This is a genomic window from Micromonospora sp. NPDC127501, assembly GCF_040302185.1.
In the GTDB taxonomy this organism is placed as follows: Bacteria; Actinomycetota; Actinomycetes; order Mycobacteriales; family Micromonosporaceae; genus Micromonospora.
This window is the reverse complement of the sequence record NZ_JBEORJ010000010.1, coordinates 224,858-280,863: the sequence shown is the minus strand read 5'-3', so window position 1 is coordinate 280,863 and position 56,006 is coordinate 224,858. Positions and strand designations below refer to the sequence as shown.

Below are 56,006 nucleotides of genomic sequence, written 5' to 3'. Positions count from 1 at the left end.
GATGTTTTCGGTGACGGTGAAGACCGGCACCAGCATGAAGTGCTGGTGCACCATGCCGATCCCGGCCCCGATCGCGTCGGACGGGCCCTTCAGCTTCAGCGGCTTGCCGTCGACCAGGATCTCGCCCTCGTCGGGCTGGTAGAGCCCGTAGAGCACGTTCATCAGGGTCGACTTGCCCGCGCCGTTCTCGCCGAGAAGGGCGTGAATCTCTCCAGGCTCCACCGTCAGGTCGATGTGATCGTTGGCGACCAGATCACCGAACCGCTTGGTGATGCCGCGCAGTTCGAGTCTCAGCGCAACCTCCTGGAGTGCGAGCGATGGTGCAGCCTAGCTGCCGTCGTACCGGCCGGACCGGACCGGCCGCCGTGGTGCGCGATCGGCCGCTCCGACCCCGCGGGGTATCCGCAGGGCCGGAGCGGCCGATCGGGTCGTACCTGTCCCCCGCCGGCCTCCCGATGATCTCACCGGAGCGGCCGGCCGGGTGTCACTTGGTCGGCTGGGCCTTCGAGGTGACGGTGATGGTGCCGGCGGCGATGTCCGCCTTGATCTTGTCGACCTCGGCCTTCAGCTCGGCCGGAACCTTGCTGTCGAAGTCGTGGTACGGGGCGATCGAGACACCGGTGTTGGCCAGGGTGCCGACGAAGCCCGGCTTGGCCTCCAGCTTCTCGCCACCGGCGGCCTTGACCACGGCCTCCTTGACGGCCTCCGGGATGTTCTTGACCACGGTGGTCACGATCGCGGAGCAGTCCGGGGTGCTCTCGCAGCCGTCGACGTCCACCCAGATGGTGCTGTACTTGCCACCCGACGCCTTGGCCGCGGCGGTGGTGCCGAGGCCGGAGCCGCCGGCGACCGGCATGATGATGTCCGCGCCCTGGGCGACCAGCGCGTCGGAGACCTTCTTGCCCTCGTCCTGCTTGTCGAAGGCGTTGGAGAAGGAGCCCTTCTGGGTCTCCTTGTTCCAGCCCAGGGCCTGGACGTTCTTGCCCTTGGTGGTGTTGAAGTACTTCACACCGTCGACGAAACCGTCCATGAAGATGGTCACCGGCGGGATCGGCACGGCACCGTAGGTGCCGACCTTGCCGCTCTTGCTCATCCCGGCGGCCAGGTAGCCCGCCTGGAACGCGGCCTGGGCGGTGTCGAACTGCATCGGGTAGACGTTGGCGTCACCCGGGTTCGCGTCGACGATGCCGAACTGCTGGTTCGGGTTCGCCTTCGCGATCTTCGAGGTGGCGTCGCCCATCAGGCCACCGACCGCCAGGATGAAGTCGCACTTCTGGTTGACGAACTGCGTCAGGTTCGGCTCGTAGTCGGCCTCGGCCTTCGACGCGACGTACTTGATGTCGATGTTGTCGTTGGCGGCCTTGGCCTCCTGCAGGCCCTTCCAGGCCGAAGCGTTGAACGACTTGTCGTCGATGCCGCCGACGTCGGTCACCATGCAGGCGCTGAACTTCTTGGCGCCACTGCCGGCGTTGTTGTCATCCTTGGGCGCCTCGCCACAAGCGGCGGCGGTGAGCGCGAGCCCACCAACCGCGAAGATCGAGGCGATCCGCATCCCACGCACCGAGCGCAAGACGTCTCCTTCCCATTGCACACCGCGCCTTGTGCGGTGGCAGCCCATCAGCCGACCTGCGGGTGTGCCGCCGGCTGTCCCACGTTACGGACGGGAGCGTACGCCCGCGTCCACCCACCGGCCGACAATCGTGCACGACTGTTGAGCGCCTGTTACCCGGGTGTAACCCTTGCGTGGGGCAAGTCACTCTTCGTGCTGGTAACCGAGCGCCATGGCGTCCGCAACGTCCGTTTTCTGGAGGCGTTTTCCTCCTCGGACGTTACCGCCAGAAGACCGCGACCGCCGCGTTGACCAGGGTCAAACCGACGATCGCGAGGAAATGACCGCGGTTGACCACGTCCCGCTTCCGGGAGAAGAAGACCATGACGAAGATCAGCAGCGCGATCACCAACTTCGTCACAAGTTTTGCCGGTGCCGGCTCGTCGCCGTCGCGCAGCGGCGCGGAGAGGCCGAGCCCGGTCAGCAACTGGATCACCGCGCCCCACAGCATGGCCGGATTGATCCGCAGCCGACCGCTGGCGTACTGGGCGATCGATCCGCCGAGCAGCAGGGCGAACCCGATCAGATGGACGTAGAGAAGGATGAGTCGGAGTGCTTCCACGCCGCCCATCCTCCCCCATCAACGACACTTTGTAGTAGTGGGGTGGGCCGGTCGGCGCGTCCAGCCGCCCGGCCACCGTCGACGACCTATCCCTTCACGGCGCCGGAGGTGAGTCCGGAGACGATGTACCGCTGGAGGAACTGGAAGACCAGCACCGTCGGGATCGCGGTCAGCAGGGTGCCGGCCGCGAAGATCCCGAAGTTGGTGTTCCGCTCGCCGCCCTGCAACATGCCCCGCATGCCGACGGCGAGGGTCTTGGCGTCCGTGTCGGTGAGGAAGACGCTCGCCATCAGGAACTCGTTGATGGTGTTGATGAAGGCGAGCAGCCCGGTCACCGCGAGGATCGGGGCCACCAACGGCAGCATGATCCGGAAGAAGACCTGGGCGTGTGAGGCGCCGTCCACGGTGGCCGACTCGTCCAGCTCCCGGGGCAGGGTGTCGAAGAAGCCCTTCATCAGCCAGGTGTTCACGCCCAGCGCGCCACCCAGGTAGAGCAGCAACAGACCCCACGGGGTGTTGAAGCCGATCTCCGGCCACAGGTCGGTGATCGTGCCGAAGATCAGGAAGATCGCAACGATCGCCAGGAACTGCGGGAACATCTGGATCAACAGCAGTGACAGCAACCCCACCCGTCGCCCCTGGAACCGCATCCGGGAGAAGGCGTACGCCGCGAGCGCGGAGAGGAAGACCGAGGCGAACGCGGCCCCACCGGCGATGAGCAGCGAGTTCAGGAACCAGTTGGCGAATTCGGTGCGCGCGAACAGATTCCCGAAGTTCTCCAACGACACCCCGCTGGTCGGCACCAACTCGGTGGACGACAGGGTGCCGAGCGGATTGAGCGCCGCCGAGACGACGAAGACGAGCGGAAAGAGACTGAACAGCACGCCGAGCAGGCCGACCAGGTGCCGCCAGCCGACCTCGGCGAACCATCGCTTCTTACGCCTGCCCGCGTTGCGGTTGACCGCCGCCGGGCCGTTCGCGCCGCCCGTGACGGCGGCGCCGGTGAGCATGGTCATGCATACACCTCCTCCTGTTGGCGGGTCCGCCGGAAGCTGACCGCCGACACCACCGCGACGATGGCGAAGATGAACAGCGAGATCGCCGCGGCGAAGCCGAACTGTGCGGCCTGCCCACCGAACGCCAGCCGGTAGGTGTAGGTGATCAGCAGGTCGGTGGCGCCGTTGCTGGGGTTGTCCGCCGGGAACGGCGCGCCCTCGGTGGTCAGGTAGATCGCGTTGAAGTTGTTGAAGTTGAACGCGAACGACGAGATCAGCAGCGGCGAGAGCGCGACCAGCAGCAGCGGCAGGGTGACCGCCCGGAACGACTGCCAGCGTGACGCCCCGTCGACCGAGGTGGCCTCTGTCAGCTCCCGTGGGATGGCCTGTAGCGCGCCGGTGGCCACCAGGAACATGTACGGGTAGCCGAGCCAGAGCTGCACCAGGATCACCGCAGCGCGGGCCGACCAGTCCTGCCCGAACCAGTCGACGCTGAGCCCGAACAGGTTGTTGATCAGCCCGAAGTCGGTGTTGAACATGTCCCGCCAGACCAGCAGCATCGCGAAGGACGGCATGGCGTACGGCAGGATCAGCAGCATCCGGTAGAGGTTGGTGCCCCGCATTCGGGGCGAGTGCAGCGCCAGGGCGATCAACATGCCGAGGATGAACGTGCCACCGGTGGAGCCGATGGCGAAGGCGAAGTTCCAGATCAGCGTGCCGAGGAACGGCCCGGAGATCCGCTCGTCGGTGAGCACCCGGGTGAAGTTCGACAGCCCGACGTTCACCCTCCAACCCTGGGCCAGCCGCTCGCCGTCGGCGGCGACGAACGCGCCGACCTCGCCGTCCGCGGTCCAGGTCTTGCCGCTGTCGCTGTCCTTGACGCAGTCGCAGCCGGCGTCGTACGCCCGGACGGCCTTGCCCTCGTACGCCCGGGACAGGCCGGACGAGCGCAGCGCGCCTCCGGCAGTCGGCACCACCAGGTCCGTGATGTCCTTGCTGCGGGCGCTGGCCTGGCCGAAGTTCAGCACGGTGTAGCCGTCGGCCGCGGTGACCTTCCCACCGGGGCCGACGGTGGCCGCGCCGGGATCGAGCGGGCGAAGGCCACCAGCGTCGCCGACGGAGACCGTGTCGGTTCCCGGCTTGGTGATCAGGAAGACCAGGGCGCCGGTGGCCGGGTCGCCCTTGGTGGCGACCGACAACGGGTACTGGGTGGACCCCGGGACCTGCTTGACCGAGGAGCTCTGGATCGCGACGATCGCGTCGTCCTTGCTGCCGCGGTGGCCGTCGCCGAAGTTGGTGAAGGCAGTGCTCGCGGTGTAGAGCACCGGCACGACCTGGAAGGCGATCAGGAAGAGCGTGCCGGGGATGAGGTACTTCGCCGGGACGTGCCGGCGGCCCAGGTACAGATAGAACAGTGCGGCGGTGGTCAGCACCAGCACCGCCAGCCCGACCCACTTTTCGGCCGCCACGAGCGGGAAGGCCGCCCAGATCGCGATCCCGGCCACCAGGCCGAGCAGGATCACCTTCGCGGCGAGGCCGGCCGCGGTGATCGGCGCGTGGTTCCGCGCGGTACGGGAGGTGCGCGGGGACCCGGTGCGGACGGGCCCCCGGCCCGGGGCCTGCTGGGCAGACCCCGGGCCGGACAGCGGCGTGCTCATTACTTGATCGAACCGGCGATCGTCTTGCCGGCCGCGGTAACCGTGCTGGTCGGGTCGGCGCCGCCGATGACGGCGGCCTCGGCCTTGCCGAACGGGTCCCAGATCGCGGCCATGGCCGGGATGGCCGGGAGCACCTGACCGTTCTTGCCGGCCTCGATGAACTTGGCCAGGTCCGGGTCGCTGCTCTTGACCTGGTCCAGTGCGGCGGTCAGCGCCGGCGGGCGCGGGTCGGCCTGGTAGAGCGCCACGGCCAGCTCCGGTGTGGTGACGTAGTTGGCGACGAACTCCTGGGCGAGAGCCTTGTTCTTGCCCTTGGCCGCCACGTAGAAGGACTGGACGCCCACGAACGGCGCGGCCGCCTTCCCGCCGGCGAAGCCGGGAACGGCGGAGACGTCGTACGTGATGCCGGCCTTCTTCACGTCGGCGGTGGCCCACGGCCCGGAGACCAGGAAGGCGCACTTCTTGCCGGTGAAGGTGGCTGTCGAGTTGGTGTCGGCGATCGAGCGCTTCAGCACGCCCTCGCCCTTCTCCCCGAGCGCGGCGATCTTCTTGAACGCGGCGATCGACTCCGGCTTGCCCACGCCCAGGTCCTTCGGGTCGTAGTCGCCGTTCGCGGTGGTGCCGAAGAGGTAACCGCCGGCCGAGGTGTACAGCGGGTAGATGTGGTACGCGTCGCCCTTCTGGCCGACCTGGAGGCAGAGCGTCTCGGTGACCTTCTTCTGCGCCTTGAGCTGCTTGCCGGTGGCGACCAGGTCCTCGATCGTCTTCGGTGCCTCGGGGGCCAGTTCGGTGTTGCGGATCAGCGCCAGGTTCTCCTGGGCATAGGGCACGCCGTAGAGCTGGCCGTTGAACGTGACGGCCTTGACGGCGGTCTCGTTGAAGGCGGCCTTCTGCGCGTCGGACAGCTGCACCGGGTCGATGGCACCGTTCTGGACCAGGTTGCCGATCCAGTCGTGCGCGCCGACCACCACGTCCGGGCCGCCGCCCTGGCTCGACACGGTCACGAAGTTGTTCTGAAGGTCCTCGTTCGGGACGGCCTGGACCTCGACGGTGACGCCGTTCTCCTGGCCGAACTTCTCGACGAACGGCTTGAGGGCGGCGGTCCGCTTGTCGTCCGCCCAGATCACCAGTTTGCCGCCGGCGGCCTTGGGGGTGTCCTTCGCGGCCGGCTCGTCGCTGTCGCCACCGCAGCCTGAGGCGGCGAGCGCCAGGGCGAAGAGGGCGACCACACCCGCGGTACGGATGCGCATCGGTGCTCCTGTCGTCATGGCGGGTCCGCCGGGGGAAGGGCGGCCCGCCAGTGGAAACCTCTGGAAGTTCTTGCCAACCGGCGCATGGATGCTGCGCCGCTGCTCTCGCATGTTGCGGGGACGTTAGCAAGACGTTGCAAGCAATGGAAGGGCTTGCAGAGCACCCCGCAAGAACTTGCCGGTGGGCTAAAGTGCCGCCATGCGCGCTCGACTGTCCGACATCGCCCAGCAGGCCGAAGTCAGCGAGGCCACGGTGTCGCGGGTGCTCAACGACCGCCCCGGCGTGGCCCCCGAGACCCGGCAGGCCGTCCTCACCGCCCTCGACGTGCTCGGGTACGAGCGGCCGGCCCGGCTGCGTAAGCGCAGCGCCGGGCTGGTCGGCCTGGTGGTGCCGGAGTTGGACAACCCGATCTTCCCCGCCTTCGCCCAGGTCATCGAGTCCACTCTGGCGCAGAGCGGGTTCACCCCGGTGCTCTGCACCCAGACCGCCGGCGGCGTGACCGAGGACGAGTACGTGGAGATGCTGCTGGACCGGCAGGTTTCCGGGATCGTCTTCGTCTCCGGTCTGCACGCCGACACGGCCGCCAACCACGACCGCTACCGGGCGCTGCTCGCCCGGCCGTTGCCGGTCGTGATGATCAACGGGTACGTCCCCGGCATCGGCGCGCCCTTCGTCTCGTGCGACGACCGGGAGGCGGCCGAACTGGCCGTCGCCCACCTGGTCGCGCTCGGGCACCGACGGATCGGCCTGATCACCGGCCCGGACCGGTTCGTCCCGGTGCAGCGCAAGGTGGCCGGCTGGCGCTCCGCGATGACCCGGCTGGCCGGCGTCGCCGAAGCCGACCTGGGCCCGCTGGCCGAGCTGTCACTGTTCGGAGTGGAGGGTGGCGAGGCGGCGGCGGGTCGCCTGCTGGACCGCGGCGTCACCGGTGTGGTCTGCGGCTCCGACCTGATGGCGCTCGGCGCGATCCGGGCCGCCCGCCAACGCGGCCTCGACGTCCCCGAGGGGCTCTCCGTGGTCGGCTACGACGACTCCCCGCTGATGGCCTTCACCGACCCGCCGCTGACCACCATGCGGCAACCGGTCACCGCGATGGCGGTGGCCGCCGTCCGCGCGCTGGTGGACGAGATCAACGGGCACGGCGCCCCGCACTCGGAGTACCTGTTCCGCCCGGAGCTGGTGGTGCGCGGCTCCACAGCTGTCGCGCCGAGTTCCGCACGCCTGTCTTACGCAAGATCTGCTTGACTCTTGCAGCGGCGGGCCGGCATATTGCTCGAATGATCAGCACCGCCACCCCGCCGCACACCACCGACGACGACTGGTGGCGCTCCGCGGTCGTCTATCAGGTGTACGTCCGCAGCTTCGCCGACAGCGACGGCGACGGCACCGGCGACCTCCAGGGGATCCGGCAACGCCTGCCGTACCTGCGCGACCTCGGGGTGGACGCGCTCTGGCTGACCCCCTTCTACACCTCGCCGATGATCGACGGCGGGTACGACGTGGCCGACTACCGGGACGTCGACCCGATGTTCGGCACCCTCGCCGACTTCGACGCGATGATCACCGACGCGCACGCGCACGGCCTGCGGATCATCGTCGACCTGGTGCCCAACCACACCTCCAGCGCGCACCACTGGTTCACCGCGGCGCTCGCCGCCGGCCCCGGCTCACCGGAGCGGGCCCGCTACCTCTTCGCGGACGGTCAGGGCGCGCACGGCGAGTTGCCGCCGAACGACTGGGAGAGCATCTTCGGCGGCCCCGCCTGGACCCGGGTCGTTGACGGTCAGTGGTATCTGCACCTGTTCGACCCGTCGCAGCCGGACCTGAACTGGCGTCACCCGGAGGTCCGCACTGAGTTCGAGGACGTGCTGCGGTTCTGGCTGGACCGGGGCGTCGACGGATTCCGTGTCGACGTGGCGCACGGCATGATCAAGGCGGAAGGGCTGCCGGACGTCGGCTTCAGCTCGGCGACCACCGGCCAGCGCCAGGTCGAACTGCTCGGCAAGGGCCGGCTGCCGTACTTCGACCAGGACGAGGTGCACGAGATCTACCGGGCCTGGCGGCCCATCCTGGACAGCTACCCGGGCGGTCGGATGGCGGTCGCCGAGGCGTGGGCCGAGACGCCACAACGCCTGGCCCGCTACATCGGCCCGGACGAGTTGCACCAGGCGTTCAGCTTCGACTTCCTCGACGCCACCTGGTCGGCCGACTCGTTCCACAAGGTGATCGACACCGCGTTGGCCGAGGCGACAGTCGTCGGGGCGCCGACCACCTGGGTGCTGTCCAACCACGACAAGCAGCGGCACGTCACCCGGTACGGCGACGGCGTCGAAGGGCTGCGCCGGGCCCGGGCCGCCAGCCTGCTGATGCTCGCCCTGCCCGGCTGCGCCTACCTCTACCAGGGCGAGGAACTGGGCCTGCCGGAGGTTCTCGACCTCCCCGACGAGCTGCGCCAGGACCCGGCGTTCCTGCGCACCGGCGAGAGCCGCGACGGCTGCCGGGTGCCCATCCCGTGGAGCGGCGAGCTGGCCCCGTACGGCTTCGGGCCGGCCGGCAGTGAGCTGAGCTGGCTACCCGCCCCGGCGCTCTGGCAGGCGCTGTCCGTCACGGCGCAGACCGGCGTGCCCGGCTCGACCCTGGAGCTGTACCGGACCGCGCTGCGGATCCGCCAGGTTCATCCCGCGCTCGCCCTCGACGCCGACGGGGTCACCTGGCAGGAGAGCGAGCCGGGCGTGCTGGCCTTCTCCCGCTCCGCAGGCGCGACCGTGCTGACCTGCGTGGTCAACTTCAGCGGCGCGCCGGTCCTGATCGACGGGTACGGTCAGCCGCTCGTCGCCAGCGACGAGCTCACCGAACAGGGCTCCGGCCAACTGCTGCCAATTGACGCGGCAGTCTGGTTGGAACGGCGCTGAACGGGTAACTCGTTCTCGACCTGGTCGTTCGTCGTGCCCCGCGCCGACGGGCGACTGGGCTACCGGCCCCTTGTGGTGGGGGGTGAGGTGCCACCGGCGCCGCGCGGAGTCCGCTCCGCGTGGCGCCGGTGTCCGTGTGCCGCCGGTGGTTAGATCCGCAGATGGCGGGGGTACCGGATCGGGAACCATCACTACGGAGGTGACCCCCATGGTGGTACGGATCGCCCAGTGCACGCTCGACGTCGAGGACCTGGACCTGATGGTCTCGTTCTGGTCCGCGGCGCTCGGCTACGAGGTCGAGAAGGGCGACGACGGCAGCGCCAAGCTCTGGCCGCCGGGGCAGCCGTCCGCCGCCGCGCCCACCGTGTGGTTGCAGGGCTCGGGCACCGCCAAGCGGGGCAAGAACCGGCTGCACCTCGACCTGGTCGCGGACACGGACCCCCAGTCCGAGGTACGGCGGCTGCTGAGCCTCGGCGCGCGGCAGGTCGACGTCGGGCAGACCGGGGCCGAACAGTTCACGGTGCTCGCCGATCCCGAGGGCAACGAGTTCTGCGTGCTGGACCGCGCGCCGACCCGCTGACGTCTCACTTCGCGGTGAGCAACGCCGCGATCCGGGTGAAGCCGGCGCGTACCTCGGCCTCGTCCGGTGGTTCGGCGGGCTCACCGTGGCCGGCCTCGTCGGCTGCCGCGTCCAACTCCTCGTCGATCACGTCCTCGAAGTCCCCGTACAGGTCGGCCCCCTCCACCTGGCGGGCCTCGTCCTCGGCGGCGACCTGCGCGGCGGCGATCTCGCTGCGGATCTCGTCAGCGGACAGCGCCGGCAGCAACGGCTCCACCACGGCCATCAACTGCTCCTCGGCCACCACCGCCTCGGCCAGGGCCAACGCGTGCGGTCGCTCGTACGGCCCGCAGACCACCGGCTCCCACTCGTCGAGATCACCGAGCGGACCGAAAGTGATGATCCATGGCAGGCCGAGGAGCGGTGAATCCGCCGGCAGGTCCAGTGTCATGAGTGCGCCCACCGGCTCATCATGGTCCGCGAACGCGAGCGCCGACGCGGTTCTGCTCAGTTATCGCCCGTCCGACGGTCGATCGGCGGCCGGTCAGCCGGGGCGGACCGCGTCCAGGGCGGCGCGGACCAGGGCGAGCGCGGTGGCCGGCGGCACGCCGAGCCGGGCCGCCTCCGCCGCGTAGCCGGCCGCCGCCCGCTGCAACCGGTCGACGGCGTCGTCCCGCCCGGGGGCGACGAAGGTGCCGTTGCGCCCCCGGGTTTCCAACAGCCCGGCCGCCTCCAGCTCCCGGTAGGCGCGGGCCACCGTGTTCGCGGCCAACCGCAGGTCGGCGGCGAGCTGCCGCACGGTGGGCAGTCGGCTGCCCACCGGCAACCGGCCGTCGCCGATCAGCTCGGCGAGCTGCACGCGCACCTGCTCGTACGGGGGCACCGACGAGTCCGGGTCGACCGAGATCAGCACCTGTGCGCCTTCCGTCATCAGCCCGCACCGCCCGGCGCACCGGGGTCGATGCCCTCGTCGACGTCCTTCGGTGGGGCGGGGGTCTCCGCCAGGTCCACCACTCGGCCGTTGGTGCTGGTCGCCAGGAGCGCCGCGCCGAACAGCACCAACTGGTTGAGCAGGTAGAGGTAGAGCAGCAGACCGACGGCGCCGGCCACCACGGTGTACGCCGGGTTCCGCTCGGTCCGCACCACGTAGTACCGCCCGACGGTGTTCAGCAGCGTGATGCCGACCGCCACCAGCACCACCACCGGGCGCAGCCGGGAGCGGCTCATCCGCAGCCGGGGCACGGCCAGCAGCAACGCGGTGGCGAGCACGGTGTTGACCAGCACGCTGAGCACCGCGCTGATGGTGGTCAGACCCACCGACCCGGTGCTGCGCAGCAGGAAACGCAGCAGCGACTCCAACGCGTCCACCGCCGCGACCGAGACGCCGAGCAGCACGAAGACGCCGATCATCACGCCCAGGTCGACGAGCCGCCGCACCACCAGATTGCCCGGCTGCTGGTTGAGCTGGTACATCAACCGCTGCGAGGACCGGATGGCCTCGACCCAACCGATCCCGGTGAAGACCAGGATGATCAGGCCGACCACACCGACCGTGCCGCTGGAGTTGGCGATCTGCTCGGCGTCCAGGAACGGCAGATTCTCCTTGAGGAAGTCGGCCGCCGCCGCGCTGACCTCGTCGTTGTCCTCCAGGATCGCCCCGAAGATGGAGAACGCGACCAGGGCGAGGGCGAACACGGCGAAGAAGCCGTAGTAGGCGATGGCGGCGGCCAGTCGGCCGGCCAGCACCTCGCCGTACAGCACGCCCGCCCGCCACACATGATCGAAGAGCCCCGACCGGTGGCGCGCGGCGCTCACCCAGCGGTCGATGCCCGCCTCGATCCGGCCGATCACGTTCACGCGATCATCCTCGCCGATCTCCCACCGCTGTAGTGGCAACCAGCTCCCGATGCTCGCCGGCCGGAGCGTCGCCGGTGCTTCAGGTGCTGGCGGTTCGGTTGCCGGTGCTTCAGTTGCCGAGGCAGAAGTCCCGACGCGGCTGCCACCTGGCCTGCCCGCTGTGCGAGAAGAGGGTGAACCCGTCGACCTCGAACATCGCGGAGAAGTCGGCCAGATCCTCGTACACCCTGTCCAGGGCCTCCGGTGCCACGTCCTGAGCCACTGTGACGTGCGGATGGTACGGGAACCGGAGCTCGCGGTGCAGGCCCGGCGCCGCGGCGATGGCCGCGGCCAGCAGCTCGCACTCACTGATCCCGGCGGCCACCGCGACGAACACCACCTGGGTGACCGGACGGAACGTACCGGTGCCCCGCAGGTGCAGCGTGAACGGCAGGTGCGCGGCGGCGACGGCGGCCAGGTGCCGCTCGACCGCCGGCAGGTTGGCCGTCCGGATCTCGGTGGGCCCGAGCAACGTCACGTGCGCGGGCACCGCCAGCGGATCGCCGGCCTCGACCCGCCGTCGGGTGAGCAGGGCACCCCACGGCTCGGGGATGTCCACCGCGATGCCGATCTGGATGGTGTCGCCGGTCGGCGGCGTCCCGCCACTGCGATCCACGCTGCGCGCCGCCCCTCCGACCACCGAGCCGTCCACCTGTACCGCGGAGCTACTCGCCGCGCACGGGCGGGAAGAACCCGACCCGCTCGTACGCGGACCGCAGGGTCGTCGCGGCCACCGCACGGGCCTTCTCCGCGCCGGCCGCGAGCAGCTTGTCCAACTGCGCCGGATCGTCGAGATAGCCGCGGGTGCGCTCCTGGATCGGCCGGACGAAGTCCGTCACCACCTCGGCCAGCTCCTTCTTCAGATCGCCGTAGCCACGGCCCGCGTACGCGGCCACCAGCTCGTCGATGCCGCGGCCGCTGAGCGCCGAGTAGATGGTCAACAGGTTGGACACACCCGGCTTGGTCTCGGCATCGAACACGATCTCCCGACCGGTGTCGGTCACCGCCGAACGGATCTTCTTCGCGGACCGGGCCGGATCGTCGAGCAGGTCGATGATGCCGGCCGGCGAGGACGACGACTTCGACATCTTCGCGGTCGGGTCCTGCAGGTCGGTGATCTTGGCAGTGTCCTTGACGATGTGCGGCGCGGGCACCGTGAAAGTAGCGCCGAACAGCGAGTTGAAGCGCTGGGCCAGATCCCGGGAGAGCTCCAGGTGCTGGCGCTGGTCCTCGCCGACCGGGACCGCGTTGGCCTGGTAGAGCAGGATGTCGGCGGCCTGGAGGACCGGATAGGTGAACAGCCCGACGCTGGCCCGCTCGTTGCCCTGCTTCTGCGACTTGTCCTTGAACTGGGTCATCCGACTGGCCTCGCCGAAGCCGGTGATGCAGCCGAGCACCCAGGCCAGCTGCGGGTGCTCGGGCACCTGCGACTGGACGAACAGGGTGCTGCGTTCCGGGTCGAGCCCGACCGCGAAGAGCTGGGCCGCGGCCACCCGGGTCCGCTGGCGCAGCAGCGCCGGATCGTGCCCCGCGGTGATGGCGTGCAGGTCCACCACGCAGTAGAACGCGTCGTGGGTGTCCTGTAGCGCCACCCAGTGCCGCACCGCGCCGAGATAGTTGCCGAGGTGGAACGAGTCGGCTGTCGGCTGGATGCCGGAGAAGACGCGGGGCCGGGCGGGAACGTCGGACATGGCGATAATTCTGTCAGCAAGCAACCTGGTCCGTCATGACGGGCCGGCGGGTCGGCTCCGGCCCGCCGGTGCCGGGGTGCTGACCTCGCGTGGTTCGCCCGCGCCGACCCGGCGCGTCGGCCCGACCGCGACCCGGCGGTGCTGCCCCGCCATCGCCTCCCGGGCAGGCTCGGGGCCGCCGGCCGAGGCCGACGCGGAGTCGTACCGGCGGCGCCGCCCGGTGCCCGGCTCGGTGCTCTGCTCGCGGCCCGACCCGGCGTGCTGTTCGGTGCTCTGCTCGCGGTGCTGCTCGGTGCGGGCGGCGGAGACCGCGATTTGGGCCACCCGGCGGCCGTCCAACGTGAGTACCCGCAGCAGCCAGCCGGTCGGCAGCTCGGCCGGATCGGGCGCGCCGACCTCGGCGGGCTCACCTGGCACCGGCACCTCGTCGCCGGGCACCGGCAGCCGGCCCAGCGCGGCCATGACGAACCCGCCCACCGTCTCGTACGGTCCGGCGGGCAGTGCCACACCGGTCCGCTCGGCGAAGTCAGCGAGGTTGAGGCGGCCGTCCACCACGGCGGGCAGGCCGGCGTGCACCGGGTCCGGGGTGGCGTCGTACTCGTCGTGGATCTCGCCGATCAACTCCTCGATGAGGTCCTCCAGGGTGACGATCCCGGCCGTGCCGCCGTACTCGTCGACCACCACCGCGAGGTGCTGACCCTCCCGGCGCATCTCGGTCAGCGCGGCGAGCACCCGTTTGCTGCCCGGGAGCCGCTTCACCTCCCGGGCCAACTCGCCGACGGTGACGCACGGGTCGGCGTCCGGGCGCAGCAGTACGTCACGGAGGTGCACGAAGCCGACCACGTCGTCGTGCGTGCCGTCGGTGACCGGGTAACGGGTGTGCGTTTCGGCGCGGACCAGTCGGGCGGCTTCGACGATGGTCAGCCGCGCCGGGAGGAAGACCACCTCGGTGCGCGGCATCATCACCTCGCGGATCAGACTGGCACCGGCCACCAGGACCTCGTCGATGATCCGCCGCTCGTCCGGGTCGAGCACCGTGTTCGCCGCGACCAGGTCCCGCAGGTCGGCCTCGGAGATGTGCTCCCGGCCGGCCGTCGGACCGGTCCCGAGCAGATCGGTGACGAGTCGGGTGGCGCCGTCCGCGGCGCGAACCAGCACCCGGGCGACGGCCCGGGCGAGCGGGCCAGGGTCGCGGCGGGGGTGTGCCCGCGCGTGTCGCCGGAGCCCGGTACGGGCCGCTTCCCGCATGACAGAGATGGTAGACACCGTGGGCCCACCGCACCGGGGATCAGGCGGAGCGGCGGACGGATGTTCGGCTCTGTTTAATCATGAGAGATTATGATGGAATGGGGTTGACGGTGGCGACGGCGAGAGCGCCGGCCACCGCCCTAGTGTGATCACCGGAGGGCCACGTCCCGGGCGGGCCAGGCAGGAGGCAACGACGTGAAACTGCTCGTCACCGGGGGCGCCGGCTTCATCGGGAGCGTGGTGACCCGGATGCTGCTGGACGCGGGTCACCAGGTGGTCATCCTGGACGACCTGCGCACCGGCCACCGCGAGGCCCTCGCCCCGGACGCCACCCACGTGGAGGCGTCCATCCACGACGCCGCCCAGGTCGTCACCGCGGACGCCGGGTTCGACGGAGTGCTGCACTTCGCAGCCCTGATCGCCGCCGGCGAGTCGATGGTCAAGCCGGAGCTGTACTGGCACAACAACACCATCGGCACGCTCGCCCTGATCGACGCGGTCCGGGCCGCCGGGGTGCCCCGGATGGTCTTCTCCTCCACCGCCGCCGTCTACGGCAACCCCACCGAGCTGCCCATCACCGAAAACGCGGTCAAGGCACCCACCAACACGTACGGCGCCACCAAACTCGCCGTCGACATGGCACTCACCTCCGAGGCGATCGCGCACGGGCTGGCCGCCGTGTCGCTGCGCTACTTCAACGTGGCCGGCGCCCACCTCGACGGCGACATCACGCTCGGCGAGCGGCACGACCCGGAGACGCACCTGATCCCGATCGCGCTGGACGTCGCCGCCGGCCGGCGGGAGAAGCTCCAGCTCTTCGGGGACGACTACCCCACCGTGGACGGCACCTGCGTCCGCGACTACATCCACGTCGCCGACCTGGCCCGCGCGCATCTGCTGGCGCTGGACGCGGCCACCGGCGGTCAGCACCGCATCTACAACCTGGGCAACGGCAACGGCTTCACCAACCGCCAGGTCGTCGACGTGGTCCGCGAGGTCACCGGGCACCAACTGCCCGTCGAGGTCGCGCCGCGCCGCGAGGGCGACCCGGCCGAGTTGGTGGCATCGTCCGCACTGGCCCGCGACGAGCTGGGCTGGGTGCCGCAGAAGCCGACCCTGCACGACATGGTCGGGGATGCCTGGGCGTTCTACCGCACGCACATCCTGGGGCAGTCATGACCCATCCGAGCGGTGATGTCGCCGAGCGGGCTGCGGCCGGCTTCTCGGAGCAGTTCGGTGCCGAGGCTGCCGGCCGCTGGGCGGCCCCTGGGCGGGTCAACCTGATCGGTGAGCACACCGACTACAACGAAGGCTTCGTGCTGCCGTTCGCGCTGCCGATGCGTACCGTCGTCGCGGCCGACCGGCAGGACGGGGAGCACTGGACGGTTTGGTCCGAGCTCTCCGGCGAGGCCATCACCTTCGGCGCGGACGACGTCGCCGAGCCGGGTCGGGTCACCGGCTGGGGCGCGTACGTCGCGGGTGTGGTCTGGGCGCTGCGCGAGGCCGGTCACCAGGTGCCGGGCGCCCGGCTGGCGATCGCCTCCGACGTGCCGCTGGGCGCCGGGCTCTCCTCCTCGGCCGCGCTGGAGTCGGCTGTGCTGGCGGCCCTGCTCGACCTCGGCGAGCTGGAGCTCGCCCCGGAACTGCAACCCCGGCTGGCGCAGCGGGCGGAGAACGTCTACGTGGGCGCGCCGACCGGCATCATGGACCAGTCCGCGGCGATCCGTTGCCGCGCTGGGCACGCACTCTTCCTGGACTGTCGCGACGAGTCGGTCGAGCACATCCCGTTCGACCTGGACGCCGACGGGCTGGCGGTGCTGGTCGTCGACAGCCGGGCGCCGCACCGCCACGCCGACGGGGAGTACGCGGCCCGCCGCCGCTCCTGCGAGGCCGGGGCCAGTGCGCTCGGTGTCAGCGCGCTGCGGGACGTGAGCATCGACCAGCTCGACGCCGCATTGGGGCGGCTCGACGACGAGGAGACCCGGCGACGGGTCCGGCACGTGGTGACCGAGGACCAGCGCGTGCTGGACACGGTGGCGCTGCTCCGCGCCGCGCGGGTCCGTGACATCGGCCCACTGCTGACGGCCTCCCACGTCTCGATGCGCGACGACTTCGAGATCACCGTGCCGGAGATCGATACCGCGGTCGAGGCAGCGTTGGCAGCCGGTGCGCTGGGTGCCCGGATGACCGGCGGCGGCTTCGGCGGCTGCGTGCTCGCACTGATCGAGGCAGACCGTGCCGACGCGGTAGCCGCCGCCGTGACCGACGCGTACGCGCAACGAGGTTTCACCGCCCCCGGCACCGTGACCGTCCTCCCCTCCCCCGGCGCCACCCGCCTGCCCTGACCCCCACCCCCACCCCACCCCCACCCGCCCCGCCGGTCCACCTCCGCTCCAGCCGGTGATCAAGAGGTTTGCGTCAATTCGAGCCCGAATTCTGACGCGAATCTCTTGATCACCCGCCGCAGGCAGGGAGCGGGGGGGCGGCGGGGCGACGGGGCCGGGTGGGAGCGGGGATGGAGATCGTGCTTGTTCATGGAAGTAGTGGCCTCGCCCGTTGGGCGAGGCCACTACTTCCTGGATCGTGCACGATCTTGCGGGCGGGTGGGCCGGCGGGCCGGCGGCGGGCGCGGGCTGGCCAGCGCACGGGCCGGGGACGGCGGGCGAGCCGGTGGGTCGGGGCTAGCTGGCTTCGACGATCATGGCGGCGCCTACCGTGCGGTTGGTCGCCTCGTCGATGATGACGAAGCCGCCGGTGGTGCGGTTACGGCGGTACTCGTCGGCCAGCAGCGGCACCGTCGTGCGCAGTCGCACCCGGCCGATCTCGTTGAGCCGTAGTTCGTCGGCGGACTCGTCGCGGTGCAGGGAGTTGATGTCCAGCCGGTAGTGCAGCCCGCGCACGATCGCCCGTGCCGACCGGGTGGTGTGCTTGATCGCGTACCGGCCGCCGACCCGCAGCGGGGCCGTCTCGTCCATCCAGCAGACCATCGCCTCGATGTCCTGGGCCACCGCCGGCGCGTTGTTCGGCCGGCAGATCAGGTCACCCCGCGAGATGTCGATCTCGTCGGCCAGTCGTACCGTCACCGACATCGGCGGGAACGCCTCCGGAACCGGTCCGTCGGCGGTCTCCACGGCGGCTATCCGGCTGGTGAAGCCGGAGGGCAGCACCATCACCTCGTCACCCGGCTTCAGCACGCCGGAGGCGACCTGGCCGGCGTAGCCGCGGTAGTCGGTGACCGTGGTGGACTGCGGACGGATCACGTACTGCACCGGGAACCGGACGTCGACCAGGTTGCGGTCGCTGGCGATGTGCACCCGCTCCAGGTGGTGCAGCAGCGACGGGCCCTCGTACCAGGGCATGTTGTCCGACCGGGTGACGATGTTGTCGCCACGCAACGCGGAGACCGGCACCACGGTCAGGTCCGGTACGTCGAGCTTCGCCGCGAACGCTGTGAACTCGTCGGCGATCCGCTCGTAGACCTCCTGCGACCAGTCGACCAGGTCCATCTTGTTGACACAGAGGACCAGGTGCGGCACCCGCAGCAGGGAGCAGAGGAACGCGTGCCGGCGAGACTGCTCGACGAGGCCCTTGCGCGCGTCCACCAGGATCAACGCCAGGTCCGCGGTCGATGCCCCGGTGACCATGTTGCGGGTGTACTGGATGTGCCCCGGGGTGTCGGCGATGATGAACTTGCGCCGGGGGGTGGCGAAGTACCGGTACGCCACGTCGATGGTGATGCCCTGCTCCCGCTCGGCACGCAGACCGTCGGTGAGCAACGCCAGGTTGGTGTATTCGTCACCGCGGGCCGCGCTGACCGCCTCCACGGCGGCCAACTGGTCGGTGAAGAGCGACTTGGTGTCGTAGAGCAGCCGCCCGATCAGGGTCGACTTCCCGTCGTCCACGCTGCCGGCGGTGGCGAACCGCAGCAGGTCCATCGCCCGGGCCTCCGGCCCGGCCCCGGTGACAGCCCGGGCCTGCGCATTCGCGGATGCCACGATCTCGGTGCTCATCAGAAGTAGCCCTCCCGCTTGCGGTCCTCCATGGCGGCCTCACTGACCCGGTCGTCACCACGGGTGGCACCGCGCTCGGTGATCCGGGTGGCCGCCACCTCCTCGATGACCTTCTCCACGGTGTCCGCGTCGGAACGGACCGCGGCGGTGCAGGAGGCGTCGCCGACGGTGCGGTAACGCACCTGTGCCTTGAACCGCTCCTCACCCGCGCGGGGGCGGAAGAACTCGTTGACGGCGTAGAACATGCCGTCCCGCTCGATCACCTCGCGCTCGTGCGCGTAGTAGATCGACGGCAGCGGGATGCGCTCCCGGGCGATGTAGTGCCAGACGTCCAGCTCGGTCCAGTTGGACAGCGGGAAGACCCGGATCGACTCGCCCGGGTGGTGCCGGCCGTTGTACAGCGACCACAGCTCCGGCCGCTGGTTCTTCGGGTCCCACTGACCGAACTCGTCGCGGAAGCTGAACACCCGCTCCTTCGCCCGAGCCTTCTCCTCGTCCCGGCGGGCGCCGCCGAACAGGGCGTCGAAGCGGTGCTTCTCCACCGCGTCCAGCAGCACCGGTGTCTGGATCCGGTTGCGCATGCCGTCACCGGACTCGCGGACCAATCCGCTGGCCAGGGCCTCCGGCACGCTCGCCACCACGAGTTGCAACCCCAGTTCGGCGACCCGTTGGTCGCGGTATTCCAGGACCTCGGGGAAGTTGTGCCCGGTGTCGACGTGCATGACCGGGAAGGGGACGTTGGCCGGGGCGAACGCCTTCTGCGCGAGCCGCAGCATGACGATCGAGTCCTTGCCACCGGAGAAGAGCATCACCGGGCGTTCCATCTCGGCGACCACCTCGCGCATCACGAAGATGCTCTCCGCTTCCAAGGCATCCAGGTGGGAGACCTGGTACGCCGCGGGGGTGGTCATGACACCGGCTCGATTCGCTCGCTCATCCGATTTCCAGACCTTTCCGGTCGGGCATGTCAAGAAAGTTCGCTCAGGCTACCCGGAATGTTTCTGCAACGCTGCAAGCAACCGGGTGGCGAGATCCTTGCGGCAGACCAGGAGGTCGGGCAGCCGCGGATCCGCCTCGTTGTATTTCAGCGCAGAACCGTCGATCCGGGAAGCGTGCAGTCCGGTGGCCGTCGCCACAGCGATCGGGGCCGCCGAGTCCCACTCGTACTGCCCACCTGCGTGGATGTACGCGTCCACCTCGCCGGTGACCACGGCGGCGATTTTCGCTCCGGCGGAGCCCATCGGCACCAGGTGCGCCCCGACGTCCTCGGCCAGATCGGTCAGGAAGACCGGCGGCCGGCTCCGGCTCGCGGCCAGGCGGATCTTCCGCTCGCCGGCCGTCGCCGCCTCCACGGTCATCGGCGGGTACGCCGGCGGGTAGTCCGTGCCCAGCACCCGGTGCTGCGCCGGCAACCCCACCGCCCCGGCGACCAGCCCGTGCGGGCTCGGCGCGTTGCGCGCCCAGAGCGCCACGTGCACCGCCCAGTCCGAGCGGCCCTCCTCGGAGAACTCCCGGGTGCCGTCCAACGGGTCGACGATCCACACCCGGTCCGCGTTCAACCGCGACACCGCTCCGGTGTTCACCTCCGCGGCCCAGGCCAACCGCGACCCCTCGTCCTCCTCGGAGAGCACCGCGTCACCCGGACGCCACTTCGCCAACTCCGTGCGGATCAGGTCGTGCGACACCTTGTCCCCGGCCGACTTCAGCGCGCCGGCGTCAGCGAAACCCATCTCCGTGCGCAGGTCGAGCAGCGCCTGCCCGGCCCGGGAGGCCAACCATCGGGCGAACGCGCCATCGATCATCGGAGGACTGCTCATCTGTCCGCTCCCGTCGCCTCGCCGCGCTGCCCGCACGGGCCGATCCGCCGCGACTCGCGTCGCCGGTCGCGGCACGCTGAAAGGCGCAGACTACCGGCCCGCCGTTTCCGATTCGGGTACGCCCCGCCCGGCTCAGCCGCCGTGGTAGAGGTTCTGGGTCGGCTCCACGCCCTTGGTGATCACCGACTCCACCACGTCAGCGGCCCGGTCCACCAGGAAATCCAGCTCCTTGCGCTCGGCCGCGCCAAAATCTGACAGCACATAGTCCGCCGGATCCTGCCGCCCCGGCGGTCGGCCAACGCCGAACCGCACCCGGGCGTAGTCCTTGGTCCCCAACGACTTCGACATCGAGCGCAGGCCGTTGTGCCCGCCCTCGCCGCCGCCGAACTTGACCCGCACCTGGCCGAAGCCGATGTCCAGCTCGTCATGCACCGCGATCACCTGCGCGGTCGGCACCTTGTAGAACTGTGCCAACGCCGCGACCGGCCCGCCGGAGAGGTTCATGTACGTCAGTGGCTTGACCAGCACCAGCTTCGGCCCACCGAACCCCAGCCGCGCCTCGGCCACCTCGGCCACCGCCCGCTTGTGCCGGCCGAAACGTGCACTCACCCGCCCGGCCAGCAGCTCGGCCACCATGAACCCGACGTTGTGCCGGTTGCCGGCGTACTCCCGACCCGGGTTGCCCAGGCCGACCACCAGCCACGGCCCAGCTTCGTCCGTCACGACCCGTCCCTTCCGCCGCCCATCCCACCGACTCCCGATATGCCGACAGGCGCCCCCGATCATCCGGGGGCGCCTGTCGCACAGTACGAACCGATCAGGCCTCGGTGCGCGCCTCGGTCGTCTCGGCGCCCTCGGCCGGGGCGGCGTCCGCGCCCTCGGAGCCCTCGGTGGTCTCGCCGACCTCGGCCTCGGCCTCGTCGGTGGCAGCCTCGACCTCGGGCAGCGTCGCCTCGAGCTGCTCGGCGGTCGGGGCAGCGGTCACCGACGCGACGGTCAGCTCCGAGTCGACGGCCAGCTCGACGCCGTTCGGCAGGTCGACATCGCCGGCGGTCACCAGGGTGCCCGCCTCCAGGCCCTCGATCGACGCCTCGAGGTGGTCCGGAACCTTGGTGGCGTCCGCGGTCACCGAGAGGGTGTCGTGGTCGTGCACGATCAGGGTGTCCCGGGCGGCCTCGCCGGTCAGCTGGACCGGGACCTCGACGGTGACCTTCTCGCCCCGGCGGACCAGGATCAGGTCGACGTGCTCGAAGGTGTCGCGGATCGGGTCACGCTGGATCGCCTTCGGCAGCGCCAGCACCTGGGTGCCGTCGGCGATGTCGATCGCGAAGAGCTGGTTGGCACCGCCCTTGCGGATCGCGGCGGCGAACTCCCGCGACGGCAGCGCGATGTGCTTGGGCTTCTCGCCGTGGCCGTACAGCACGGCGGGCACCTTGCCGGCCCGGCGGGTACGGCGGGCACCACCCTTGCCGAACTCGGTACGGGGCTCGGCGCTGATCTTTACCTCGGACACGGGGAAACTCCTGATGCTTTTCGCTGCGGCGGCTTGTCGTCTAACGGTGCTGGGGCGAGGGGCTCGCTGGGGCTCATGCGTCATGAACGACTGCCCGGAGCACCGCGTCGATGACGGTGCCTCCGTGCGGCGCTTTTCAGCGGCCCGCCGGGCACCCTCGCCGTGGCAACCGCACCAGTCTACCCGAGCTGTTTCCAGGGTTTCCGGCAGTCCCCGATCACGGCTCGAGACCGGCGCGTCGGTGGTGCTCCCACCAGCGTGCCGGCCCCGTTTCCACCAGTTTGCCAGCCCCGCCCCCGCCATCGTGTCGAGTGGCGGAAGCGGGGCTCAGGATCAGCTCAGGCCACCGAAGAGGGTGGTCACCGAGCCGTCGTCGAAGACCTCCCGGATCGCCCGCGCCAGCAGCGGCGCGATCGACAGCACGGTGAGCTTGTCCAGCTGCTTCTCCGGCGGGAGCGGCAGGGTGTTCGTCACCACGATCTCGCTGATCGAGCTGTTCTTCAGCCGCTCGGTGGCCGGGTCGGACAGCAGCGCGTGGGTGGACGCGACCACGATCTCCGCCGCGCCCGACTCCTTGAGGATGTCCGCGGCCTTGGCGATGGTGCCCCCGGTGTCGATCATGTCGTCGACGATCAGGCAGACCCGGCCCTCCACCTCGCCGACGACCCGGTTCGCCACGACCTGGTTCGGCTTCAACGGGTCACGGGTCTTGTGGATGAACGCCAGCGGGCAGCCGCCCAGCCGGTCGGTCCACCGCTCGGCCACCCGCACCCGGCCCGAATCCGGTGCCACCACGGTCATCGGCCGGCCGGCGTACTTGTGCTCGACGTACTCGGCCAGGATGTCCATCGCGAAGAGGTGGTCCACCGGGCCGTCGAAGAAGCCCTGGATCTGCGCGGTGTGCAGGTCGACGGTGAGGATGCGGTTGGCGCCGGCGGTCTTCAGCAGGTCCGCCACCAGGCGTGCCGAGATCGGCTCCCGACCACGGTGCTTCTTGTCCTGGCGGGCGTACGGGTAGAACGGCAGCACCACGGTGATCCGCTTGGCCGACCCCCGCTTCAGCGCGTCCACCATGATCAGGGTCTCCATGACCCAGGTGTTCACCCCGTGCGTGACGGACTGCACCACGAAGGCGTCCGAACCACGCACCGAGTCCTTGAACCGTACGAAGAGCTCGCCGTTGGCGAACTCGTACGCGTCGGCCGGCGTCGGCGCGACGCCGAGCACCTCGCCGATCTCCTTGGCCAACTCCGGAAAGCCACGTCCGGAAAAGAGCATCAGGCTTTTGCGGTTTTCGGCGACGATGCTGCCCATGGGCCCGTCTGCTCCCGTTATGTCGGCGGTACCCGACCCGGTGGTGGTGGGTCAGGGACTATTCGGTTGCAGTATCTCCCGCGCCGGATGCGCCGCCCACCGTCTCGGTCGCCCCGTGGATTGCCTCACTGTGGCTTGCGGCACCGGTCGTACCGGACGCACCCTTCGCGTCGCCGCCCGGCTGCCCATCCTTCGCGTCGCGGGCCCGCTGCGCCGCCTCCGCCGCGGCAGTGCCGGCGCGCCGCATGACCACCCAGCCCTCGATGTTGCGCTGGCGCGCCCGGGCCACGCCCATCGCCCCGGCCGGAACGTCGTCGACGATCACCGAACCAGCCGCCGTGTACGCCCCGTCGCCCACCTCGACCGGTGCCACGAACATGTTGTCCGCACCGGTCCGCGCGTGGCTGCCGATCACCGTGCGGTGCTTGTTGACCCCGTCGTAGTTCACGAAGACCGACGCGGCGCCGATGTTGGTCTGCTCGCCGATCGTCGCGTCGCCGACGTACGTCAGGTGCGGCACCTTCGCGCCGGCGCCGATCTGCGAGTTCTTCACCTCGACGAACGTGCCGACCTTCGCCTTCTCGGCCAACTGGGCGGCCGGCCGGAGGTACGCGTACGGCCCGACGGTCGCGCCCGCGCCCACCTCGGCGCCGACGGCGTGGCTGCGGATCACCGACGCGGCGGGGCCGACGATCGTGTCGATCAGGGTGACGTCCGGCCCGATCAGCGCGCCCGCGCCGACCACCGTGCCGCCGCGCAACTGGGTGTTCTGGTCGACCACCGCGTCCCGGTCCAGCGCGACCGTCACGTCGATCCAGGTGGTGGCGGGGTCGAGCAGGCTCACCCCGGTGCGCATCCAGGCCTCGTTGATCCGGTCGCGCAGCAGCCGACGCAGCGTGGCCAGCTCCACCCGGTCGTTGCAGCCCAACGTCTCGACGTGGTCCACGGCGACGTGCACCGCCACCGGCTCACCGGAGGAACGGAGCAGACCGAAGACGTCGGTCAGGTACTCCTCGCCCTGGTCGTTGTCGGTGGAGAGCTTGCCCAGCGCCTCGCGCAGCCGCACCGCGTCGAACGCGTAGATGCCGGCGTTGATCTCCCGGATCGCGCGCTGCGTCGTGTCGGCGTCGCGTTCCTCGACGATCTGCTCCAGGCGGCCGTCGGCGTCCCGCACGATCCGCCCGAGGCCGGTCGGGTCGGGCACCTCGGCGGCCAGCACGGTGGCCGCCGCGGCGGCCTCCTCGTGCGCGGTCACCAGCGCGCCCACCGTCTCGGGTCGCAGCAGGGGCACGTCACCGTTGATCACCACGACAGTGCCGGCACCGTCCGGTACGGCCTCCAGCGCGATCCGTACGGCATGCCCGGTGCCGAGCTGCTCGGCCTGGAGCACCGGAATGGCGTCCGGGGCGACCTCGGACAGGTGCGCCCGCACCTGGTCGGCGCCGTGCCCCACCACGACGACGCTGCGGTCCGCGCCCAACGGGGCGGCGGCGCTCAGCACGTGACCGAGGAGCGTCCGACCGAGCAGGGGGTGCAGCACCTTGGGCAGTGCCGACTTCATCCGCTTGCCCTCACCGGCGGCAAGTACGACGACGGTACGGAGGTGGGGCTGGGGCACGACGTGGCTCCCGTCGGGACGGCGGACACTCTCGCGGCCATGCTAGCCGCGGGGCCCGGCACGTTCCCCTCTTACCCCCACCGGACCCTAAAACGGGCGTAGGTGGGCAGCTCGGCCGCCAGGGTTCGAACCTGAAATACGGGTACCAAAGACCCGGGTGTTGCCAATTACACCACGGCCGATCAGCGACGTGAGCACATCGCGCGAGGGGTGAACATCCCGCCGGTACACCTTAGCGTCCCGGCCGTCGGATGCCAGCGCTCATCCCGCCGCACGGCGAGCGGTCGGTGCCGTCGACCTTCCGAGGGGGGTCGACAAGCACCTCGGTCGCCCGCTTCCCGGATCGGTCAGGCACCTGCCGTCCGGCCGGCTGACCTGCGATTTCTAGCAGGTTCGCGAAGGTGATTCGAAACTTCCCCGTGCGATCTACGGTGCCGTAAGTTACGGTGACGTAGGCGTAGCTTCGTGATCGTCACCCATCCCCTGCGAGGTCCCATGTCCACCGCTCTGCTCGATTCCAACACCGCCGGCCCCGGCCCCAAACCACTCACCGACGGCAGCCAGTCCAACGGGATCCTGGCCGCCCTCTGGGCTTTCGTGGTGATCCCCTTCGTCGCCCTGCTGGTCGCCGTGCCGATGGCCTGGGGCGGCTGGCTGGGCTGGACCGACGTGATCATCGGTCTGGTCTGGTACGTCGTCTCCGGGCTCGGCATCACCGTCGGCTTCCACCGCTACTTCACGCACGGCTCGTTCAAGGCCAAGCGGTGGCTGCGGGTGACCCTGGCGGTCGCGGGTTCGCTGGCGGTGCAGGGCGAGATCATTCAGTGGGTCGCCGACCACCGGCGCCACCACGCGTTCTCCGACCTGGAGGGCGACCCGCACTCGCCGTGGCGCTTCGGCACCAGCTTCTGGGCGTTGACCCGGGGCCTGTTCCACGCACACGTGGGCTGGCTGTTCCGCCGGGAGCTGTCCAACCGTGAGCGTTTCGCGCCGGACCTCATCGCCGACCGGGACATCAGCCGGGTCGACCGACTCTTCCCCGCCCTGGTGGCCGTCTCGCTGCTCGGCCCGGCGCTGATCGGCGGCCTGGTGACCTGGTCCTGGCAGGGCGCGCTGACCGCGTTCTTCTGGGCGGGGCTGGTCCGGATCGGCCTTCTGCACCACGTCACCTGGGCGATCAACTCGGTGTGCCACGTCTACGGTGAGCGTCCGTTCGCGATGCGCCAGGGCGACCGTGCGTCGAACTTCTGGCCGCTGGCGATCCTGTCGTTCGGCGAGAGCTGGCACAACCTGCACCACGCCGACCCGACCAGTGCCCGGCACGGCGTGTTGCGCGGTCAGGTGGACATCTCCGCGCGGGTGATCTGGTTGTTCGAGAAGGTCGGCGCGGCAACGCAGGTGCGCTGGCCAAAGCCCGAGCGCCTCGCCGCCAAGCTGGTGAAGCCGGTCGCACCCCGCTGAAACCGGGCGGTGTCCGACGATGCCGCCTGGCAGGATGGCCGGATGACCGAGCCATGCGGGGGGACCGGGCGGCTCGGCGGACGGGGGGCCGAGCCCGATCCGGGTACGGTCGAACGGCGCGTGAGGGCGGTCGGACCGCCCGACAGTGAGGCGACGACGTGAACGGGCACAGCGGAGGAACCATTCCACGGCAGGGCGTCACCGAGCGCCAGCGAGGCGGCGACATGCCCGAGGTCAGCGACGAGGCGGCGGCAGCCGTCGGCGGCCGACGGGCGACGCCGACGGCGGCACCGACGGCGGCACCGAAAGCCAAAACTCCGTCCCGGGTTCGCATGTCGGCGGCCCAACGCCGGGAGCAGTTGATCGCGACCGGCCGGCAACTCTTCGCCGAGCGTGGCTTCGACGCCACCTCCATCGAGGAGGTGGCGGCCCGCGCCAAGGTCTCCAAGCCGGTGGTCTACGAGCACTTCGGTGGCAAGGAAGGGCTCTACGCGGTTGTGGTGGACCGGGAGGTCCGGGCCCTGTTGGACCGGATCACCACGGCGTTGACCGCCGGGCATCCGCGGGAGCTGCTGGAACAGGCGGCGCTCGCCCTGCTGACCTACATCGAGGAGGAGACCAGCGGTTTCCGGGTGCTGGTACGCGAGTCGCCGCTGATGTCCGGCACGGCCACCTTCAGCAGCGTCATGAACGACGTGGCGCACCAGGTCGAGCACATCCTGGGCGCCGAGTACAAGAGCCGGGGGTACGACCCGAAGCTCGCCGAGCTGTACTCGCAGGCGCTGGTCGGCATGGTGGCGTTGACCGGTCGCTGGTGGTTGGAGGTGCGTAAGCCGCGCAAGGAGACGGTGGCGGCGCACCTCGTCAACCTGGCTTGGAACGGGTTGTCGCACCTGGAGGCCAAGCCGACGCTGATCACCGCGCGGCGTAGCTGACCCCGATCAGCGGCGGTGCACGTCGGCCACGGGGTGCTTGCGATGCTCCAGCTCCGCCTCGGCGGATTCCGGTGGGCCGACCTTGTCGTAGAGGCCGGTGCCCAGCAGGATCAGGCCGAACAGCATCGACACGACCACCGTCGACATCGAGAAGTTGAGGAAGTTCGCGCCGGTCTGCAGCACCGACATCATCAGGATGCTGGTCACCAGGAACACCACGCCGGCGGTGAGGTTCATGTAGTGGCCGAGGTTGGTACGCCGTGAGGCCCCGATGATCAGGACGATCCCGAACACCACCGAGGCGAGCGAGAAGGCCAGGTTGGTCCGGAGCCCGAGGGCCCAGGTGCTGGTGCGGGCGAAGAGTGGGTCGCCGATCGTCTCGGCGACGCCCCAGACGCCGAAGACCAGGATGTAGACCCCGATCAGCCCGGAGAGGACCCGGTAGAGCGGCCGTGCCGGATGGTTGACCGGAAAATGCGGCATAGCCCTGAACCCCATCCACCTGAGTTGACCGTTTCAGGAGGATTGTCACCCAGGGCAGAGCCGACTGTCCGAAGAACCCCAATGCCGGAAGGGTCCGCCGAAAGGCTGGACCAGGTCAGGTTTTCGCCGGAGCCCGAGCTGCGCAGGGATCAAGCCTGACCGCCCGGAGCAGCTCGGGCTCCGGCGAAAACCAACGGCCGCAACCAGAAGAGATCAGAGAACGAGACGAGCCTTCTGGAAAGCCTCCGCCTCGTCCTCCGTGCCGACCTTGCCGTACATGCCGACCATGAGCAGCACCAGGGCGGCCGTCATCACCACGATCACGGTGGTGATGCTGAAGTTGAAGATGTTGGCGTCGGTCCGGATGAACGCGAGACCGGCCAGGCTGACCACCATGAGGCTGTACGCCAGCCACTGGTTGATCGCCACGTCGATGTTGCGGCCGAGCGCGGTGCCGACCAGCACGACGATCCCGAGCAGCACGCTGAGCAGCGAGAAGCCGAGGTTGGTGCCCTGACCGAGGACCCGGGTGTCGTCCTGGGCGAGGATCTCGTTGCCGGTGCTCGCGATGATGCCGAGCACACCGAAGACGACCAGGTACAGACCGGTCAGCCCGCCGATCGCCCGGTAGATCGGCCGCGCGGGGTGGTTGACGGGGGTGTGTGCCATGTCTGTGTCTCCAACGCCGTGGGGTAGGTGTCGCCGACGATTGTCTCGCATGTGGTGGTGTGACGCCGCACACGGGGGCCGGACCGGCGCGCCCGGCCGGTCAGCTCTCGGGCAGGTCCTCGGCGAGGGTCATCCAGCTCTCCTCGATCCGCTCCCGTTCGGCGCGCAGATCCTTGAGCTGGGTGTCCAACTCGGCGACCCGGGCGTAGTCGGTGGCATCCGCCGCCAGCTGATCGAGCAGCGTGGTCTCGCGCTGGTCGAGCTTGCTGAGCTGCCGCTCCAGCCGGGTCAGCTCCTTGCGGGCCTGACGGACCTCGGCGGCGGACATGCCACCCCCCGAGGGGGCAGCGGACGCGGAGGTCGACGTGACGCCGACCCGAGGAGAGCCGGCCCGCTCGGCGGTCCGCGCGAGGTATTCGTCCACGCCGCCCGGCAGGTGCACCAGCCGACCGTCGCCGAACATCCCGTACGCCGTGTCGGTGACCCGCTCGATCAGGTACCGGTCGTGGCTGGCCACGATGATCGTGCCGGGCCACGAGTCGAGCAGGTCCTCCAGCGAGGCGAGGGTGTCCGTGTCCAGGTCGTTGGTGGGCTCGTCGAAGAGCAGCACGTTGGGCTCGCCGGCCAGCAGCCGCAGCATCTGCAACCGGCGGCGTTCCCCACCCGAGAGGTCACTGACCGGGGTCCAGAGGCGGCGGTCGTCGAAGCCGAACACCTCGGCGAGCTGCGCGGCGGAGACCTCCCGGTCGCCGAGCTGAACCCGGCGGGCGACCTCTTCCACCGCCTCCAGCACCCGCAGGTGCCCGGGCAGCTCGGTGAGCTCCTGGGAGAGGAACGCGGGCCGCACGGTGGAGCCGGTGCCGAGGCGACCGCCATCGGGGCGGGTGATGCCGGCGAGCATCCGCAGCAGCGTGGTCTTGCCGGCGCCGTTGGCACCGAGGATGGCGATCCGGTCGCCGGGGCCGACCAGCCAGGTGACGTCGCGAAGGATCTCCTTCGGGCCGGCGTGCAGCTCGACGTTCTCCAGCTCGTACACCTGCTTGCCCAGCCGCGAGGTGGCCATGCGCTGCAAGGACATGGTGTCGCGCGCCGGCGGCACGTCGGCGATCAACGCGTTCGCGGCGTCGATGCGGAACTGCGGCTTGGAGGTCCGCGCCGGCGGGCCGCGGCGCAGCCAGGCGATCTCCTTGCGGAGCAGGTTCTGCCGGCGGGCCTCGGTGGCGGCGGCGACCCGCTCGCGCTCGGCACGGGCGAGGGTCCAGGCGGCGAAGCCACCCTCGTAGGCGCGGACGGTCTGGTCGGCGACCTCCCAGGTGTTGGTGCAGACCGCGTCCAGGAACCACCGGTCGTGGGTGACCACGACCAGGGCGCCCTTGCGGCCGACCAGGTGCCGGGCCAGCCAGTCGACCCCGCCGACGTCCAGGTGGTTGGTGGGCTCGTCGAGGATGAGCAGGTCGGAGTCGCGCACGAGCAGCGCGGCGAGCGCCACCCGGCGACGTTCGCCACCGGACATCGGGCCGACCGGCTGGTCGAGGCCGAGGTGCGGCATGCCGAGGCCGTCGAGGATGGCCCGCACCCCGGAGTCGCCGGCCCACTCGTGCTCAGCCCCCATGCCCTCGGCGAGCCAGGCGGTGCCGAGCACCACGTCCCGGACGGTGGCCTCGGGGGCGAGGGTGAGCTGCTGCGGCAGCCAGAGCACACGCAGGTCACGGCGGTGGGTCACCCGACCGTCGTCGGGGTCCTCCTGCTTGGTGAGCAGCCGCAGCAGGGTGGACTTGCCGGCGCCGTTGAGGCCGACCACGCCGATCCGGTCGGCGTCGTCCAGGCCGAGCGAGACGTCCGTGAGCAGCCGCCCGGCGGCGCCGTACCCCTTGGACACCCGGTCCAGATTGACGATGTTCGCCACGTTCCACCCTTCATGATCAAGGCGTCCCGATGCCGGCGGGCACCTGGACGCCTGTCCCAAGGGTACGCGGAAGCCCCGAACGTCCGCGCCGCGCGCCAGCAGCTCCGGTGGAACGCGTCGTCAGCCGACGCGGGCGCCGGCTACCGGACCGTGCGCGACCCGCGCCTCCCGGCAGACGCCCGCGGCGGTCAGCTCGGCGGCGATCCGCTCCGCGTCGGCCGCGTTGGCGGCGAGAAACACGCAGGTCGGGCCGGAGCCGGAGACGATGCCGGTGAGCGCGCCGGCCGCCTCGCCGGCCTTGAGGGTGTCGGCCAGCGCCGGGCGCATGGCCAGCGCGGCGTCCTGGAGGTCGTTGCCGAGCGTACGGGCGAGCACCCGGGGGTCACGCTGGCGCAGCGCGCCCAGCAGGGCGTCGGTGCTGCCCAGCGGGGCGCCGGCGGCACCGGAGTCGCGGAGCCGATCCAGCTCCCGGTACGCGGTCGGGGTGGAGAGGCCACCGTCGGCGATCGCCACCACCCAGTGCCAGGAGGTGGGGCGGGCCAGCACGGGGCTGATCGCCTCGCCCCGGCCGGTGCCCAGCGCGGTGCCACCGTAGATCAGAAACGGCACGTCGGAGCCGAGGTCGGCGGCGATCCCGGCCAGCTCGTCCCGGGACAGGCCGGTCCCCCACAGCGCGTCGCAGGCCACCAGCGCGGCGGCCGCGTCGGCGCTGCCGCCGGCCAGCCCACCGGCGAGGGGGATCTGCTTGCGCAGGTGCAGGCGGGCGTGCGGCAGCACCCCCGCGTACCCGGCGAGGGCGTGCGCGGCGCGGATCACCAGGTTGGTGTCGTCCAGGGCCAGCTCGCCGGTGCCCTCACCCTCCATGGTCAGGGCGAGGGTGTCGCCCCGGCGGGCCGTCAGCTCGTCGTAGATCGAGATGGCGTGGTAGATCGTGTTCAGCTCGTGGTAGCCGTCCCGGCGCAGCGGGCCCACCCCGAGGTGCAGGTTGACCTTCGCGGGCACCCGCACCCGCACCGGGCCGATGGCCCCCAGTCGCTCGTCGTCGTCCGGTCGCCAGGCCTCGGTCACGGGGTGACACCCCGAACGGGCAGGCGGATGTCGAACGGCTTGGCCACGATCTGCTCCTCGGCGTCCTCGGCGGGCACGGCGTCAGCCTACTTCGCGGCCGGCGTACCGACCGGAGCCGACGCGGCGATGGCGGCGAACTGCTCGACGGTCAGTGACTCCCCGCGGGCGCCGGGGTCGACGCCCGCGGCGGTGAGCGCCGCGGCGGCCCGGTCCGCGCCACCGGCCCAACCGGCCAACGCGGCGCGCAGCGTCTTGCGGCGCTGCGCGAACGCCGCGTCCACCACGGCGAAGACCCGCTCCCGCGGTACGTCGGTGCGGGGCGGCTCGTGGCAGGTGAAGGAGACCAGACCGGAGTCGACGTTGGGCACCGGCCAGAACACGTTCGGCGGCACCTTGCCGGCGCCTCGCGCCTGGGCGTACCAGGCGAGCTTCACCGACGGAATGCCGTACACCTTGGAGCCGGGACCGGCGACCAGCCGGTCGGCGACCTCCTTCTGCACCATCACCAGGCCGTGTCGCAGGGTGGGCAGCACGGCGAGCAGGTGCAGCACCACCGGCACGGCGACGTTGTAGGGCAGGTTCGCCACCAGCGCGGTCGGTGCCGGGTCGGCCAACTCGGCGGCGGCGATGCGCAGTGCGTCCGCGCGGTGCACGGTGAGCCGGGCGGTGTCGGCCCCGGCGTGCCGCGCGACGGTCTCCGGTAGCGCCCCGGCGAGCACCGGGTCGATCTCCACGGCGTGCACGTGCCCGGCGACCGGCAGCAGCCCCAGGGTCAGCGAGCCGAGCCCGGGCCCCACCTCCAGGGCCACGTCGTCGGGGGTGAGGCCGGCGGCGGTCACGATCCGGCGCACGGTGTTCGGGTCGTGCACGAAGTTCTGGCCCAGCTTCTTGGTGGGCGCGACGCCCAGCCGGGCGGCCAGTTCCCGGATCTCCGCCGGGCCGAGGAGACCGGTCATGGCTGGCAGCGTAGCGACGGGGTCGGTGCCGACCGTCGGGCCGGGCTCACCACGGGCCGAAGGCCCGGTCGCCGGTGGCGGAGATGGCCGCGCACAGCTCGTCCAGGTCGCTGCCCGTGGTCGCGGCGAGCGCCCGGACGGTGAGCGGAATCAGGTACGACGCGTTCGGCCGGCCGCGGTACGGCATCGGGGTGAGGTAGGGGGCGTCGGTCTCCACCAGCATCTGATCCACCGGGGTGAGCGCGGCAGCCTCGCGCAGCGCCGTCGCGCTGCCGAAGGTGACGGTGCCGGCGAAGCTCAGCAGGTAGCCACGCCGGACGCACTCACGGGCGAAGTCGGCGTCGCCGGAGAAGCAGTGCAGCACCACCCGGTCGGGAGCGCCCTCGTCGTCGAGGATCCGCAGCACGTCGGCGTGCGCGTCGCGGTCGTGGATGACCAGCGTCTTGTCGTACCGCTTGGCGATGGCGATGTGCGCCCGGAAACTCTGCTCCTGCGCGGCACGCCCCTCGTCGCCGGTCCGGAAGAAGTCCATTCCGGTCTCGCCGATCCCCCGGACCCGGTCGCGGGCGGCGAGTGACTCGATCTCCCGCAACGCCTCGTCGAGGTCGCCGAGCCGGGGCGCCTCGTTGGGGTGCAACGCCACGGTGGCCAGCACGGCGGGGTACCGGTCGGCGGTGTCCGCGCCCCACCGGGAGGAGGCGACGTCCACGCCCACCTGGACGAGCCGGTCCACGCCGACCTTCGTGGCCAACGCGATGGCCACGGCAACCGGGTCGTCGGCCGGCCCGCCGCCGGGCACACCGGCCTCGCTGACCGTGATGTCCAGGTGGGTGTGGCTGTCCAGCACCGCCCGGGGCAACGACTCGGGGGCGGGCGGAAACTCTCCGGCCCGCCGGGCGGCACGCTCGCGGCGGGATTCAGTGGGCTCGCTCATCAGCGACAGCATCACACACCGGGCCTGTCCATCTGCCCGCCACCCGACGTTCACCCCGACTACGCCGCGCGACTCTACGGTCGCTCACGAGCGGACGCGACAGCGTGCGGACCTCATCCCACCGAGCAGCGAGGCGACGGCATGAGCGTCACCCCCCAGGCCGGTGGCAGCGCCGGCGAACGGACCGGACTGCACGTGGCGTTCGGCGGCGGCGTGTACCCGGCCGAGGAGATCGCCCGAGGCGCCGCGTACGAGTTGTTCAGCGCCGACGAGGTGGCCGGCTTCGAGTGGGCACCCCGCCCGGGTAGCGCCCTGCCGTGGCACCGGTTCGTGCACGTCACCGAGGTGACCGCGGTGCACGGGGCGGCGGAGCCGGCCGACGAGCCGGAGACGCCGCTGCTGATGCCCGCTCACCGCGAGCGGGGCTGGGCGTACCTGCACCAGCTCAGCCAGCAGCCGGCGGCGGCGGGCGACCCGATGCTGGCGGCGGCGCGCGCGTCGGCGGTGGTCCGGCGGGGCACCCGGATGATGAAGGTGCTCTCGGCCCAGCAGCTCGCCGGCTACGTACGGGGTTGGCTGCCGCACGGCTTCTGCTACCGCGAGCACGACGTGGCGCACCTGCGTACGCCGGCGACGACGACGGTGCTGCGTACGGATGGTGACGCTGGCCGGGACGGGCCGGACGTGGCGTACGCGCTGCGCTGGCGCGCGTCCGACCCGGGTGACTACGACGTGCCGGTGGGCCCGGCACACCGCGGCCTGACCGCGCTGGCCTCCCGGGACCGGCTCGGCGCCCCGGTGCTCGGCACCGGCTTCGTGCCCAGCAACGGTCAGCTCATCCCGGAGTTCATCACCCGGGACTTCGCCGACCTGCCGATGCCGGCGAACGCCGCCCTCATCGCGTACCCGGCGGAGGGGGTGGAGGTGGTCCTGTACACCTACCAGGCCGAGCAGCGCGGGTGGCTGCGGATGGTGGGCCCGCAGTGGCGGCACCTGCTGGCCGCGGTGCCGGGCCTCTCCCCGGACCAGGAGTACGTGCCGAACGCCGACGCCCCCCGCTCCACCCAACTGGTCGGGATGTACGGCGACAGTGAGTACGAGGCGGTCGCCGACCTACCCGGTGGGTTCCGGGTGCTGGCGATGACCCGGGCGGCCCGCTACCCGGTGGACGCGGTGGCCCGCCGGGTCCGGTTCGCCCAGTGGCGGGGGGTGCCGTGCCTGGTGCTGCGGGAGGAGGCCGGCTGGCTGCGGGTGCGCCTGCGCTACCCGAACCCGGACACCGTGGTCGCGACCGGCGCGCAGTGCCAGGAACGCGGCGTCTACGAGGCCTGGGCGCCGGGCGCCGAGGTGACCGACGACCAGGTGATGGACACCCGGTACGTGATGTGACAGTGCGCGGCGGCGGGGCAGCCGCCGCCGCGCGTCGTGCGCTCAGTCGGCGAGCCGGGCCAGTTCCTCGTCGACGATCGACGGGTCGAGCTTGCGGAACACCGGCTTCGGCGCGGCCAGCGGGCGACCCGCCTCGATCGACACCGACTCCCAGCGCGCGCCGACGGTGTAGTCCCCGGTGAGCACCGGGTACGCCGGCCCGCCGTCCAGGTCGTCGACCTGCTCGATCACCGGCATCGGCGCGTGCACGCCGGTGCCGCCGAGCAACTCGTGCACCTGCTGCGCGGAGTGCGGCAGGAACGGGGTGAGCAGTGTGTTGGCATCGCTGATCACCTGAAGGGCGACGTGCAGGATGGTGCCCATCCGGGGCTTGTCCGCCTCGTCCTTGAGCTTCCAGGGCGCCTGCTCGGAGAGGTACCTGTTGGCCTCGGCGACGACCTTCATGGCCTCACCGATCGCCTGCTTCTGCCGGTGCCGGCCGATCAGGTCGCCGACCGTGGTGAACCCGGTCCGGGCGACAGCGAGCAGCGCCTCGTCAGCCTCGGTGAGCCCGGCCGGGTCGACCGGCGGGATCGCCCCGAAGTTCTTCGCGGCCATCGAGACGCACCTGTTGACCAGGTTGCCCCAACCGGCGACCAACTCGTCGTTGTTGCGGCGCAGGAACTCGGCCCAGGTGAAGTCGGTGTCGTTGCTCTCCGGGCCGGCGGCGGCGATGAAGTAACGCAGCGCGTCGGCGTCGTAGCGCTCCAGGAAGTCGCGAACGTAGATGACCACCTTGCGGGACGAGGAGAACTTGCGCCCCTCCATGGTCAGGTACTCGCTCGAGACCACCTCGGTGGGCAGGTTGAGCCGACCCAGCTCGCCCGGCTCACCGTCACGGGAGCCCTCGCCGGAGTAGCCGGAGAGCAGCGCCGGCCAGATCACCGAGTGGAAGACGATGTTGTCCTTGCCCATGAAGTAGTAGGACTGGGCGTCCTTCCCCGCGCCGTCGGTGGACCAGTACTTCCGCCACGCGTCCGGGTCGCCCGAGCGGCGGGCCCATTCGATCGAGGCGGACAGGTAGCCGATCACGGCGTCGAACCACACGTAGATGCGCTTGTCCGGCCGGTCGCGCCAGCCGTCGAGCGGGATCGGTACGCCCCACTCCAGGTCACGGGTGATCGCCCGGGGCTGGAGGTCGTCGAGCAGGTTGCGGGAGAACCGCAGCACGTTGGGCCGCCACCCCTCGCGGGTGTCCAGCCACTGCCGCAGCACCTCGGCCAGGGCCGGCAGGTCCAGGAAGAAGTGCTCGGTCTCGACGAACTTCGGAGTCTCTCCGTTGATTCGCGACTTGGGGTTGATCAGGTCGATCGGGTCGAGCTGGTTGCCGCAGTTGTCGCACTGGTCACCGCGGGCGCTGTCGTACCCGCAGATCGGGCAGGTGCCCTCGATGTAGCGGTCGGGCAGGGTGCGTCCGGTGGACGGGGAGATCGCGCCCATGGTGGTCTTCGGCACGATGTAGCCGTTGCGGTACATCCCCTCGAACAACTCCTGCACCACCGCGTAGTGGTTGCGGGTGGTGGTGCGGGTGAACAGGTCGTAGGAGAGACCGAGGCCGTGCAGGTCCTCGACGATCACCCTGTTGTACCGGTCGGCCAGCTCGCGCGGGGTCACCCCGTCGGCGTCGGCCTGCACCTGGATCGGGGTGCCGTGCTCGTCGGTGCCGGAGACCATGAGCACGTCGTGGCCGGCCATCCGCATGTACCGGGCGAAGACGTCGGAGGGAACGCCGAAACCGGAGACGTGGCCGATGTGGCGGGGGCCGTTGGCGTACGGCCAGGCCACTGCCGCGAGAACGTGACTCATGAGCAGTGAGCCTAGTGACCCGTCCGGGGCGTTCGCGAACCAATGGGGGGTGCCCGACCGGCGGACCGGGCCAACCAGCTCGCCCGTTGGTCCGATTTGTCGTCGACACGCGGCTCACCTGCCCGTTTCGTCTCCTGGCGCGGTGTGCAATGAACGTCGTGACGGGCAGAGGAGCGGCGCGGGACCACGAGGAGCGTCCCACCGGGCCGGCGGTCGGCGGCGACCCGGGGCCCGAGCCCGCCACGTCCGGGGTCGCCGGGGTCGCGCCGCAGCCCCGGCTCGTGCCCAGCGCCGATCCGGGTGCGCAGCGGCCCACCCCGGCGGGGAGGTCCGCCCCGGCCCGCCCCACGCCGACGGTGCCGTCACCCACACCGACCCGCCCGACCCCGGGGGCGCCCGTACCCCGCCCGGTCCGGCCCGGCTCGTCGGGCCCGCCGGCCGGCTCGGCACCTGCCGGCGCGGAGACCGTCGAGGTGGAGCCGACCACCGGCGCGCCGGTGGACGCGGTGCCGCGTCGGGTGCCGGTCCGGCAGCAGGGCCGCCGGCAGCGCGACCATCGGTCCGACGGCGACCCGCCGGACGACGGCGGCGGCGCCTTCTGGGCGCCGATCGAGCAGGTGCACTGGGACGGCACCCCGGTCCGCGAGGACGCGGCACCGGCGCGGTTTCGCGGCTTCCGGCTGGCGCTGCGCCGGGCACCCGGCCGCACGCCCCCACCGCCGGATCCGCTGCCCGGGCTCGCCGCGCTGGTGGTGCTGAGCCTGGTCGCGGCCTTCTTCGCCTGGGTCAGCGCCGGCCCGTTCTGGCTCGCGGTCGGGCATGCCCGGACGGGCACCGTGGTGATCGACGACTGCTCCGGCGGCGGGCTCACCCTGCGGTGCCGGGGGATCTTCACGGCCGAGGACGGGCGGTTCATCGCCCATGGCGTCCGGGTCAGCGGCGTGCCCGTCGAGCAGAGCACGGGCGGCACCGCGCTGCCGGCGCGGATGACCGGCCCGGACAGCGGCACCGCGTACGCGGACGTCGGCGTGGCCCGGCACCTGCGGTGGGTGCCCGGTCTGCTGGTGGTGCTGGCCTGCACCGGCGGCATCGTCCGGTGGACCGGGTCGGCCCGGCTGCCCGGTCGCCGGCACCGCCGCTGGGCCGTGGCCGCCGCCATCGCCGGCCCCACGCTGATCACCGTCGGCTTCCTGGTCGCCGCGTGGTGAACCCGCCGTCCGGCGGACCGGACGACGTCGGTCAGCTGTGCACGATCGTGTAGACGTCCCGCCGGCGCAGCGCGTACTCGGTGGCGACGTCGGTGATGGCGTCCCGACGGGACCGGCCGGCGGCCTCCCGCTCGGCGACGGCGGCGCGCAGGGTGTCGTCGTCGGGGCGTTCGGCCGCGGTCACCGGCGCTCCGGCCACCACCAGGGTGATCTCTCCGCGCGGGTCCCCCTCGGTGGCCCACCGGGCCAGCTCGCCGAGGGGGCGGCGGAGCACCTCCTCGTAGGTCTTGGTGAGTTCGCGGCAGAGCGCGGCCGGTCGGTCCGCCCCGAACGTGTCGGCCAGGTCGGTGAGCGTCGCCCCGATCCGGTGCGGGGCCTCGAAGAAGACCAGGGTGCGCTCCTCGGCGGCGAGGGCGCGCAGCCGGGATCGGCGGCCGCCGGGGGTACGGGGCAGGAAGCCCTCGAAGCAGAACCGGTCGCAGGGCAGCCCGGAGACGGCCAGCGCGGTGGTGACCGCGCTGGGCCCGGGGGCGACGGTGACCGGCGCCCCGACGTCCAACGTGGCGCGGACCAGCCGGTAGCCGGGGTCGGAGACGCTGGGCATCCCACCGTCGGTGACCAGCGCCACCACGTACCCGCCGAGGATGGCCTCGACCAGCTCGGGGGTGCGCCGCTCCTCGTTGCCCTCGAAGTAGGAGACGATTCGACCGCCGACGGTGAGGTCGAGATCGCGGGCCAGCCGGGTGAGCCGGCGGGTGTCCTCGGCGGCGACCACGTCGGCGCTGATCAGCACCTCCCGGAGGCGGGCCGAGGCGTCGGCGGGGTTGCCGAGCGGGGCACCGAGCAGAATCAGGCGCCCAACTTCGGACATTTCACCCACGGATTCGTCTCCTTCATTGCTGGGAATACCGGTATCAGGGACGACGGACGCCACCGGCCACCTTGGCAGCCTACGATCGCCGGGTGACGAGTGCGTCGACAGCGCAGAGCCCGAGCGCCGATCCGGACAAGATGATCCAGGTGGGCGAGCCCAGTGCCACCCAGGAGCCGACGACACCGAGCGCCGAGGGCGGCGGGGTGGCCGCGGTGGTCCGGCGACGGTTCGCCACCGTCGACACCCAGGTCGACCGGTTCTCCTGGCTGGCCACGGCAGTGGTGGTGGCCATCGCGGCGATCGTGCGCTTCGTCGGGCTGTCCAGCCCGAAGGGCAAGATCTTCGACGAGACGTACTACGCCAAGGACGCCTACGGGCTGATCTCGCGTGGCGTGGAGTGGAACTACAAGGACAACGTCCCGTCGTACGTGGTGCACCCGCCGCTGGGCAAGTGGTTGATCGGCGTCGGCGAGTGGGCGTTCGGCTATCAGGACGCCGATTCCAAGGTCTCCGTCCCCGGGCACCTGATGACCACCGCGCCGGAGTTCGGCTGGCGCTTCTCGGCGGCGGTGATCGGCACGCTGTCGGTGCTGCTACTGGTCCGCATCGGTCGGCGGATGTTCCGCTCGACGGTGCTCGGCTGCGCGGCCGGCCTGCTGCTCGCCCTGGACGGCTTCCACCTGGTGCTGTCCCGCGCGGCCCTGCTCGACATCTTCCTGCTCTTCTTCGTGCTGGCGGCGTTCGGCGCGCTGGTGCTCGATCGGGACGCCCGCCGTCGACGCTGGGCACGGGCCCTGGACGACGGGCTCGATCCGAGCCAGCCGGGCCGGGCCGGCCGTCCGCCGACCGGTTGGCGCACCTGGCCGTGGTGGCGGCTGGCGGCCGGGGTGCTGATCGGCTGCGCCTGCGCGGTGAAGTGGAGCGCCCTGTACTTCGTGCCGGCCTTCGCGTTGCTGGTGCTCTTCTGGGAGGTCGGCGTCCGCCGCTCGGCGGGCGTCCGCCGGCCCTGGCGGGACGCGCTCGTCGACGAGCTGCCCTGGTTGGTGCTCGCCGGCGTGCTCATGCTGGGCACCTACCTCGCCACCTGGTCGGGCTGGCTGCTCACCGACGACGGTTACTACCGGCTCGCGTCGTCCTACCCGGGCTCCCGGCTCAGCGACCGGCCGGTCATCGGCCCGCTGATCAATCTCTTCGAATACCACCGCGCGGCGTACGGCTTCCACGCCCAGCTTGATGACGCGCACAAGTACCAGTCGTGGCCGTGGCAGTGGCTGCTGTTGGGTCGGCCGGTGGCGTTCCACTACGCCGGCGACGGCGTCTGCGGCGCGGCGAGCTGCGCCTCCGAGATCCTGCTGCTCGGCACCCCGCTGCTCTGGTGGTCGTTCCTGCCCGCCCTGGTGGCGCTGGCCTGGCTGGGTGTGGCCCGTCGGGACTGGCGGGCCGGCGCGATCCTGCTCACCGTGGCCGCCGGGCTGCTCCCGTGGTTCTGGTTCGCCCTCGACGGCCGGACGATGTTCTCGTTCTACGCCGCGCCGGCGGTGCCGTTCCTGGTGCTGGCCGTGGTGTACGTGCTGGGCGCACTGATCGCGCCCGCCGGGGGTGACGTGGGTGCGGTGGCGCCGCTGGTGCCCGGTGACCCGAGTTATGAGCGCCGACTGGTGGGCAGCATCGCGGCGGGGGCGTACGTGCTGCTGGTGGCGCTCTGCTTCGCGTACTTCTATCCGATCTTCGTGGGTCGGGTGATCCCGTACTCGGACTGGCTGTCGCGGATGTGGCTCGACGGCCGGTGGATATAAGCATCGACACGCGACGCGCCGCACAGTGCGACGGAAGAAGGGCCCGCACGCCGAAGCGTGCGGGCCCTTCTTGACAAAGACGCGCGCCCCGATCGCCTGCCACGGGGGAAGCGGGCGATTGGGGCGCGCAAGAAGAGCTTAACCACCGCGCACCACCGGCACAACGGGTCGACTTGGGTCAGATTTCCGACGGATGCTGGCCGAGCCGACAGCTTCCCTCGCACAGTTGACCGAGGGTGACCCGCCGTGGACCCTGAGCGCGGGCGCGGCCGGTCAGAGGCGATCCCCGGCCCGGCCGGAGTCGTCGGTTCCGCACGCCTCCACCCAAACGATCATCCAAAGTGGATCTCACTACACTGCGGATCGTGATCAACTTCAGACGATCGACGGCGGTCCTTCTTGGACTGTTGGCGACCACCGCGCTGACCGGGCCGGCGCAGGCCGACGAGGAGCCGGCCCCCGAGCCGCCCCGGGTCGAGCTGGTGCTGGATGTCAGCGGGTCGATGCGCGCCGCCGACATCGACGGACGCACCCGGATCTCGGTCGCCCAGCAGGCCTTCAACGAGGTGGTTGACGCGCTGCCCGAGGAGACACAGCTCGGCATCCGGGTGCTCGGCGCGACCTACCGCGGCAAGGACAAGAAGGTCGGTTGCCAGGACACCCAGCAGATCGTGCCGGTCGGGCCGGTGGACCGGTCCGCTGCCAAGGCGGCGGTGGCGACACTTCGGCCGACCGGGTTCACTCCGGTCGGGCTGGCGCTGCGCTCCGCCGCGCAGGACCTGGGCACCGGGGCCACCACCCGGCGGATCGTGCTGATCACCGACGGCGAGGACACCTGCGCTCCGCCGGACCCGTGTGAGGTGGCCCGGGAACTGGCCGCCCAGGGCACCAGCCTGGTCGTCGACACCCTCGGTCTGGCCCCCGACGAGAAGGTTCGCCGGCAACTGCTCTGCATCGCCAGCGCGACCGGCGGGACCTACACCGCCGCGCAGAGCGCCGAGGAGCTGACCGACCGGATCAAACAGCTCGTCGAGCGGGCCGCGGACACGCACACCCGGGCCCCGACCGTGGTCGGCGGCACGAGCGCGTGCGACTCGGCCCCACTGCTCGCCCCCGGCGTGTACGCCGACCGGGAGGCGTTCTCCGAGCACCGCTACTACCGGGTGCCGATCCGCCCCGGGCAGGAGCTGCGGGCTTCGGTGAGCATGGCGTTGGACCGGGCCGTCAACCGGGACTACGGGGTGCTGCTGCGGGCCACCGCGGCCGACGGCCGGGAACTCGTCCGGGGCGCGGACGCCGGCAGCGGGCGGGCCGACGTTCTCTCCGCCGGGCTGCGCTGGTCGGCCACCGCCGACGACGAGGATGCCGCCGAGACCGAGCAGAGCTCCGCGCCGGTCGTCGAACCCACCACCGTCTGCCTGGTGGTCAGCAACTCGTTCGCCCCGCGTCCCGGCACCGCGGCCACCCCGGGCATGCCGGTGGAGTTGACCATCGACGTGGTCGCCGCCGCACCGGCACCGGACGGACCGGACCTCGGCCGGGGTTGGGTGCTGCTCGCCCTGCTCACCATCGCCGGGCTGATCACCGGTCTGCTCGCCGGTCTGCTCACCCGCTGGTGGGTCGCCACCTGGAGGGAGAACTGATGCGTACCGCACTGTTCCGGTCGACGGCGGCGCTGCTCGCCGCCGGCGTGGCCGCTCTGCTGCCCGCTGCGGCCGTGGCCGCACCGACCCCCTCCCCGGGTGCCACGCCGGTGAACCGTGCCGGCACGTCGTTCCTCACCGCCACCCCGATCACCGCCGGCCAGCCGGTACGGGTGGACGCCTCGATCGGCGACCACCTCTACTGGTCGTTCCCGGCGACGGCCGGCCAGGTGCACGAGATCAACGCCACCGTCACCTTCCCGAAGGGACGCAGCGGCGCCTCCACCTGGACGGTGGACGTCTTCGACGGGCTGCGCCGACGCCAGGCGTGCACGGCGGGGGCCCAGACCCCGACAGTGGACGCGAAGGCGTCGAACGTGGTGCTGGGCTGCACGCTGCGCGAGGTGCGGTCGTGGGCGGAGCCCTGGTCGGCCGACCCACTGCCCGGCACGTACGTCGTCCGACTCTCCGTGATCGAGCTGCCGGAGCCGGACCTGGGTGCGCCGATCGACGTCGACCTGCTGGTCGGCACCATCGCCGACCGGGGCGCCTCGGCTGACGACGGCGAGTTGGCCGCCCCGCTGGTGCCGAACACCAAGGCCGGCACGGTGCTCAACGCCGTACCCCCGGTGGACGCGGAGGCCGACGACGAGAGCGGCTCGCTGGCGGACTGGTTGCCGGATCTCGGCTCGCGCTGGGTCTGGACCGGCATCGGTGGCGTGCTCGCCGCGGTGGCCGGCGTGTTCGGCTTCGCGGTGACCCGGCGCCCTCGACGTCCCTGAAACGCCACATCTGGTGGCCCCGCCCCAGCAGCGGGGCCACCAGAGATTCAGCTACGCCGGGAGCCGCGCGGCAACCAGCCGATGAACCGGTCCTGGAGCGACATCACCGGGGCCGCGCGCAGATCCTCGGTGGCGGCGGCGAGGCAGGAGCCCAGATAGACGCTGAGCATGGCGCGATCACCTCCGTACTCCGCCAGCAGCCGGGTGCGCTTCGTCGCGCACGGCCACTCGTCACCGCAGGAGCCGCAGCTCCAGCAGGGGGTCTTCGGGGCGTGTTCGTCAGCCCGCACCCCCGGCCGTTCCAGGCCATCGGTCATCGCACGTCCTTCCAGATGTCCACGGGACTGGCGGCTGCCGTGCCGGCCAGCATTGATGGTGGTCCCCCCGGAGCCATCAGGGAGGGCGCTGCGCGTCCCTCCGGTGTTACATCTTTGCGGTACCTTCGGCGGTCGTGGGAGTCGGAAATTTGACGGTTAACTCCATGCGTCATTCCTACCGACCAGTAGGTCACCGGAATGCGTGACCTGCTGCCATCGACGGTCGCGGTCGCCGTCGCCGGGCCCGAGGACTGGACGGGCGAGTTGCTCCCCGCTGAGCAGGCATGTCTCGGCGAGCGGGCGGTGCAGACCCGTCGGCGGGACTTCGCCGCGGGGAGGATTTGCGCCCGCAGGGCATTGCGCGACCTCGGCCTGCCGACGACCGCCGTGCCGGCCGCGGCCGACCGCGCGCCGGTCTGGCCGGCCGGGGTGGTCGGCAGCATCACCCACACCGCCGGCTACTGCGCCGCCGCGGCGGCGCACACCACCGACATCCGGTCCGTCGGAATGGACGCCGAGCGGCACCGCGAGGTCAATCCGGGAGTACGCCGACGCGTGCTGCTGCCCGAGGAGGAGGCCACCTGCGCCCGGCTACCCAGCGGCACCCACTGGCCGGTCGTGCTGTTCAGTGCGAAGGAGACCGTCTACAAGGTGTGGCATCCGGTCGTGCGCGGCTGGTTGAACTTCCACGACGCCCGACTCGACGTCGATCCGGATGCCGGCACGTTCACTGCCCGGATCGCACCGGCCCGGGTGGACGCGGCGGGGGTCGACGACCCGCCAACATCGATCAGCGGCCGCTTCGTGATCGTCGACGGGCTGGTCCGCACCGCCGCCGCGCTTTCAGCACATTGACCTCGCCTGGTTACTCATAGCGATGAATGCGATACCCATCCACATTGGCGTTCGGTGACCGGTTGAACACTGTCCACGCTGGCCAGAGCGGTTTCGAATCCTCGCGGTGGGAAGCCCTCTGGCGTGGCCACTGGACGCTCCGCCACCCACGGTAACGTCGAAGAGTTCCCGCACCGCACGTACCGAAGCGTCAAGGAGTACGGTGACCCACCCCCAGCCCCGCGTCAGGCCGCACGACCCCCGACAACCGAACCCGCAGCAGCCGCCCCGCTCGTTCGCGGCGACACCGCAGCCGCCGTTCTCGGGGGCTGCGTATCCGGCGGCCGGCGGGTACACGGGCAGTGGCGGTGGATATCGGGCACCCGGTGGCCCCGGCTACCCGATCATCGCACCACCCCTGGCGCAGACGGACCGCGCCAAGAAGTCCGTCGTGCTCGTCGCGGTCACCGCGGCCGTACTCACCCTGCTCACCTGCGCCGGCGGCATCGTGGCGGTCGTCATCGGCACCAAGGGCACCTCGACCACGGTGAGCGAGGCACAGGCCACCCCGCCGACCCCACGGCCGGCGAACGGCGCCACCCGCGACATGTCGCCGGGCGACACCCTGGTCGTCAACAGCGAGGCAGGCACCGTCGAGATCACCGTGACGAAGTTCAGCAGCGCCACCAAACCCTGCAAGTCCCACGGACTGAAGCCCGGCGAGGGCATGTACGTGATCGCCGACGTGACGGTGGCTGTCACCAAGGGCACCGCGTCGACGAACCCGCTCTACTTTCAGTGGGTCGCCGCCGACGGCACCAAGACCACCGCGATCGGTGGAGCCTTCTCCGGCTGCGGCAAACCGATGCCGGCCGTCGACGACCTGACCGCTGGCACCAGACGCAGCGGCAGCGTGGTGTTCGACGTGCACGACACCTCGGGCGCGTTGGAGTACCAGGACCAGTTCCAGACCGCCGGTTCCTGGAAGCCGTGACGCGCTGACGCGGCGTGGGGCCGACCCGTCCGGGCCGGCCCCACGCGGTGGGAGAGTCGGTGGGTCAGCAGCCCGTCCAGCGCACCGGAGTCAACCGGTCGGCGAGGACGTTGCGGAACCCGACGATGGTGCCCGAGTCGGAGATGGACCGCGCACCGACGACCACCCCTTCGCCGCCACCCGGCAGGACCCGGGAGGTGGTGCCCCTGGCAACGTGGTCACCACCCACCACGACGCCCTTGGCGTTGACATCGGTCAGTGCCGTCATTTCCTTGTCGAGCAACGTGTGCGAGCCGTTCCGAAGGTCCCACCGCACGCTGGTCGAGCTGGTGCCGCCGCCCAGCCATACCTGGCCGATCGCCCAGCGGCCCGCCGCCGCGTTGGCCGTGCTCCACTCGGCGCCGGGGAACGTGAGCGCGTCGATCCGGCCGTTCGGCCGGCGGACCCAGCTGTTCCAGTCTCCGAAGGGTCCGGCGCTGCCGACGATCGTCCCGTTGTCCGTGATTCCACCTGCCTGGGCGTCGACCGGGGCGTCGAGCACCTCGACAGTGCCCGGACGGGCGGCCGGCCAGCGCAGCGCGACCAGTTCCCCGGGGACGATGTCGGAGCCGTAGCCGACGATGTCGCCGGCGTCGTTGATGGCGCTGACGAAGATGCCGGTGGACGGCAGCACCGGCAACTGCTCGAGCTTGCCGTCGCGGTACCTCCACGGCTGCCCGTAGCCGGTCTCCCCCCAACCGTTGCCGATCACCACGCCGTCGGCGTTGATGTCGACGGGAGTGGCCATGCCCTGCGACTCCAGCTCGGTGACCCGCTGCCCGTCCCAGAACAGCAGCAGGTACTGGTTGTCGGTCTCACCGACCCGCAGCGCCGTGCCCGCGACGTAGCGACCCGTCGGGTCGACCGCGTCCGCGTCGGCGCGATAGGTGTCGGTCGGGTACGGCAGCGTACTGATCTTGCAGGTACGGAGGGCCGCCCCGCCGGGCGCGGCGGTCGCCGTCGCGGAGACAGCGACGCCAAGAGAGGTGGCCAGCAGACCGGTTGCGGTGGCTGCGAGCATCCGGCGTCGAGTGCTTCGGTTCATCCTTGCTCCCCGTGTGGGGCCCGGGTACTCCCGGGCATTCGGTTGATACTCGGCTCCACAGGTGAGCTGGCTTCTCGGTTGCGTACTGTCAGCCAAGGGACAGAAGTAGATCGACCGGGGCTACCGTCCCCATGCCTCGGTGGCGGTGACGACCGGCTGGCCGGTGCGTACCGATTCTTCGATGGCGAGGCTGATCAGGTGGTCCTGGCAGGCCTCGGCGAGGGGATACGGAGCCGGGCCCTCCTCCCGGGCCCACACCCCGGTCCGCGCGACGATGTCGGCCACCGCGATGTCGTCGTCGGACATCCCGCTGCCGACGAACGGATTGCGGTAGACCACGTCGCCGTCGAAGCTGATGTGCTTGAGGTCGAGCCCTTCCAGGTTGAGGTCGAGACCGGTCTGCCGCCGGGTCAGCAACGACTCCACCGGCGTGCTCGGGTCGACCAGGCGGACCACCCGGTCGTCCACCAGCTCACCGCGCGAGCCCCGAACCACCAACCGGCGGGTGCGCAGCGGGTTCCACCACTGGTTGTCGGTGAAGTCGTACAACCCCATCCGCCCGCCGAAGTCGATGGTCGCGAGGGTGGTGGACAGCTGCTGAGGGGTGTCGTCGCCGCTCCAGCCGGCCGGCGAGAGCGGGTTGGCCAGCGGCGCGACGAAGGCGCGCGCGCTCACCTCGGCGCTCTCGTGACCGACGCCGAGCAGACCCCGGATCAGTGAGACCGCGTGGTACAGGTGGGTCGAGGAGATCTGGACCGAGGTCGGCTCGCCGAGCACCCCGGCGCGGACCAACTCCAGCCGCGCCGCGTGCCCGGGCATCAGCAGGTACTGCTCGGCGACCTGCACCAGGCCGCTGGCTCCGACGTCGGCCCAGAGCGAGCGCAGACCCGCCAGGTCGGGGGCGGGCGGCGTCTCTGCGAGCACCGGTACGCCGGCCGCCACCAGCTCCCGGGTCGCCTCTGGTGTCACCGGCCACGGCACCGACACGATGACGAAGTCCGGCCGCTCGTGGGCGAGCAACTCCGCCGTCGTGCGGAAGGTCGGCACGCCCCAGTCGGCCGTCACGACAGCTCCCCGCGATTCGGTGCGCGTCACCACCCCGGTCACCCGGAACCGCTCGGGGAGCAGCCGGGCCAGGCGAAGGAAGAACTCACCTCGCCAGCCGCTACCGACGATGCCGAACCGGGTCTGGGCCACCGAAGTCATCTGGGCTCCTCACGTAGAGGTCCGGATGCTAGCCGTTCTCCTTCGCTACGGTGGTGCCGATGACCACCGACCCGCTGCACGCCGTACCCGTGCTGATACCCGACGCGGGACCGCCCCTGGACTACTACCTCGTCCTACCTCGACTCGACGACCGCAGCCCGGCCACCACTGTGGAGGGGATCGTCGTCGAGGAGTTCACCCGCCATCACGACTTCACCACGACGGGGCTGGACAGCGCCGGCTGGACGCCGGAGGCCGGCTGGTGGAGTTCTGCCGCGCTGAGCCGCGGCATGCGCACCGACCCCGAGGTGCTGGCGCGGGTGCTCCCCACCTCCCGCCGGGAGGCCGAGGACGTCCACCGCGCGCTCGGTGGTGGGCGACTGCCGGACGAGTCGGTGCTTCGTACGCACTTCCTCGACCATCAACCGATCGCCACCGCCCCGCCGCTGCGGCTCGGCCCGGCGCAGCCACCGGCCGGCTTCCACGAGCGGCGGGTGTACCGCGTCCTCTTCGCCAAGGACCTTCGCGCCGAGCAGGTGGCGAGCCTCCGGACGGCCTGGCGGACACCGGCGGGCGGCACTGCCGCGTCAGTCGCGAGCGGTCGTCTCGACGAGCACGGCGACCAGTTCACCTGGGATCTGCGCCGCGTCGGCCACTCCCTGGCCTGGTGTCTCGACATGACAGCACTGCTGAGGACCGACGCCACCGCGGCGCTCGGCTCGACCCTGTCCGAGCTGACGAACGTCCTGCGCCAGCACGGCCTGATACCGGTGACAACCGAACGCTTCTCCTAGGTGGATCAACGCCTGGTCTGCCGTCGGGGATGTCGGAAGGTCGGTCACGCACCTGGGAGATCGCAAAAAGGCCGTCTCCGACTGACGGAAACGGCCTTTGCCGGGTCGTGCCGTTAGCTGCCGCCGCCAAAGAGGGAGAGGTAGCGGCTGAGGTAGAGGGGCCAGCCAGTATCGCTGTCGACTCCGTCTCGGACCGACTCCCAGCCAGGGCCGTGCCGGTCGAGGTGCCGGTGTTCCAGCTCGATTCGGGTCCGGTCTGGAGTCTCGGCAACGAATAGGACTTCGACCTCGCTGGTGAGGTCCGGGTCGGCTTCGACTTGCCAGGTCGGTCCGATGTCCCAGCTGAAGACGACCCGGGTCGGCGGCTCGAACGCGAGAATTCGTGCCCACCGGCATTCGCTACCGTCGGTACCTCGGTCGTAGATGTGCCCGCCGACCCTGGGCTCGAACACGGTCGCGGCGATCGGGACCTGGAGCAGATTGTGCTCGCGTGGCTTGAAGTCGCCGAACCGCTCGGTGAAGACGGTGAAGGCCTGTTCGATCGGCGCGTTGACGACGATCTGTCGGCGGACCACCGCCGTAGCTGCTTGCGTCATGGACACTCCTCGGTCTTGTCAACGATGTCTTGATAGCCGTCCAGCGCCCGGCGCCAGAAGGTGTCGAGCTGGTCCCGCAGGGCGGCCAACCCGACCGGACTGAGCCGGTAGACGCGACGGGTTCCCATCGCCTGGTCGACGACCAGGCCCGCGCTCTTGAGCACCTTGAGGTGCTGCGAGACGGCTGGTCGACTGATGGGCAGCTCGTCCGCCAGCTCCCCCACGGCACGGGGCCGCTCGGCCAGGCGCTGGACGATGGCGAGCCTGCTGGGGTCGCCCAACGCCTCCCAGCCCGCATGCGCTCCGTAAGTCACCACGAACGAAAGCTACGACTTACCGATACAGTCGTCAAGGCGAATCACCGAAGCCCCGGATCTGCCAACAACCATGGCGGCCCGGCGCTTCACCCGTGCTCAGAACCAACAAGTGCCCGGTCACGGGACATGCTTGACACTCGTGTCCCACCAGGCGCTTGACATGATCGAGATGATCGTGAGCGGTAGCGCCTGTTCCTCGGCGCATCGATCCAGGGACAGTCGAGGAGGTTTCGCGACGTGTGGGAGCCGGACAAGCTCGACGCGGCCCGCCGTCGCTTCCCAGTGGGCGAGCACATCACGGGTCAGGTCGTCCTCATACCGAAGCCCGGGGCGATCGGGTTGCTCGTGGACCTGGGCCAGGAGCCAGAGGGCTTCGTTGACGTCGTGGTCCTGCCACACGAGCCGGATGACTGGCCTCCAGTTGGCACGGTGACCACGTTCGAGGTTCTCCAACACAGGCCGGGTCAGGTTCGCCTTCTTCCTCTCGACGAGCGATTCCGTTCACGGACCCACCTGCCCACCAGCCTGAGCGACCAGGAGTGGCTATCCATCAAGACGCGATTTCCGATCGGCTCCGTGGTCACCGCGACCGTCACTCACGTCTTCACCTCGAACAGGGAATACGTGGTGAGCTTCGAAGATTGCTGGTCGTCCCTGGGATGGAACAGCGAGGCCCCTGAGGTCGGTTCCACTGGCAGGTACACCGTCACCCGGCACCTGGACGTCACTCGACGGGTCGTCCTTAGATCGACCGACCCATGACCAGCGGTGGTCGCAGATGTGGCGAACCTGGCGCAACGCGGCCGGCTGGCCCGATGAAGGCACCTTCCACTCTCTGCGGCACTACTTCCCCACCCGCCTGATCACCTCGGGTGGCGATCACAGCGACGCGCAGGACGCGCTACGGCACTCCAGCCTGCGGATCACGCTGGAAACCTCCGTCCACTGGTGGCCGAGAAAGACCGCCGCCGCAACATCATCAGCGGGGCTCTGCGCGACGCGAGCGCCAAACGAAAACGGGGCCCGAAGGCCCGCCAGAGGCGAACGTCCCGGTCAGCCTGTCCGTGGGCCGGCAACCTGCCACAAGGCACTAACCGGCAATGCGCGGAGCCTGTCGCCAAACGGCAGTGTCGAGGTCCCGGTGTAGAGGACGATGCCGGCGATGAAGTCGTCGCCGAGGCGGTCGGCGAGTCGGCGTAATCCGCGGAAATCGTCGGATCCAACGGTTGTGGCTGCCTTGACCTCAATCCCGACCACCTGCCCGGATCTGTTCTCGAGCACCGCGTCGACCTCGTACCTACTCTGGTCGCGGTAGTGAGAGAGGTCGGCAGACTGCTCCGACCAGGTGAGCTGGCGGGACAGCTCGGACAAGACAAATGATTCGAGCAATGCGCCGAACGATGCGCCAGGCCGGAGCAGTGCGCGGGCGTCGGTCGCGATCTCGTTGGCGGCGATGCCCGAGTCGACAAAGATCAGTTTCGGCGCGGCAGTTGAACGGGTGCCAAGATTTCGGGACCAACCGGGGATCCGCTTGATGAGGAAGATCTCTTCCAGTGCCTGGAAGTATCGTGCGATCGTCGGGCGGCTCAGTCCGAGGGCGGATTCGAGGGCGTTGGCGGCGGTGATGGTCGCGGATCTGGCGGCGAGTAGGCGCACCAGCTTGCGCAGCTCGCCCTTGTGCTGGATGTCGGACAGTTGTCGCACATCGCGATCGATGAGCGCTTGGACATACGCATCAAAGAACCGTTGGCGGCGCCGCGGGTCGACGCGGTTCGTGGCCTCGGGCAGGCCGCCTCGCACGATCCTGGCCGCGTAGTCGGCGCGGGTCACGTCCGACTCGTGTCGCAGTTCAGGGCCGAGAGCGAAGACGGCGTCGACGAATCCGTCCGGCTCGCCGTCGAGTTCGCCTTGTGAGAACGGCCAGAGCTCGACGGTTTCCATCCGGCCGGGCAACGCGTCCGGGGCAGCCACCATGCCGAACAGTCGCGATGAGCCGGTGAGCAGATAGCGGCCGGGACGAACGTCCTCGTCGACGGCCGCCTTGATGGCCAGCAGCAGTTCCGGAGCGCGCTGGATCTCGTCGATCACCAGCAGTTCGGCGGAGTCCACGAAACCAACCGGGTCGGCGATCGCCGCAGCCCGGTCCTGCGCCCGGTCGAGATCGCGGCGCTCGGCGAGCCGGTCGCCCGCGACAATGCGAACCAGGGTGCTCTTGCCTGCTTGGCGTGCTCCGCTGATCAGCACGACGCGGGTGTCAGCGAGTGCGGCGTCGACCTGCGCGGCGGCGTGGCGGGGGATCAAGTGCGGTGTGGGCACGAGTCATGATACCCGGCAGGGTTACGATCTGCGGGCAGGTATGCTTTCGATCTGCGGCTCGGCGATGTTCGATTCGCGGGCCTGTAGCGTTCGATATGCGGCGGCACACTAATCAGCGAGGAACATCGTCGGACCGCCACATGGCTCGACCGCACTGACTTGCCGTAGCACTCGACCGCTGCGCAACCTCACACTTGGGGCCACCGCCTCCGTTGAACTCAGCCGTTCGGCTCGAGTTCTGCCGCCCTGCACCGCGGTCTGGGGCTCTGTCCGGCGGTCAAACGATCAAGGCGGGTTCCCCGTCATCCGGAAACCCGCCCTTGACCTGCTGTTTCTTGGTGGAGCTGAGGGGATTTGAACCCCTGACCCCCTCGATGCGAACGAGGTGCGCTACCAGTCTGCGCCACAGCCCCCCGCCGGCGAACCGGCTTCGGTCCCACCCGGCTTACACCGGGCGGGCCGGCAGCAAGGCTAACAGGTCGCCGGCCTCCACCGCGAATCCGCCCCCTGCCCGGCGCTGCGACCCTCCCGAAGATCGACTCGGGTTCCTGGAAATCGGGGCATCCCGGACGCCACGACCACCCGAATTCCAGGAACCCGAGCCGATCTAGCCGGGCCGGGCGCGGGCAGGACCGCGGCGCGGCCAGGACCGCGTCAGGCGCCTCGGCCGGCCTCGTAGGGGCGGCCGCGCAGGCCGCCCGAGCGCCGGTACGAGACCGATCCACCGTTGACCGCCGCCGGCAGGTCTCCCGGCCGGTCCAGGCCCATGGCGGCTCGGCGTACCCCTTCGCGCTGGGCGGCGAGGCGGCGCTGCGCCTCCCGGCGGGCCGCGGCCCGGCGGGCCTGCTCCCGGCGCACCTCGGCCTGCCGGGCGGCCAACCAGGCGGCCTCCCGGGCTCGGGCGCGGCGGCGGCGACGCCCGGCGAGGGCCTGACCCCGCAGGTGCACGACGTACAGGGCCAGGAGCAGGAAGGTGACCCCGAAGCCGACCCAGAAACCGGGGCTGACGAACAGCACGCCGATCAGCTCGACGACGTTGAGGAGCAGGAGGGCGGCGAGCACCCGGCGACGCCGGTACACGGCAGGGGTGTGCTGTCGGCGCGACGGCGGACGGCGACGGGACCGCTTCGGTGCGGCGGGCACGGCGCGCAGTCGACCGGAGCGGCGGACGGCTGGTGGTGCGGAAACCGGCGAACTCAACGCTCCGGTAGTCGCGTCTTCACTGAGGGTGACGACCAGTGAGCGCGGAGGATGGACGGGTCGCCGTCCCGGCACAGTGCGGCGCCGTCGGCGGCGCTGGAGCACCCGCGCCGTCGACTGCGCCCGCTCCGCCACCAGCCGCTCGGTGGCGTCATACCGGCGAACCAACGCCGGGGCCAGGGCGAGCAGGCCGGCGGCGGCGAGGACGGCGAGGAGCACCGAGGTCGGCACCCTCACCCCTCCCGTCACCGAATTCGAAGCAACCGCCATCCGACCGCAGGATCTTCCATCGATCACGCCTGGGCGCGTGGATCGTCCGGCCGGGGAGCGCTTGCCGCAGCTTGCAGTTACTTGAGGTTACGGCGCGCCGACCGGGATGCCACCGCGCCGCGCCGATCCCGTCCGTGGGACGAGTGGGCGGACGTCGGGAAATCCTCCTACCGCGCGTTGGCGCGAACCCGGTGCCAGCGGGCCAGCAGGCCACCCTCGGCGGCGATCTCCTCACTCGTCATCGCGTACCCGATGTGGTCCCGCCACGCGCCGTCGATGTGCATGTAGCGCACGTGGTACGCCTCCTCGCGGAAGCCCAACTTTTCCACCACCCGGCGGGACGGCCGGTTCTCCGGACGGATGTTCACCTCCACCCGGTGCAGCCCGCCCGGCCCGAACGCGTGGTCCACGGCGAGCGCCAGCGCCGTCGGAATCACACCCTGGCCGGCGACCCGCGCGTCCACCCAGTAACCGACGTAACCGGAGCAGAGCGCCCGCCGCACGATGCTGCCCACGTTGATGTGCCCGACCAGCCGGTCCCGGTCGGCCTCACGCAGGCAGACCGCGAACGGCATGCCCTCACCCTCGCGGGCCGAACGTCGCTGGTCACGGTGCACCCAACGGAACGCGGCCGGCGAGTTCATCTCGTCCCAGCCGCCGGGCAGTGACGACTCCCAGGGTGCCAGCCAGGCCCGGTTGGCCCGCCGCACCTCCGACCACGCCGCCGCGTCGGAGCGCCGGTAGGGCCGCAGCAGCACTGGGCCGTCGGCCAGCTCCACCGGCCAGCCCGGTGCCCGCGCGGGTCCGAAGAGACTCACCCGCACAGTCTCCCGCGCGGGACCGTGTCGCGCGCAAGTGGTCCCACCGCGTTCACCGCACAGACCCCGACGATCACCCGACGCGGGCCGCGAGCGGACCGGCCGGGACGCGTCACCGGCGTCGGTCCAGCAGCAGGACGTCCACGGTGGAGCCGGCCGCGGCCGTGGTGACCCGCTCGCCGAGCACGAGCAGCCCGTTGGCCTCGGCCAACCCGGAGAGGGTGAACGGCCCGCCGCTGAGCGGCTGGACCGTGTACCCGCCGCCGCGTCGCTCGGCGACGTGCGCCGGCCGGAACTCGCGCAGCCCCGTCGGCGACGACACGGTCTCCAGCAGGTGTGCCCGCACACTGGGTCGGAACACCGGCTCTGCGCCGGCGAGCAGTTGGATGGCGGGGCGGGCCAGCACCTCGAAGCCGATCAACGCAGCGCCCGGGTCGCCGGGCAGGCAGACCACCGGCACCTCCTCGGCGCCGACCGTGCCGAACCCGAGCGCGGTGCCGGGATAGAGCGCCACGTCGGTGAAGGTGACCGGCCCGGCGCGACCACCCTCCCGCCGGGAGAGGATCCGACGCACCATGTCGCCGGGGCCGGTGCCGGTGCCCCCGGTGGTGATGATCAGGTCGGCGCGCAGCGTCTGGTCCTCCAGCAGCCCGCGCAGCCCCTCCGGGTCGTCGTCGCAGATGCCCACCCGGTACGCCAGCGCGCCCACCTCGGCCGCCGCAGCGGTCAGCGCGTGCGAGTTCGCGTCCACCACCTGACCGGGCTGACTGCCCCGGCCCACGTCGACGAGTTCGTCACCGGTGGCCACGATGACCACCCGTGGACTGGGCCGGACCACCACGTGCCCGATGCCGGTCGCCGCGAAGACGGCGACCAGGGCCGGGGACACGTAGGTGCCGGCCCGAGCGAGCAGGGTGCCGGCGGGCAGCTCCTCACCCGCTCGGCGTACCCCGTACCCCCGTTTGGGGGTGCGGAAGATCTCCACCGCGGCCATGCCCTGGTCGGTCCACTCCACCGGGACCACGACGTCAGCGGCGACCGGCAGCGGAGCCCCGGCGGCCACCGAGAAGCACGAGCCGGGGGTGAGCCGGACCGGCCGCCAGCTCGCGGCGCCGAGGTCGCCGACCACGTTGAGCCGGATGGTGCGGCCGCCGGGCGTGCCGGAGGGGGCCGGGACGTAGCTCGGCCCCCGACCCCCTCCGGAGATGTCCTCCCAGCGCGCGGCGTAGCCGTCCACTGCCGCCTGGTCGAAGGCCGGGAAGGCGTGCGGCGCGACGACGTCCTCGGCGAGGACGTTGCCGTGCGCCTGGGTGAGGTCGAGGTCGAGTGGCGGCAGCGCGCGCAACCTGCGCAGCACGCTGCCCAGGTAGTCGGCGAGCGGCGTCAACTCGTTCGCGGCCGCCTCGGCGTCGGCCGTCGCGGTCATGTACCAGATCCGCCTGCCGCGTCGGCCTTGACGAAGTCGGCCAGCCAGGACCGGAACTCAGTGCCCAGGTCCTCGCGTTCGGCGGCGATCTGCACCACCGTCTGGAGGTATCCCAGCGGCATGCCGGTGTCGTAGCGGGTGCCCCGGTAGACGATCGCGTGCACCGGAACGCCCTCGGTACGCAGCAGCTCCATCGCGTCGGTCAGCTGGATCTCGCCGCCGCTGCCCGGCTTGGTCCGCCGGATCGCGTCGAAGATCTTGCCCGGCAACACGTAGCGGCCGAGCACCGCGAGGTTGCTCGGGGCGTCCTCGGGCTGCGGCTTCTCCACCATCCCGGTCACCTTGACGACCTCGCCGATGTCGGTCAGCTCCGACTCGGCCGGCTCCACGGAGGCGATCCCGTACCGCTTGGTCTCGGCCGGGTCGACCTCGAAGAAGGCGAGCACCACACCGCCGGTGCGGGCCTGCAACTCCAGCATCGCCGGCAGCAGCGGCTCCGACGGCTTGACGAACTCGTCGCCGAGCAGCACCGCGAAGGGCTGGTCGCCGACGTGCGACTCGGCGTACCCGATGGCGTGGCCGAGCCCGAGCTGCTCGGGCTGCCGCACGGTGTAGATCTCGGCCAGCTCACTGGGCCGACGCACGGCGGCCAGCCGCTCGGAGTCGCCCTTCTCCTCCAACCTGGCCTCCAGGTCCGGGCGACGGTCGAAGTGGTCCACCATCGACGTCTTACCCCGACCGGTGATCAGCAACACGTCACCGATGCCAGCCTGCGTGGCCTCCTCGACGATGTACTGCAACACCGGCCGATCCACCACCGGCAGCAGTTCCTTGGGCACCGCCTTGGTGGCCGGCAGGAACCGGGTGGCCAGTCCGGCGGCCGGGATGACGGCCTTGACCGCCAGGGGACGGCCGTTTGCGGCGACCGTCGATGAGGGGTTCGCTGAGTGCTCCGACATGCCGCGAGACTATCGGCCACGGCTCTGCCGCGGCGGGTGTGGCCCAGAAGACGCGCCGCCACCCGGCCCCGGCCGCGCCGCGTCCGGACCGGCCCGCGCCGCGCCCGTCGCGCTGTCCGGCGTGTCGTCGGCCGAATCCGGTCGGGCGTGCGCCGGGCCCGCCAGCGATGATTCCGGTACGCCCACCGCCGGGTCGGACCGGGCGGGCCCGCCCGGCTCCCGACTGGCCTGCACCGGCTGGCCGGCGCGCGGCAGCCCGTCGGGTGGGCTCAC

Annotated in this window: 54 protein-coding genes, 2 tRNA genes and 1 pseudogene (2 of these 57 running past the window's edge); 17 read left to right on the top strand and 40 right to left on the bottom strand. The window is 71.0% G+C overall.

The window, feature by feature from the left end:
- The 6 genes from ABTW72_RS23385 to ABTW72_RS23360 all read right to left on the bottom strand — a co-directional run.
- Nucleotides 1-234: the 5' end (the start) of an ABC transporter ATP-binding protein gene (locus ABTW72_RS23385; RefSeq protein WP_350861844.1), read on the bottom strand. 1,341 nt of this gene lie to the left of the window's left edge; the window shows 234 of its 1,575 coding nt (coding positions 1-234); its start codon is at nt 232-234; its stop codon lies off the left edge, out of view.
- Between the two features lie 250 nt (nt 235-484).
- Nucleotides 485-1,552 carry a BMP family lipoprotein gene (locus ABTW72_RS23380; RefSeq protein WP_091394574.1) on the bottom strand — a complete coding sequence of 356 codons (1,068 nt, stop codon included), beginning with the start codon at nt 1,550-1,552 and terminating at the stop codon, nt 485-487.
- Nucleotides 1,553-1,829: 277 nt separating this feature from the next.
- Entirely contained in the window at nt 1,830-2,171 is a 342-nt protein-coding gene (locus tag ABTW72_RS23375; protein ID WP_091397247.1) for a hypothetical protein, read from the bottom strand.
- 86 nt (nt 2,172-2,257) lie between these two features.
- On the bottom strand, nt 2,258-3,187 hold the full coding sequence (locus ABTW72_RS23370) for a sugar ABC transporter permease (RefSeq protein ID WP_350861807.1): 930 nt from the start codon (nt 3,185-3,187) through the stop codon (nt 2,258-2,260).
- Nucleotides 3,184-4,824 carry an ABC transporter permease subunit gene (locus ABTW72_RS23365; protein ID WP_350861805.1) on the bottom strand — a complete coding sequence of 547 codons (1,641 nt, stop codon included), beginning with the start codon at nt 4,822-4,824 and terminating at the stop codon, nt 3,184-3,186. Before ABTW72_RS23365 ends, ABTW72_RS23370 begins: the two co-directional genes overlap by 4 nt.
- Entirely contained in the window at nt 4,824-6,074 is a 1,251-nt protein-coding gene (locus tag ABTW72_RS23360) for a sugar ABC transporter substrate-binding protein (protein ID WP_350861803.1), read from the bottom strand. Before ABTW72_RS23360 ends, ABTW72_RS23365 begins: the two co-directional genes overlap by 1 nt.
- 199 nt (nt 6,075-6,273) lie before the next feature.
- On the opposite strand from ABTW72_RS23360, the gene ABTW72_RS23355 reads away from it, so the two are divergent.
- From ABTW72_RS23355 to ABTW72_RS23345, 3 genes are all read left to right on the top strand, one after another.
- Nucleotides 6,274-7,320, top strand: a complete 1,047-nt coding sequence (locus tag ABTW72_RS23355) for a LacI family DNA-binding transcriptional regulator (protein ID WP_350861801.1) — start codon at nt 6,274-6,276, stop codon at nt 7,318-7,320.
- A 32-nt stretch (nt 7,321-7,352) separates the two neighbouring features.
- Nucleotides 7,353-8,987: a glycoside hydrolase family 13 protein gene (locus ABTW72_RS23350; protein ID WP_350861799.1), complete on the top strand. Its 1,635-nt coding sequence runs from the start codon at nt 7,353-7,355 to the stop codon at nt 8,985-8,987.
- Between the two features lie 208 nt (nt 8,988-9,195).
- Entirely contained in the window at nt 9,196-9,567 is a 372-nt protein-coding gene (locus tag ABTW72_RS23345) for a VOC family protein (protein WP_112673983.1), read from the top strand.
- A gap of 4 nt (nt 9,568-9,571) precedes the next feature.
- On the opposite strand, the gene ABTW72_RS23340 is transcribed toward ABTW72_RS23345, so the two are convergent.
- The 6 genes and pseudogenes from ABTW72_RS23340 to ABTW72_RS23315 all read right to left on the bottom strand — a co-directional run.
- Complete coding sequence (locus ABTW72_RS23340) at nt 9,572-10,009, bottom strand: hypothetical protein (protein WP_091394593.1); 438 nt, start codon at nt 10,007-10,009, stop codon at nt 9,572-9,574.
- An 81-nt stretch (nt 10,010-10,090) separates the two neighbouring features.
- A complete protein-coding gene (locus tag ABTW72_RS23335; protein ID WP_091394595.1) occupies nt 10,091-10,477 on the bottom strand; it encodes a GntR family transcriptional regulator in 387 nt (128 codons plus the stop codon).
- On the bottom strand, nt 10,477-11,403 hold the full coding sequence (locus ABTW72_RS23330; protein WP_350861796.1) for a YihY/virulence factor BrkB family protein: 927 nt from the start codon (nt 11,401-11,403) through the stop codon (nt 10,477-10,479). Before ABTW72_RS23330 ends, ABTW72_RS23335 begins: the two co-directional genes overlap by 1 nt.
- A 109-nt stretch (nt 11,404-11,512) precedes the next feature.
- The gene (locus ABTW72_RS23325; RefSeq protein WP_502892237.1) at nt 11,513-12,082 is read right to left on the bottom strand and encodes a 2'-5' RNA ligase family protein; all 570 of its coding nucleotides are present in this window, start codon (nt 12,080-12,082) and stop codon (nt 11,513-11,515) included.
- Between the two features lie 25 nt (nt 12,083-12,107).
- Nucleotides 12,108-13,133, bottom strand: a complete 1,026-nt coding sequence (gene trpS / locus ABTW72_RS23320) for a tryptophan--tRNA ligase (RefSeq protein ID WP_350861792.1) — start codon at nt 13,131-13,133, stop codon at nt 12,108-12,110.
- 243 nt (nt 13,134-13,376) lie between these two features.
- A pseudogene (locus ABTW72_RS23315) lies at nt 13,377-14,381 on the bottom strand (hemolysin family protein); the annotation flags it as partial.
- 195 nt (nt 14,382-14,576) lie between these two features.
- Here ABTW72_RS23315 and galE point away from each other — a divergent pair.
- Both galE and galK read left to right on the top strand, forming a co-directional pair.
- Nucleotides 14,577-15,560, top strand: coding sequence for a UDP-glucose 4-epimerase GalE (gene galE, locus ABTW72_RS23310; protein WP_350861790.1), 984 nt, complete (start codon nt 14,577-14,579; stop codon nt 15,558-15,560).
- The gene (gene galK / locus ABTW72_RS23305; RefSeq protein ID WP_350861788.1) at nt 15,557-16,726 is read left to right on the top strand and encodes a galactokinase; all 1,170 of its coding nucleotides are present in this window, start codon (nt 15,557-15,559) and stop codon (nt 16,724-16,726) included. Before galE ends, galK begins: the two co-directional genes overlap by 4 nt.
- 336 nt (nt 16,727-17,062) lie before the next feature.
- On the opposite strand, the gene ABTW72_RS23300 is transcribed toward galK, so the two are convergent.
- From ABTW72_RS23300 to ABTW72_RS23265, 8 genes are all read right to left on the bottom strand, one after another.
- Entirely contained in the window at nt 17,063-18,391 is a 1,329-nt protein-coding gene (locus ABTW72_RS23300; RefSeq protein WP_502892236.1) for a sulfate adenylyltransferase subunit 1, read from the bottom strand.
- On the bottom strand, nt 18,391-19,302 hold the full coding sequence (gene cysD / locus ABTW72_RS23295) for a sulfate adenylyltransferase subunit CysD (protein WP_350861786.1): 912 nt from the start codon (nt 19,300-19,302) through the stop codon (nt 18,391-18,393). Before cysD ends, ABTW72_RS23300 begins: the two co-directional genes overlap by 1 nt.
- 75 nt (nt 19,303-19,377) lie before the next feature.
- The gene (locus ABTW72_RS23290; protein ID WP_091394622.1) at nt 19,378-20,208 is read right to left on the bottom strand and encodes a 3'(2'),5'-bisphosphate nucleotidase CysQ; all 831 of its coding nucleotides are present in this window, start codon (nt 20,206-20,208) and stop codon (nt 19,378-19,380) included.
- A 132-nt stretch (nt 20,209-20,340) separates the two neighbouring features.
- Nucleotides 20,341-20,931, bottom strand: a complete 591-nt coding sequence (pth, locus tag ABTW72_RS23285) for an aminoacyl-tRNA hydrolase (protein WP_124862943.1) — start codon at nt 20,929-20,931, stop codon at nt 20,341-20,343.
- Between the two features lie 94 nt (nt 20,932-21,025).
- Nucleotides 21,026-21,721 carry a 50S ribosomal protein L25/general stress protein Ctc gene (locus ABTW72_RS23280; RefSeq protein ID WP_350861783.1) on the bottom strand — a complete coding sequence of 232 codons (696 nt, stop codon included), beginning with the start codon at nt 21,719-21,721 and terminating at the stop codon, nt 21,026-21,028.
- Nucleotides 21,722-22,054: 333 nt separating this feature from the next.
- Entirely contained in the window at nt 22,055-23,035 is a 981-nt protein-coding gene (locus ABTW72_RS23275; protein ID WP_350861781.1) for a ribose-phosphate diphosphokinase, read from the bottom strand.
- 58 nt (nt 23,036-23,093) lie between these two features.
- Nucleotides 23,094-24,653: a bifunctional UDP-N-acetylglucosamine diphosphorylase/glucosamine-1-phosphate N-acetyltransferase GlmU gene (glmU, locus tag ABTW72_RS23270; RefSeq protein ID WP_350861779.1), complete on the bottom strand. Its 1,560-nt coding sequence runs from the start codon at nt 24,651-24,653 to the stop codon at nt 23,094-23,096.
- A 110-nt stretch (nt 24,654-24,763) separates the two neighbouring features.
- Nucleotides 24,764-24,835 (bottom strand) — tRNA-Gln (locus tag ABTW72_RS23265).
- A gap of 313 nt (nt 24,836-25,148) precedes the next feature.
- On the opposite strand from ABTW72_RS23265, the gene ABTW72_RS23260 reads away from it, so the two are divergent.
- Together ABTW72_RS23260 and ABTW72_RS23255 are read left to right on the top strand one after the other, a co-directional pair.
- On the top strand, nt 25,149-26,114 hold the full coding sequence (locus ABTW72_RS23260; protein ID WP_350861777.1) for an acyl-CoA desaturase: 966 nt from the start codon (nt 25,149-25,151) through the stop codon (nt 26,112-26,114).
- 224 nt (nt 26,115-26,338) lie between these two features.
- Nucleotides 26,339-27,049, top strand: a complete 711-nt coding sequence (locus ABTW72_RS23255; protein WP_350861775.1) for a TetR family transcriptional regulator — start codon at nt 26,339-26,341, stop codon at nt 27,047-27,049.
- A 6-nt stretch (nt 27,050-27,055) separates the two neighbouring features.
- On the opposite strand, the gene ABTW72_RS23250 is transcribed toward ABTW72_RS23255, so the two are convergent.
- From ABTW72_RS23250 to ABTW72_RS23225, 6 genes are all read right to left on the bottom strand, one after another.
- Entirely contained in the window at nt 27,056-27,532 is a 477-nt protein-coding gene (locus ABTW72_RS23250) for a DUF4383 domain-containing protein (RefSeq protein WP_350861773.1), read from the bottom strand.
- A gap of 213 nt (nt 27,533-27,745) precedes the next feature.
- Entirely contained in the window at nt 27,746-28,201 is a 456-nt protein-coding gene (locus ABTW72_RS23245; protein ID WP_112605896.1) for a DUF4383 domain-containing protein, read from the bottom strand.
- 100 nt (nt 28,202-28,301) lie between these two features.
- Nucleotides 28,302-30,107: an ABC-F family ATP-binding cassette domain-containing protein gene (locus tag ABTW72_RS23240; protein WP_350861771.1), complete on the bottom strand. Its 1,806-nt coding sequence runs from the start codon at nt 30,105-30,107 to the stop codon at nt 28,302-28,304.
- Nucleotides 30,108-30,227: 120 nt separating this feature from the next.
- Entirely contained in the window at nt 30,228-31,175 is a 948-nt protein-coding gene (locus tag ABTW72_RS23235; protein ID WP_350861769.1) for a 4-(cytidine 5'-diphospho)-2-C-methyl-D-erythritol kinase, read from the bottom strand.
- Between the two features lie 86 nt (nt 31,176-31,261).
- A complete protein-coding gene (gene rsmA / locus ABTW72_RS23230) occupies nt 31,262-32,131 on the bottom strand; it encodes a 16S rRNA (adenine(1518)-N(6)/adenine(1519)-N(6))-dimethyltransferase RsmA (RefSeq protein ID WP_350861767.1) in 870 nt (289 codons plus the stop codon).
- A gap of 46 nt (nt 32,132-32,177) precedes the next feature.
- A complete protein-coding gene (locus tag ABTW72_RS23225; protein ID WP_350861765.1) occupies nt 32,178-33,077 on the bottom strand; it encodes a TatD family hydrolase in 900 nt (299 codons plus the stop codon).
- A 129-nt stretch (nt 33,078-33,206) separates the two neighbouring features.
- On the opposite strand from ABTW72_RS23225, the gene ABTW72_RS23220 reads away from it, so the two are divergent.
- Nucleotides 33,207-34,454 carry a hypothetical protein gene (locus ABTW72_RS23220; protein ID WP_350861763.1) on the top strand — a complete coding sequence of 416 codons (1,248 nt, stop codon included), beginning with the start codon at nt 33,207-33,209 and terminating at the stop codon, nt 34,452-34,454.
- A 42-nt stretch (nt 34,455-34,496) separates the two neighbouring features.
- On the opposite strand, the gene metG is transcribed toward ABTW72_RS23220, so the two are convergent.
- On the bottom strand, nt 34,497-36,299 hold the full coding sequence (gene metG, locus ABTW72_RS23215) for a methionine--tRNA ligase (RefSeq protein ID WP_350861761.1): 1,803 nt from the start codon (nt 36,297-36,299) through the stop codon (nt 34,497-34,499).
- A 149-nt stretch (nt 36,300-36,448) separates the two neighbouring features.
- On the opposite strand from metG, the gene ABTW72_RS23210 reads away from it, so the two are divergent.
- Nucleotides 36,449-37,507: a hypothetical protein gene (locus tag ABTW72_RS23210; RefSeq protein WP_502892235.1), complete on the top strand. Its 1,059-nt coding sequence runs from the start codon at nt 36,449-36,451 to the stop codon at nt 37,505-37,507.
- 31 nt (nt 37,508-37,538) lie between these two features.
- Here the strand turns inward: ABTW72_RS23210 and rsmI are convergent, their stop codons facing one another.
- Nucleotides 37,539-38,378 carry a 16S rRNA (cytidine(1402)-2'-O)-methyltransferase gene (gene rsmI, locus ABTW72_RS23205; protein ID WP_247669021.1) on the bottom strand — a complete coding sequence of 280 codons (840 nt, stop codon included), beginning with the start codon at nt 38,376-38,378 and terminating at the stop codon, nt 37,539-37,541.
- A gap of 140 nt (nt 38,379-38,518) precedes the next feature.
- Here rsmI and ABTW72_RS23200 point away from each other — a divergent pair, with 140 nt between their 5' ends.
- The 3 genes from ABTW72_RS23200 (at nt 38,519) to ABTW72_RS23190 (ending at nt 42,602) form a co-directional block, all read left to right on the top strand.
- Nucleotides 38,519-40,177, top strand: a complete 1,659-nt coding sequence (locus ABTW72_RS23200) for a dolichyl-phosphate-mannose--protein mannosyltransferase (RefSeq protein ID WP_350861841.1) — start codon at nt 38,519-38,521, stop codon at nt 40,175-40,177.
- Nucleotides 40,178-40,542: 365 nt separating this feature from the next.
- On the top strand, nt 40,543-41,820 hold the full coding sequence (locus ABTW72_RS23195; RefSeq protein WP_350861757.1) for a VWA domain-containing protein: 1,278 nt from the start codon (nt 40,543-40,545) through the stop codon (nt 41,818-41,820).
- The gene (locus ABTW72_RS23190) at nt 41,820-42,602 is read left to right on the top strand and encodes a peptidase (protein WP_350861755.1); all 783 of its coding nucleotides are present in this window, start codon (nt 41,820-41,822) and stop codon (nt 42,600-42,602) included. The genes ABTW72_RS23195 and ABTW72_RS23190 overlap by 1 nt, the downstream gene beginning before the upstream one ends.
- Nucleotides 42,603-42,649: 47 nt before the next feature.
- Here the strand turns inward: ABTW72_RS23190 and ABTW72_RS23185 are convergent, their stop codons facing one another.
- Nucleotides 42,650-42,919 (bottom strand): hypothetical protein, encoded by a 270-nt coding sequence (locus ABTW72_RS23185; protein ID WP_203122828.1) that lies wholly within the window; start codon nt 42,917-42,919, stop codon nt 42,650-42,652.
- Between the two features lie 198 nt (nt 42,920-43,117).
- Between ABTW72_RS23185 and ABTW72_RS23180 the strand changes: the two genes are divergently transcribed.
- Together ABTW72_RS23180 and ABTW72_RS23175 are read left to right on the top strand one after the other, a co-directional pair.
- On the top strand, nt 43,118-43,774 hold the full coding sequence (locus tag ABTW72_RS23180; RefSeq protein ID WP_350861753.1) for a 4'-phosphopantetheinyl transferase family protein: 657 nt from the start codon (nt 43,118-43,120) through the stop codon (nt 43,772-43,774).
- A 202-nt stretch (nt 43,775-43,976) separates the two neighbouring features.
- Nucleotides 43,977-44,747, top strand: coding sequence for a DUF4352 domain-containing protein (locus ABTW72_RS23175; protein ID WP_350861751.1), 771 nt, complete (start codon nt 43,977-43,979; stop codon nt 44,745-44,747).
- 64 nt (nt 44,748-44,811) lie between these two features.
- Here ABTW72_RS23175 and ABTW72_RS23170 read toward each other — a convergent pair whose 3' ends face one another.
- On the bottom strand, nt 44,812-45,831 hold the full coding sequence (locus tag ABTW72_RS23170) for a hypothetical protein (protein ID WP_350861749.1): 1,020 nt from the start codon (nt 45,829-45,831) through the stop codon (nt 44,812-44,814).
- Between the two features lie 120 nt (nt 45,832-45,951).
- Complete coding sequence (locus tag ABTW72_RS23165; protein WP_350861747.1) at nt 45,952-47,037, bottom strand: Gfo/Idh/MocA family protein; 1,086 nt, start codon at nt 47,035-47,037, stop codon at nt 45,952-45,954.
- A gap of 59 nt (nt 47,038-47,096) precedes the next feature.
- On the opposite strand from ABTW72_RS23165, the gene ABTW72_RS23160 reads away from it, so the two are divergent.
- Nucleotides 47,097-47,831 (top strand): hypothetical protein, encoded by a 735-nt coding sequence (locus ABTW72_RS23160; protein ID WP_350861745.1) that lies wholly within the window; start codon nt 47,097-47,099, stop codon nt 47,829-47,831.
- Between the two features lie 113 nt (nt 47,832-47,944).
- Here the strand turns inward: ABTW72_RS23160 and ABTW72_RS23155 are convergent, their stop codons facing one another.
- Together ABTW72_RS23155 and ABTW72_RS23150 are read right to left on the bottom strand one after the other, a co-directional pair.
- A complete protein-coding gene (locus ABTW72_RS23155) occupies nt 47,945-48,427 on the bottom strand; it encodes an SRPBCC family protein (protein WP_350861743.1) in 483 nt (160 codons plus the stop codon).
- Nucleotides 48,424-48,744 carry an ArsR/SmtB family transcription factor gene (locus ABTW72_RS23150; RefSeq protein WP_350861741.1) on the bottom strand — a complete coding sequence of 107 codons (321 nt, stop codon included), beginning with the start codon at nt 48,742-48,744 and terminating at the stop codon, nt 48,424-48,426. The genes ABTW72_RS23155 and ABTW72_RS23150 overlap by 4 nt, the downstream gene beginning before the upstream one ends.
- 237 nt (nt 48,745-48,981) lie before the next feature.
- On the opposite strand from ABTW72_RS23150, the gene ABTW72_RS23145 reads away from it, so the two are divergent.
- A complete protein-coding gene (locus ABTW72_RS23145) occupies nt 48,982-49,506 on the top strand; it encodes a hypothetical protein (protein WP_350861739.1) in 525 nt (174 codons plus the stop codon).
- A gap of 16 nt (nt 49,507-49,522) precedes the next feature.
- Complete coding sequence (locus ABTW72_RS23140) at nt 49,523-49,891, top strand: tyrosine-type recombinase/integrase (protein WP_350861737.1); 369 nt, start codon at nt 49,523-49,525, stop codon at nt 49,889-49,891.
- On the opposite strand, the gene ABTW72_RS23135 is transcribed toward ABTW72_RS23140, so the two are convergent.
- The 7 genes from ABTW72_RS23135 to ABTW72_RS23105 form a co-directional block, all read right to left on the bottom strand.
- On the bottom strand, nt 49,798-51,060 hold the full coding sequence (locus ABTW72_RS23135) for an ATP-binding protein (RefSeq protein ID WP_350861735.1): 1,263 nt from the start codon (nt 51,058-51,060) through the stop codon (nt 49,798-49,800). The two genes, ABTW72_RS23140 and ABTW72_RS23135, sit on opposite strands and share 94 nt — an antisense overlap.
- 336 nt (nt 51,061-51,396) lie before the next feature.
- Nucleotides 51,397-51,473: transfer RNA gene (locus tag ABTW72_RS23130), tRNA-Ala, on the bottom strand.
- Between the two features lie 241 nt (nt 51,474-51,714).
- Nucleotides 51,715-52,491, bottom strand: coding sequence for a divisome protein SepX/GlpR (gene sepX, locus ABTW72_RS23125; RefSeq protein WP_502892234.1), 777 nt, complete (start codon nt 52,489-52,491; stop codon nt 51,715-51,717).
- Between the two features lie 206 nt (nt 52,492-52,697).
- The gene (locus tag ABTW72_RS23120) at nt 52,698-53,348 is read right to left on the bottom strand and encodes a GNAT family N-acetyltransferase (RefSeq protein ID WP_091397273.1); all 651 of its coding nucleotides are present in this window, start codon (nt 53,346-53,348) and stop codon (nt 52,698-52,700) included.
- A gap of 112 nt (nt 53,349-53,460) precedes the next feature.
- Nucleotides 53,461-54,774: a molybdopterin molybdotransferase MoeA gene (locus ABTW72_RS23115; protein WP_091394702.1), complete on the bottom strand. Its 1,314-nt coding sequence runs from the start codon at nt 54,772-54,774 to the stop codon at nt 53,461-53,463.
- Nucleotides 54,771-55,733: a UTP--glucose-1-phosphate uridylyltransferase gene (locus ABTW72_RS23110; protein WP_350861731.1), complete on the bottom strand. Its 963-nt coding sequence runs from the start codon at nt 55,731-55,733 to the stop codon at nt 54,771-54,773. The genes ABTW72_RS23115 and ABTW72_RS23110 overlap by 4 nt, the downstream gene beginning before the upstream one ends.
- Before the next feature lie 9 nt (nt 55,734-55,742).
- Nucleotides 55,743-56,006: the 3' end of a diguanylate cyclase gene (locus ABTW72_RS23105; protein ID WP_350861729.1), read on the bottom strand. It continues 2,091 nt past the right edge of the window; only the last 264 of its 2,355 coding nucleotides appear in the window; the start codon falls outside the window, past its right edge; the stop codon is at nt 55,743-55,745.

What these genes read in the sequence shown, in the direction of transcription:
- ABTW72_RS23185 (WP_203122828.1), bottom strand. Translation starts at nt 42,919, where the DNA reads ATGACCGATGGCCTGGAACGGCCGGGGGTGCGGGCTGACGAACACGCC.
- ABTW72_RS23220 (WP_350861763.1), top strand. Translation starts at nt 33,207, where the DNA reads ATGAGCGTCACCCCCCAGGCCGGTGGCAGCGCCGGCGAACGGACCGGA.
- ABTW72_RS23200 (WP_350861841.1), top strand. Translation starts at nt 38,519, where the DNA reads ATGATCCAGGTGGGCGAGCCCAGTGCCACCCAGGAGCCGACGACACCG.
- ABTW72_RS23155 (WP_350861743.1), bottom strand. Translation starts at nt 48,427, where the DNA reads ATGACGCAAGCAGCTACGGCGGTGGTCCGCCGACAGATCGTCGTCAAC.
- ABTW72_RS23260 (WP_350861777.1), top strand. Translation starts at nt 25,149, where the DNA reads ATGTCCACCGCTCTGCTCGATTCCAACACCGCCGGCCCCGGCCCCAAA.
- ABTW72_RS23115 (WP_091394702.1), bottom strand. Translation starts at nt 54,774, where the DNA reads ATGACCGCGACGGCCGACGCCGAGGCGGCCGCGAACGAGTTGACGCCG.
- ABTW72_RS23165 (WP_350861747.1), bottom strand. Translation starts at nt 47,037, where the DNA reads ATGACTTCGGTGGCCCAGACCCGGTTCGGCATCGTCGGTAGCGGCTGG.
- ABTW72_RS23290 (WP_091394622.1), bottom strand. Translation starts at nt 20,208, where the DNA reads ATGAGCAGTCCTCCGATGATCGATGGCGCGTTCGCCCGATGGTTGGCC.
- ABTW72_RS23275 (WP_350861781.1), bottom strand. Translation starts at nt 23,035, where the DNA reads ATGGGCAGCATCGTCGCCGAAAACCGCAAAAGCCTGATGCTCTTTTCC.
- ABTW72_RS23355 (WP_350861801.1), top strand. Translation starts at nt 6,274, where the DNA reads ATGCGCGCTCGACTGTCCGACATCGCCCAGCAGGCCGAAGTCAGCGAG.
- ABTW72_RS23365 (WP_350861805.1), bottom strand. Translation starts at nt 4,824, where the DNA reads ATGAGCACGCCGCTGTCCGGCCCGGGGTCTGCCCAGCAGGCCCCGGGC.
- rsmA (WP_350861767.1), bottom strand. Translation starts at nt 32,131, where the DNA reads ATGACCGGTCTCCTCGGCCCGGCGGAGATCCGGGAACTGGCCGCCCGG.
- trpS (WP_350861792.1), bottom strand. Translation starts at nt 13,133, where the DNA reads ATGTCCGACGTTCCCGCCCGGCCCCGCGTCTTCTCCGGCATCCAGCCG.
- ABTW72_RS23110 (WP_350861731.1), bottom strand. Translation starts at nt 55,733, where the DNA reads ATGTCGGAGCACTCAGCGAACCCCTCATCGACGGTCGCCGCAAACGGC.
- ABTW72_RS23345 (WP_112673983.1), top strand. Translation starts at nt 9,196, where the DNA reads ATGGTGGTACGGATCGCCCAGTGCACGCTCGACGTCGAGGACCTGGAC.
- rsmI (WP_247669021.1), bottom strand. Translation starts at nt 38,378, where the DNA reads ATGTCCGAAGTTGGGCGCCTGATTCTGCTCGGTGCCCCGCTCGGCAAC.
- ABTW72_RS23360 (WP_350861803.1), bottom strand. Translation starts at nt 6,074, where the DNA reads ATGCGCATCCGTACCGCGGGTGTGGTCGCCCTCTTCGCCCTGGCGCTC.
- ABTW72_RS23180 (WP_350861753.1), top strand. Translation starts at nt 43,118, where the DNA reads ATGCGTGACCTGCTGCCATCGACGGTCGCGGTCGCCGTCGCCGGGCCC.
- ABTW72_RS23350 (WP_350861799.1), top strand. Translation starts at nt 7,353, where the DNA reads ATGATCAGCACCGCCACCCCGCCGCACACCACCGACGACGACTGGTGG.
- ABTW72_RS23210 (WP_502892235.1), top strand. Translation starts at nt 36,449, where the DNA reads ATGAACGTCGTGACGGGCAGAGGAGCGGCGCGGGACCACGAGGAGCGT.
- cysD (WP_350861786.1), bottom strand. Translation starts at nt 19,302, where the DNA reads ATGACCACCCCCGCGGCGTACCAGGTCTCCCACCTGGATGCCTTGGAA.
- ABTW72_RS23335 (WP_091394595.1), bottom strand. Translation starts at nt 10,477, where the DNA reads ATGACGGAAGGCGCACAGGTGCTGATCTCGGTCGACCCGGACTCGTCG.
- metG (WP_350861761.1), bottom strand. Translation starts at nt 36,299, where the DNA reads ATGAGTCACGTTCTCGCGGCAGTGGCCTGGCCGTACGCCAACGGCCCC.
- ABTW72_RS23370 (WP_350861807.1), bottom strand. Translation starts at nt 3,187, where the DNA reads ATGACCATGCTCACCGGCGCCGCCGTCACGGGCGGCGCGAACGGCCCG.
- ABTW72_RS23170 (WP_350861749.1), bottom strand. Translation starts at nt 45,831, where the DNA reads ATGAACCGAAGCACTCGACGCCGGATGCTCGCAGCCACCGCAACCGGT.
- galK (WP_350861788.1), top strand. Translation starts at nt 15,557, where the DNA reads ATGACCCATCCGAGCGGTGATGTCGCCGAGCGGGCTGCGGCCGGCTTC.
- ABTW72_RS23380 (WP_091394574.1), bottom strand. Translation starts at nt 1,552, where the DNA reads ATGCGGATCGCCTCGATCTTCGCGGTTGGTGGGCTCGCGCTCACCGCC.
- ABTW72_RS23190 (WP_350861755.1), top strand. Translation starts at nt 41,820, where the DNA reads ATGCGTACCGCACTGTTCCGGTCGACGGCGGCGCTGCTCGCCGCCGGC.
- ABTW72_RS23225 (WP_350861765.1), bottom strand. Translation starts at nt 33,077, where the DNA reads ATGCTGTCGCTGATGAGCGAGCCCACTGAATCCCGCCGCGAGCGTGCC.
- ABTW72_RS23300 (WP_502892236.1), bottom strand. Translation starts at nt 18,391, where the DNA reads ATGAGCACCGAGATCGTGGCATCCGCGAATGCGCAGGCCCGGGCTGTC.
- ABTW72_RS23245 (WP_112605896.1), bottom strand. Translation starts at nt 28,201, where the DNA reads ATGGCACACACCCCCGTCAACCACCCCGCGCGGCCGATCTACCGGGCG.
- ABTW72_RS23255 (WP_350861775.1), top strand. Translation starts at nt 26,339, where the DNA reads ATGCCCGAGGTCAGCGACGAGGCGGCGGCAGCCGTCGGCGGCCGACGG.
- ABTW72_RS23160 (WP_350861745.1), top strand. Translation starts at nt 47,097, where the DNA reads ATGACCACCGACCCGCTGCACGCCGTACCCGTGCTGATACCCGACGCG.
- ABTW72_RS23140 (WP_350861737.1), top strand. Translation starts at nt 49,523, where the DNA reads ATGTGGCGAACCTGGCGCAACGCGGCCGGCTGGCCCGATGAAGGCACC.
- ABTW72_RS23250 (WP_350861773.1), bottom strand. Translation starts at nt 27,532, where the DNA reads ATGCCGCATTTTCCGGTCAACCATCCGGCACGGCCGCTCTACCGGGTC.